The 56,978-nt window shown below is 67.7% G+C and carries 47 protein-coding genes (2 of these 47 running past the window's edge); 13 read left to right on the top strand and 34 right to left on the bottom strand.

Going from position 1 to position 56,978, the window contains the following annotated elements; genetic code table 11:
- From AC2ITM_RS22780 to AC2ITM_RS22770, 3 genes are all read left to right on the top strand, one after another.
- Window positions 1–385 carry the 3' portion of a transporter substrate-binding domain-containing protein gene (locus AC2ITM_RS22780; RefSeq protein WP_486470498.1) on the top strand. 401 nt of this gene lie to the left of the window's left edge, so 385 of the gene's 786 nt are visible here — the last part of the coding sequence; its start codon lies off the left edge, out of view; it ends in the stop codon at window positions 383–385.
- Between the two features lie 63 nt (window positions 386–448).
- On the top strand, window positions 449–1,168 hold the full coding sequence (locus tag AC2ITM_RS22775) for an ABC transporter permease (protein ID WP_486470647.1): 720 nt from the start codon (window positions 449–451) through the stop codon (window positions 1,166–1,168).
- A 108-nt stretch (window positions 1,169–1,276) separates the two neighbouring features.
- Window positions 1,277–2,011, top strand: coding sequence for an ABC transporter permease (locus tag AC2ITM_RS22770; RefSeq protein WP_486470646.1), 735 nt, complete (start codon window positions 1,277–1,279; stop codon window positions 2,009–2,011).
- Between the two features lie 91 nt (window positions 2,012–2,102).
- Here the strand turns inward: AC2ITM_RS22770 and AC2ITM_RS22765 are convergent, their stop codons facing one another.
- The gene (locus AC2ITM_RS22765) at window positions 2,103–2,837 is read right to left on the bottom strand and encodes a class II aldolase/adducin family protein (protein ID WP_486470645.1); all 735 of its coding nucleotides are present in this window, start codon (window positions 2,835–2,837) and stop codon (window positions 2,103–2,105) included.
- Between the two features lie 20 nt (window positions 2,838–2,857).
- Window positions 2,858–3,814, bottom strand: a complete 957-nt coding sequence (locus AC2ITM_RS22760) for an NAD(P)-dependent oxidoreductase (protein ID WP_486470497.1) — start codon at window positions 3,812–3,814, stop codon at window positions 2,858–2,860.
- Window positions 3,815–3,905: 91 nt separating this feature from the next.
- Here AC2ITM_RS22760 and AC2ITM_RS22755 point away from each other — a divergent pair, with 91 nt between their 5' ends.
- Together AC2ITM_RS22755 and AC2ITM_RS22750 are read left to right on the top strand one after the other, a co-directional pair.
- Entirely contained in the window at window positions 3,906–5,123 is a 1,218-nt protein-coding gene (locus AC2ITM_RS22755) for a M20 metallopeptidase family protein (protein ID WP_486470496.1), read from the top strand.
- Between the two features lie 15 nt (window positions 5,124–5,138).
- Window positions 5,139–6,038, top strand: coding sequence for a homocysteine S-methyltransferase family protein (locus AC2ITM_RS22750; RefSeq protein WP_486470495.1), 900 nt, complete (start codon window positions 5,139–5,141; stop codon window positions 6,036–6,038).
- A 211-nt stretch (window positions 6,039–6,249) separates the two neighbouring features.
- On the opposite strand, the gene AC2ITM_RS22745 is transcribed toward AC2ITM_RS22750, so the two are convergent.
- The 8 genes from AC2ITM_RS22745 to AC2ITM_RS22710 all read right to left on the bottom strand — a co-directional run bounded on the left by AC2ITM_RS22745 (window position 6,250) and on the right by AC2ITM_RS22710 (window position 17,086).
- A complete protein-coding gene (locus AC2ITM_RS22745) occupies window positions 6,250–6,471 on the bottom strand; it encodes a DUF1127 domain-containing protein (protein WP_486470494.1) in 222 nt (73 codons plus the stop codon).
- A 184-nt stretch (window positions 6,472–6,655) separates the two neighbouring features.
- Entirely contained in the window at window positions 6,656–8,155 is a 1,500-nt protein-coding gene (locus AC2ITM_RS22740) for an aldehyde dehydrogenase (RefSeq protein ID WP_486470493.1), read from the bottom strand.
- 988 nt (window positions 8,156–9,143) lie between these two features.
- Window positions 9,144–10,499 carry a c-type cytochrome gene (locus AC2ITM_RS22735; protein WP_486470492.1) on the bottom strand — a complete coding sequence of 452 codons (1,356 nt, stop codon included), beginning with the start codon at window positions 10,497–10,499 and terminating at the stop codon, window positions 9,144–9,146.
- Window positions 10,500–10,510: 11 nt separating this feature from the next.
- On the bottom strand, window positions 10,511–12,280 hold the full coding sequence (locus AC2ITM_RS22730; protein ID WP_486470491.1) for a GMC family oxidoreductase: 1,770 nt from the start codon (window positions 12,278–12,280) through the stop codon (window positions 10,511–10,513).
- A gap of 2 nt (window positions 12,281–12,282) precedes the next feature.
- The gene (locus AC2ITM_RS22725; RefSeq protein WP_486470490.1) at window positions 12,283–12,984 is read right to left on the bottom strand and encodes a gluconate 2-dehydrogenase subunit 3 family protein; all 702 of its coding nucleotides are present in this window, start codon (window positions 12,982–12,984) and stop codon (window positions 12,283–12,285) included.
- Window positions 12,985–13,309: 325 nt separating this feature from the next.
- Complete coding sequence (locus tag AC2ITM_RS22720) at window positions 13,310–15,550, bottom strand: xanthine dehydrogenase family protein molybdopterin-binding subunit (protein WP_486470489.1); 2,241 nt, start codon at window positions 15,548–15,550, stop codon at window positions 13,310–13,312.
- Window positions 15,543–16,592 carry an FAD binding domain-containing protein gene (locus AC2ITM_RS22715; RefSeq protein ID WP_486470488.1) on the bottom strand — a complete coding sequence of 350 codons (1,050 nt, stop codon included), beginning with the start codon at window positions 16,590–16,592 and terminating at the stop codon, window positions 15,543–15,545. Before AC2ITM_RS22715 ends, AC2ITM_RS22720 begins: the two co-directional genes overlap by 8 nt.
- Window positions 16,589–17,086, bottom strand: coding sequence for a (2Fe-2S)-binding protein (locus AC2ITM_RS22710; RefSeq protein ID WP_486470487.1), 498 nt, complete (start codon window positions 17,084–17,086; stop codon window positions 16,589–16,591). Before AC2ITM_RS22710 ends, AC2ITM_RS22715 begins: the two co-directional genes overlap by 4 nt.
- A gap of 133 nt (window positions 17,087–17,219) precedes the next feature.
- Between AC2ITM_RS22710 and AC2ITM_RS22705 the strand changes: the two genes are divergently transcribed.
- Window positions 17,220–17,798 carry a TetR/AcrR family transcriptional regulator gene (locus tag AC2ITM_RS22705; RefSeq protein ID WP_486470486.1) on the top strand — a complete coding sequence of 193 codons (579 nt, stop codon included), beginning with the start codon at window positions 17,220–17,222 and terminating at the stop codon, window positions 17,796–17,798.
- 40 nt (window positions 17,799–17,838) lie between these two features.
- On the opposite strand, the gene AC2ITM_RS22700 is transcribed toward AC2ITM_RS22705, so the two are convergent.
- From AC2ITM_RS22700 to AC2ITM_RS22670, 7 genes are all read right to left on the bottom strand, one after another.
- A complete protein-coding gene (locus tag AC2ITM_RS22700) occupies window positions 17,839–19,854 on the bottom strand; it encodes a TonB-dependent receptor domain-containing protein (protein ID WP_486470485.1) in 2,016 nt (671 codons plus the stop codon).
- Between the two features lie 96 nt (window positions 19,855–19,950).
- Entirely contained in the window at window positions 19,951–20,736 is a 786-nt protein-coding gene (locus AC2ITM_RS22695; RefSeq protein WP_486470484.1) for a heme ABC transporter ATP-binding protein, read from the bottom strand.
- Between the two features lies 1 nt (window position 20,737).
- Window positions 20,738–21,808 carry a FecCD family ABC transporter permease gene (locus AC2ITM_RS22690; protein ID WP_486470483.1) on the bottom strand — a complete coding sequence of 357 codons (1,071 nt, stop codon included), beginning with the start codon at window positions 21,806–21,808 and terminating at the stop codon, window positions 20,738–20,740.
- A gap of 3 nt (window positions 21,809–21,811) precedes the next feature.
- Window positions 21,812–22,660, bottom strand: a complete 849-nt coding sequence (locus AC2ITM_RS22685) for a heme/hemin ABC transporter substrate-binding protein (RefSeq protein WP_486470482.1) — start codon at window positions 22,658–22,660, stop codon at window positions 21,812–21,814.
- Window positions 22,657–23,712, bottom strand: a complete 1,056-nt coding sequence (locus tag AC2ITM_RS22680) for a hemin-degrading factor (protein WP_486470481.1) — start codon at window positions 23,710–23,712, stop codon at window positions 22,657–22,659. The genes AC2ITM_RS22685 and AC2ITM_RS22680 overlap by 4 nt, the downstream gene beginning before the upstream one ends.
- Window positions 23,713–24,126: 414 nt before the next feature.
- Window positions 24,127–26,175: an ATP-dependent helicase gene (locus tag AC2ITM_RS22675; RefSeq protein ID WP_486470480.1), complete on the bottom strand. Its 2,049-nt coding sequence runs from the start codon at window positions 26,173–26,175 to the stop codon at window positions 24,127–24,129.
- Between the two features lie 385 nt (window positions 26,176–26,560).
- On the bottom strand, window positions 26,561–27,757 hold the full coding sequence (locus tag AC2ITM_RS22670; RefSeq protein ID WP_486470479.1) for an MFS transporter: 1,197 nt from the start codon (window positions 27,755–27,757) through the stop codon (window positions 26,561–26,563).
- A gap of 100 nt (window positions 27,758–27,857) precedes the next feature.
- Here AC2ITM_RS22670 and AC2ITM_RS22665 point away from each other — a divergent pair, with 100 nt between their 5' ends.
- Together AC2ITM_RS22665 and AC2ITM_RS22660 are read left to right on the top strand one after the other, a co-directional pair.
- Window positions 27,858–28,739: a LysR family transcriptional regulator gene (locus AC2ITM_RS22665; RefSeq protein ID WP_486470478.1), complete on the top strand. Its 882-nt coding sequence runs from the start codon at window positions 27,858–27,860 to the stop codon at window positions 28,737–28,739.
- Between the two features lie 342 nt (window positions 28,740–29,081).
- The gene (locus AC2ITM_RS22660; RefSeq protein WP_486470477.1) at window positions 29,082–30,302 is read left to right on the top strand and encodes a M20/M25/M40 family metallo-hydrolase; all 1,221 of its coding nucleotides are present in this window, start codon (window positions 29,082–29,084) and stop codon (window positions 30,300–30,302) included.
- A gap of 103 nt (window positions 30,303–30,405) precedes the next feature.
- Here the strand turns inward: AC2ITM_RS22660 and AC2ITM_RS22655 are convergent, their stop codons facing one another.
- The 15 genes from AC2ITM_RS22655 to AC2ITM_RS22585 form a co-directional block, all read right to left on the bottom strand.
- Complete coding sequence (locus tag AC2ITM_RS22655) at window positions 30,406–31,257, bottom strand: DMT family transporter (RefSeq protein ID WP_486470476.1); 852 nt, start codon at window positions 31,255–31,257, stop codon at window positions 30,406–30,408.
- 99 nt (window positions 31,258–31,356) lie between these two features.
- Window positions 31,357–32,796, bottom strand: a complete 1,440-nt coding sequence (locus AC2ITM_RS22650; protein WP_486470475.1) for a sulfatase family protein — start codon at window positions 32,794–32,796, stop codon at window positions 31,357–31,359.
- 24 nt (window positions 32,797–32,820) lie between these two features.
- Window positions 32,821–34,449 (bottom strand): ABC transporter ATP-binding protein, encoded by a 1,629-nt coding sequence (locus AC2ITM_RS22645; RefSeq protein WP_486470474.1) that lies wholly within the window; start codon window positions 34,447–34,449, stop codon window positions 32,821–32,823.
- A 38-nt stretch (window positions 34,450–34,487) separates the two neighbouring features.
- Entirely contained in the window at window positions 34,488–35,315 is an 828-nt protein-coding gene (locus AC2ITM_RS22640) for an ABC transporter permease (protein ID WP_486470473.1), read from the bottom strand.
- Window positions 35,315–36,271, bottom strand: coding sequence for an ABC transporter permease (locus AC2ITM_RS22635; RefSeq protein ID WP_486470472.1), 957 nt, complete (start codon window positions 36,269–36,271; stop codon window positions 35,315–35,317). Before AC2ITM_RS22635 ends, AC2ITM_RS22640 begins: the two co-directional genes overlap by 1 nt.
- Before the next feature lie 71 nt (window positions 36,272–36,342).
- Window positions 36,343–37,902, bottom strand: a complete 1,560-nt coding sequence (locus tag AC2ITM_RS22630; RefSeq protein WP_486470471.1) for an ABC transporter substrate-binding protein — start codon at window positions 37,900–37,902, stop codon at window positions 36,343–36,345.
- Window positions 37,903–38,474: 572 nt separating this feature from the next.
- A complete protein-coding gene (locus tag AC2ITM_RS22625; RefSeq protein ID WP_486470470.1) occupies window positions 38,475–39,515 on the bottom strand; it encodes a heme-dependent oxidative N-demethylase family protein in 1,041 nt (346 codons plus the stop codon).
- Window positions 39,516–39,526: 11 nt separating this feature from the next.
- Complete coding sequence (locus AC2ITM_RS22620; protein WP_486470469.1) at window positions 39,527–40,480, bottom strand: PDR/VanB family oxidoreductase; 954 nt, start codon at window positions 40,478–40,480, stop codon at window positions 39,527–39,529.
- Window positions 40,477–41,079 (bottom strand): dimethylamine monooxygenase subunit DmmA family protein, encoded by a 603-nt coding sequence (locus tag AC2ITM_RS22615; protein ID WP_486470468.1) that lies wholly within the window; start codon window positions 41,077–41,079, stop codon window positions 40,477–40,479. The genes AC2ITM_RS22620 and AC2ITM_RS22615 overlap by 4 nt, the downstream gene beginning before the upstream one ends.
- Before the next feature lie 54 nt (window positions 41,080–41,133).
- Window positions 41,134–42,270 (bottom strand): aminomethyl transferase family protein, encoded by a 1,137-nt coding sequence (locus tag AC2ITM_RS22610; RefSeq protein WP_486470467.1) that lies wholly within the window; start codon window positions 42,268–42,270, stop codon window positions 41,134–41,136.
- A gap of 72 nt (window positions 42,271–42,342) precedes the next feature.
- Window positions 42,343–42,516: a hypothetical protein gene (locus AC2ITM_RS22605; RefSeq protein ID WP_486470466.1), complete on the bottom strand. Its 174-nt coding sequence runs from the start codon at window positions 42,514–42,516 to the stop codon at window positions 42,343–42,345.
- 30 nt (window positions 42,517–42,546) lie between these two features.
- Complete coding sequence (locus AC2ITM_RS22600; protein WP_486470465.1) at window positions 42,547–43,926, bottom strand: ammonium transporter; 1,380 nt, start codon at window positions 43,924–43,926, stop codon at window positions 42,547–42,549.
- A gap of 382 nt (window positions 43,927–44,308) precedes the next feature.
- On the bottom strand, window positions 44,309–45,022 hold the full coding sequence (locus AC2ITM_RS22595; RefSeq protein WP_486470464.1) for a FadR/GntR family transcriptional regulator: 714 nt from the start codon (window positions 45,020–45,022) through the stop codon (window positions 44,309–44,311).
- A gap of 547 nt (window positions 45,023–45,569) precedes the next feature.
- Complete coding sequence (gene purU / locus AC2ITM_RS22590; protein WP_486470463.1) at window positions 45,570–46,454, bottom strand: formyltetrahydrofolate deformylase; 885 nt, start codon at window positions 46,452–46,454, stop codon at window positions 45,570–45,572.
- 188 nt (window positions 46,455–46,642) lie between these two features.
- Window positions 46,643–47,911: an ABC transporter substrate-binding protein gene (locus AC2ITM_RS22585; RefSeq protein ID WP_486470462.1), complete on the bottom strand. Its 1,269-nt coding sequence runs from the start codon at window positions 47,909–47,911 to the stop codon at window positions 46,643–46,645.
- 185 nt (window positions 47,912–48,096) lie between these two features.
- On the opposite strand from AC2ITM_RS22585, the gene AC2ITM_RS22580 reads away from it, so the two are divergent.
- Together AC2ITM_RS22580 and AC2ITM_RS22575 are read left to right on the top strand one after the other, a co-directional pair.
- Entirely contained in the window at window positions 48,097–49,437 is a 1,341-nt protein-coding gene (locus AC2ITM_RS22580) for an NAD(P)-binding domain-containing protein (RefSeq protein ID WP_486470461.1), read from the top strand.
- A 79-nt stretch (window positions 49,438–49,516) separates the two neighbouring features.
- Window positions 49,517–51,862, top strand: a complete 2,346-nt coding sequence (locus AC2ITM_RS22575; RefSeq protein ID WP_486470460.1) for a trimethylamine N-oxide demethylase — start codon at window positions 49,517–49,519, stop codon at window positions 51,860–51,862.
- 21 nt (window positions 51,863–51,883) lie between these two features.
- On the opposite strand, the gene AC2ITM_RS22570 is transcribed toward AC2ITM_RS22575, so the two are convergent.
- Both AC2ITM_RS22570 and AC2ITM_RS22565 read right to left on the bottom strand, forming a co-directional pair.
- A complete protein-coding gene (locus AC2ITM_RS22570) occupies window positions 51,884–53,104 on the bottom strand; it encodes an MFS transporter (protein ID WP_486470459.1) in 1,221 nt (406 codons plus the stop codon).
- A 193-nt stretch (window positions 53,105–53,297) separates the two neighbouring features.
- Entirely contained in the window at window positions 53,298–54,023 is a 726-nt protein-coding gene (locus tag AC2ITM_RS22565) for a GntR family transcriptional regulator (RefSeq protein ID WP_486470458.1), read from the bottom strand.
- A gap of 129 nt (window positions 54,024–54,152) precedes the next feature.
- Here AC2ITM_RS22565 and dctP point away from each other — a divergent pair, with 129 nt between their 5' ends.
- The 3 genes in view from dctP to AC2ITM_RS22550 are tightly spaced (at most 54 nt apart) and all read left to right on the top strand, a layout consistent with a single transcriptional unit that may run on beyond the window.
- Window positions 54,153–55,178, top strand: a complete 1,026-nt coding sequence (dctP, locus tag AC2ITM_RS22560) for a TRAP transporter substrate-binding protein DctP (RefSeq protein WP_486470457.1) — start codon at window positions 54,153–54,155, stop codon at window positions 55,176–55,178.
- Between the two features lie 54 nt (window positions 55,179–55,232).
- Window positions 55,233–55,754 carry a TRAP transporter small permease subunit gene (locus AC2ITM_RS22555; RefSeq protein WP_486470456.1) on the top strand — a complete coding sequence of 174 codons (522 nt, stop codon included), beginning with the start codon at window positions 55,233–55,235 and terminating at the stop codon, window positions 55,752–55,754.
- Window positions 55,744–56,978, top strand: partial view of a TRAP transporter large permease gene (locus AC2ITM_RS22550; protein WP_486470642.1) — the 5' portion only. It continues 82 nt past the right edge of the window; the window shows 1,235 of its 1,317 coding nt (coding positions 1–1,235); the start codon lies at window positions 55,744–55,746; its stop codon lies off the right edge, out of view. The genes AC2ITM_RS22555 and AC2ITM_RS22550 overlap by 11 nt, the downstream gene beginning before the upstream one ends.

Here is a 56,978-nt window from a genome sequence, read left to right as displayed (position 1 = left end):
CGGTGCACAGTCGGGCTCCATCCAGGAGGCCTACGTCAACAAGTACTACGCCGACAATGCCGGCGGCGTCCGCATCTACCAGACCCTGGACGAGGAACTGCAGGATCTGGCGGCGGGGCGTCTGGATGCCGTGGTCGGCGACAGCCTGGCGGTGCAGCCCTTCCTGGACTCTGATACCGGCAAGGCGTGCTGCGAGGACGCAGGTGCCGTCAAGGACGATCCCGATGTTCTGGGCCGCGGCGTTGGCGTCGGCCTGCGCAAGGAAGACACCGACCTGCTGAGCAAGGTCAACGCGGCGATCAAGGACATCCTGGCCGACGGCACCTACAAGACGCTGACCGCCAAGTACTTCAAGATCGACATCTATGGTGGTGACGGCAAGTAAGCCGTCCTGACCGGGCCCCGCGAAGGGGCCCGGTCCTTCAATGACAGAAGGAGCATGATCGCGATGATGCAAGGGTTCGACTTCAGCCTGCTGGCTTTGCACTCTCCGGGATGGGGCGGAGCGCTGCTGGCCGGTTTCCTGCGGTCCGTCGAACTGGCGGCAGGGGGCTATGCCCTCGGGATCGTCATCGGCATCATCGGAGCGGTCGCCAAGCTCTATGGCGGGCGGGTCGCCAAGGACCTGGCCGAAATTTACACACTGATCATCCGTGCCGTGCCGGAACTGGTGCTGATGCTGCTGTTCTACTACGCCGGTACCGACATGCTGAACCGGCTGATGCAGGCGATGGGGTATCAGGCGCTCGACATCAACGGGCTGACGGCGGGCATCCTGGTGATCGGGCTGGTGCAGGGCGGCTATGCGACCGAGGTCATCCGCGGCGCCATCAACGCCGTGCCCCATGGCCAGATCGAGGCCGCCCATGCCTTTGGCATGTCGCCGCGCCAGGTGCTGCGCCGGGTGACGCTGCCGGCGATGACGCCCCATGCCATCCCCGGCATGGCGAACCTGTGGATGATCGCCACCAAGGACACCGCGCTCCTGGCGGTCATCGGCTTCTCCGAGCTGACGCTGGTGACGCGGCAGGCGGCGTCCTCGACCCGGGCCTATTTCCTGTTCTTCCTGTCGGCCGGCGCGCTTTACCTGGTGCTGACGCTGGCCTCGAACATCGGCCTGCGCTGGTTCGAGAAACGGGCCCGTCGCGGCCTGGCCCCCGTCGCATAAGGAGGCGCCGACATGCCCGACATCGATATCGTCACCCCCCTGCGCCCGGCTTCGGGGCAGCGGCTGATCGCCGGCCTGAAGGCCGTCTGCCTGCCACACCGCATCCTGATGGCGCTGATCGCCCTCGCCATCCTGGCCGCCATGGTCCTGAAGATGGACTGGAGCTGGCTGCCCCAGTACCTGCCCAAGCTATGGGGCGGGCTGGAAATGACCATGATCATGCTGGTGGTCAGCGTCGTCCTGGGCTTTCTGGTGGCGCTGCCGCTGGGCATCGCGCAGGTGGTGGGGCCGCGGCCGCTGCGCTGGCTGGCCACCGCCTTCTGCACGGTGATCCGCGGCACGCCGCTGCTGCTGCAGATGTGGCTGTTCTACTACGGTCTGGGATCGCTTTTCGCCCAATACCCCGAGATCCGCGAAAGCTGGGCCTGGCCCTACCTGCGTCAGGCCTGGCCCTACGGGCTGATCGCGCTGACGGTCTCGTTCGCGGCCTACGAGGGCGAGGTGATGCGCGGCGCCTTCGCGGGCGTGCCGAAGGGCGAACTGGAGGCCGCGCGCGCCTTCGGCATGTCGCCCTTCCTGACCTTCCGGCGGGTCTGGTTCCCGCGCGCCCTGCACCGCGCCCTGCCGACCCTGACCGGAGAGATCATCCTGCAGCTGAAATCGACGCCGCTGGTCGCCACGATCGCGGTGACGGACCTTTACGCGGTGATCACCCGGGTGCGGCAGGCGACCTTCCTGACCTACGAACCCCTGCTGTTCCTGGTCGCCGTCTACCTGTGCCTGAGCGGCGTGCTGACGCTGGTGCTGCGCTGGTTCGAAAGCCGCCTGCCCACCGGCCGCTGACCCCCGACCCCAGAGCGAAAAACGCCGCCGGATCCTGGGTGATCCGGCGGCGTCTTCATGTCGGGAAGGGGCTTTTGTCCCGCCCCGGGCCTTACGACTTGTAGTCGGGATGGATCTGTTCGAGCAGCCGCAGATGCGCCGCCCATTCCAGCATCACGTCGTCATCCTCGCCCATGCTGGTGTCGTACTGGCTGGCGACAAAGGTGCACAGCGCCGGATCCAGCTTGCGGATCGGCTGGCCCATCGACAGCGCCGCCACCTGGATCTCGCACGAGCGTTCCAGGTAGAACATGTTGTTGAACATCTTGGCGGCGGTCGGGCCGGTGGTCAGCAGGCCGTGGTTGCGCAGCACCAGCACCGGCTTGTCGCCCAGGCTCGCGACGATGCGGTCACGTTCTTCCAGGTTCAGCGCGATGCCCTCGAAGTCGTGATAGGCGACCTGGCCGTGGAATTGCAGCGCGATCTGGTTCAGCGGCAGCAGCCCCTCGTCCAGGCACGACACCGCGACACCCGCCCGGGTGTGGGTGTGCATGATCCAGCCCGCCTTGTGGCTGGTGCGGTGGATCGCCGAATGGATGGTGAAACCGGCGGGGTTCACGTTATAGGGCGTGTCGTCGATCTTGTTGCCCTCGACGTCGATCTTCACCAGGTTCGAGGCCGTGATCTCTTCCCAGCGAAGGCCGTAGGGATTGATCAGGAAACGCCCCTCCTCGTCCGGGACGCGGGCGGTGATATGGGTGTAGATCAGGTCGGTCATCTTGTAATGGGCGGCCAGGCGGTAGCAGGCGGCCAGCTCGACCCGGGTTTGCCATTCGGCATCGCTCATGGGCATGAAAGATCCTTTCGTCAGTAGCCGCGCGCAGGGTCCACGGCATAGGTCAGAGGGGCGCCGTCGCGCAGCGCCCGGGCGGTTTCGATCACCTGGGCGGCGACGATTTCGGGCAGGGAATCGCTGGCAATATGCGGTGTGATCCTCAGCCGCGGATCCTGCCAGAAGGGATGGTCGGCGGGCAGGGGTTCCGTACGGAAAACATCCAGCGTCGCCCCCGCCAACTGCCCGTTTTCCAGCGCCTCCAGCAGATCCGCCTCGCAAAGGTGCTCGCCCCGGCCGATCTGGATCAGCCGGGCGCCGGGGGCGAGGCGTTCAAAGAGCGGCCGCGCCAGGATATCGCGGGTGGCCCCGGTCAGCGGCAGCACGTTGATCAGGTAAAGCGCGCCGGTGGCGGCCTGCGCCGCGGCGTCGTCGCCGGTCAGGTAGGTGACGCCCGGCAGCGGATCGGCGGGGGCGCTGCGGCTGGCCACGCGCACCGCAAAGCCAAGCGCCGACAGCGCCCGCGCCACCGCGCGGCCCATCGTGCCATGGCCCAGCACCGCCACCGGCACATCGGCAGGCGCCCGCATCGGCAGCGGCAGCCACAGGCCGCTGCGGGCGTTTTCCGCCATCGTGCCGAAGCCGCGTTCGTCCTGCAGCACCGCATGGACGGCATAGCCCGCCATCAAATCGGCCTGGTGCGGATCGCGCACCCGCGCCACGGGGATGCCTGCGGGCAGGCCCGGGTGGTTCAGCAGCGCATCCACCCCGGCGCCGATCGACATCGCCAAGGCCAGGTTCGGGTAGGGGGCAAAGGCGTCGGGCGCGGGGTTCCAGCAAATGGCAAAAGCGATGGCGGCGGGGTCTGTCACCTCTTCGGGGCGCAGCACCCGCACGTCGCGGGCGCCCGCCCGCAGCGCTTCGCCGTAAAGCGCGTCCAGATCCAGCGTGGCGCTCAGGCAGACGCCCAGGATCTCCGGTTGCGGTGTCATGGCGGTCCTCCGGGTTATTGCTTTCCTCTTGTTGCCCGATCGTATAACAAATGCCAAGACAAACGGATCCAGCCCCCCGGAGGTTCAGGCCATGACCGAGCGCGCAGCAACCGATATGGGCATCAACGATCCCGGGGCGCTGATCGACGCCCGGATCGAGGCCCTGGCCCCGCATCTGGTGGCGCTGCGGCGCGACATCCATGCCCATCCCGAAACCGGCTTTGACACCATCCGCACCGCCGCCCTGGTGGCCGAGGAACTGCGCGGCCTGGGCCTGCCGGTGCAGACCGGCGTCGGCCGCACCGGCGTCGTGGCCGAGATCGCGGGCGCCACGCCCGGGCCCACCCTGATCCTGCGCGCCGACATGGACGCCCTGCCGATCCAGGAACGCACCGGGCTGCCTTTTGCCTCGACCGTGCCGGGCAAGATGCATGCCTGCGGCCATGATTTCCACACCGCCGCCCTGCTGGGTGCCGCCCATGCCCTGAGCGGCCTCGGCGACAAGATCGCCGGCACCGTGCGGCTGGTCTTCCAGCCGGCCGAGGAAACCCAGGACAGCGGCGCCGCCGCGATGGTGGCCGATGGTGCGGCCGATGGCGTCGCCATGGCCGTGGCCTTCCACAACCAGCCCGAGATGCCTGCCGGCCAGCTGCGGCTGAACCGCGGCGCCACCACCGCCTCCAGCGACGAATTCCGCGTCACGCTGGCGGGGCGCTCGGGCCATGCGGCGCGCCCGCACCTGGCGGCCGATCCGATCGTCGGCGCCGCCTATGTGATCACCCAGTTGCAAAGCATCGTCTCGCGCCGGATGGACCCGGCCGATCCGATGGTGCTGACCATCGGGCAGATCTCGGGCGGGTTCACCGAGAACATCATCCCCGACAGCTGCACCTTCTCGGGCACCGTGCGCTGCCGCTCGGCCCAGACCCGCGACATGGCCGAAGAGGCCTTTCGCCAGATCTGCACCGAGGCCGCCCACGCCCAGGGCCTTGAGGCCGAGATCACCTATATCCGCGGCTGCCCGGCGCTGGTCAATGACGACGCCCTCGTCACCCGTGCCGAAGCCATCCTGAAAGAGCACTTCGGCACCCCGCCCAAGGTCGTGGTCGGGACCGATTTCGGGGCCGAGGATTTCTCGTATTTCTCGGAACGCATCCCGTCGTTCCAGCTGCAGATCGGCTCGGGCCAGCCCGGGCGTGACGACCGGCTGCACAATTCCGATTACCAACCCGACGAAAGCGCCATCCCGGTGACCGCGCGCGCGCTGGCACGCCTGGCCCTGGATCTGCTGACCCACGCCCCCGACTGACTTTCGGAGACCCCCATGACCCAGATCACCCTGCTTGACGGCGGCATGAGCCGCGAGCTGCAACGCTGCGGCGCCGAGCTGCGCCAGCCGGAATGGTCGGCGCTGGCGCTGATCGAGGCGCCGCAGACCGTGCGCGCCGCCCACGAGGCCTTCCTGAAGGCGGGCTCTCAGGTCGTCACGACCAACAGCTATGCCGTGGTGCCCTTCCACCTGGGCGAGGCGCGTTTTGCTGCCGATGGCGCGCAGCTGGCGGCGGATGCGGCGCATCTGGCGCGCGTGGCCGCCGATGACTTTCCCGGCGCGCGCGTGGCCGGCAGCCTGCCGCCGCCCTGCGGCTCCTACATGCCCGAGGCCTTCGACGCCGCCGTGGCGCGCCCGATCCTTGACGTTCTGGTCGCGGCGATGAACCCCGATGTCGACCTGTGGCTGGGCGAAACCCTGTCGTCGCTGGCCGAGGCGCGCACCGCCGCCGAAGCCGTCGCCGCCACGGGCAAGCCGCTTTGGCTGTCCTTCACCCTGCGCGACCGCAAGGGCGCCGAGCTGGAAACCCCGGCGCTGCGTTCGGGCGAAACGGTGGCGGATGCGGCGAAACTGGCGCTGGAGCTGGGCTCCGAGGCGCTGCTGTTCAACTGCTCGATGCCCGAGGTGATGGCCCCCGCGATCCGGGCCGCCCTGGCGGCGATGGGCGACAAGGCCCTGCCGATCGGCGTCTATGCGAATGCCTTCGGCTCCCAGGACGAGGACGGCGCCGCGAACGAGGTCATCTCGGAGGTGCGCAAGGACCTGACGCCCGAGGGCTACATCGGCTGGGCCGATGCCTGGGTTGCGGCGGGTGCGACGATGGTGGGCGGCTGCTGCGGCATCGAATCCCCGCATATCGCGGCGCTGGCGGCGCATTTCGCCGACAAGGCGTGACAGGTCCCGCGGGACCTTTCCGGGCCTGATCCGCAGGCCCGCCCCTTCAGGGCCCGGTGGATCGGAACCGATCCGTCGGGCCTTTTCCTTCGGCCCCGGGGCCGCCCTGGGGGGCCGGGCGGACATGAAAAAGCCGGGCCAACAGGCCCGGCGCGGTCGGTGCGGGATCGGGGATGCAGCCTTGCGGTCCCTCCTCCGGACCGGCGCGCCGTCAGCGCGCGTTCAGGCCTGCCATCACGGCGGCGCGGATGTTGCTGCGGGCAATGCCCAGATCCGACAGTTCACGGTCCGACAGGTTCGACAGCTCGTTGATCGCGCGGCGGGCGCGGATCCAGGTCTGCAGCGCGGCAATCGGGTTGCCCAGCGGGGCGGCAAAGGGGGTGCCCAGGCTGTAGCGGTCGAAAACGGGGACGTTGGTGGATTGAGTGGCCATGTCTTGCTCTCCGGTTCATCTACTGTGTTTCGTCTTGAGCCACAGATAGGCGATCCCCGTTGTTGGCGCTAACATCAAAACCGAATTGCCGCCATGCAGCGAGCGAATGGCATGAATTGCCGCGATGCAGAAAGGCGGCCCCGAGGGACCGCCTTGCGCCATGGATACCGTCTGTGCGGCGTGATCAGCCCAGGTTGATCCAGACGGATTTGGTCTGGGTGTACTGGCTCAGGGCCTCATAGGCCTTGTCGCGGCCATTGCCGGTCTGCTTGAAGCCGCCCCAGATCGAGGTCATGTCGCCATGGTCAAAGCAGTTCACCCAGCAGACGCCGGCCTCCATCTGCTGGCCGAAGGTATGCGCCTTGACCAGATCGCGCGTCCAGACCGAGGCCGCCAGCCCGTAGGCGCTGTCATTGGCGATCTCCAGCGCGTCTTCCAGGCCATCGACGGGGATGATCGTGCCGACGGGACCAAAGATTTCCTCCTGCGCGATGACCATGGCGTTGTTGACGCCGGTGAACAGCGTCGGTTCCACATAGGCGCCCGGCGCAAGGGATGCGGGTGCACTGCCGCCAAGCGCCAGCGTGGCGCCCTCGGCCTTGCCCTGCTCGATATAGCCCAGCACGCGCTTTTGCTGCTCGGCCGTGACAAGGGGGCCCATGGTGGTTTCGGGATCCAGCGGATCGCCCAGCTTGAAGCTGCTGGCGGTGATTTCCAGGAACTTCTCGACAAAGGCGTCATGCAGCGGCTTTGCCACCAAAATGCGCGAGCCCGCGTTGCAGACCTCGCCCTGGTTGCCGTAGATGCCGTTCACCGCATAGGTGGCGGCGGTCTCGATGTCGTCCCAGTCGTCCAGGATGATCTGCGGGGTCTTGCCACCGCATTCGGTGGTGACGCGCTTCATGTTGGACTGGCCGGCATAGATCATCAGCAGCTTGCCCACCTCGGTCGAGCCGGTGAAGGCGATCTTGTCGACCCCCATGTGCAGCGCCAGCGCCTTGCCCGCCTCTTCGCCCAGACCATGGACGACGTTCAGCACGCCCGCGGGGCCCCCGGCCTCGATGAACAGTTCCGCCAGCAGGCAGGCCGACAGGGGCGATTGTTCCGCAGGCTTCAGCACGACCGCGTTGCCGGTCGCCAGCGCCGGGCCCAGCTTCCATGCGGCCATCATCAGCGGATAGTTCCACGGCGTGATGATCCCCACCACGCCCAGCGGCTGGTTCAGGATGTAATGCAGCGCATCCGGGGCGGTCGAGGTGACCTTGCCGTCGAACTTGTCGATGCATTCGGCGAAGAACTTGATCGCCGTGACCGAGCCGGGCACGTCGATGTTCATCATGTCCATTACCGGCTTGCCCATGTCGAGGCTGTCGAGCACGGCAAATTCCTCGGCATGGGCCTCGATCAGGGCGGCGAATTTCTCCAGCACGGCCATGCGGTCGCGCGGCGCCATCCTGGACCAGACGCCCGAGCGGAAGGCCTTGCGGGCCACCGCGACGGCGGCGTCGATCTCGGCCTGGCCACCGCGGGCGACCTCGGCGATGACGGTGCCGGTGGCGGGGTTGATCGAGGGGAAGACGGCGCCCGAGGCGGAGGGCACATAGGTCCCGTCGATGAAATGCCTGGTGCAAAGGCTCAGTTTCTCGGCAGCGGCCTGCCAGTAGGCAAGGGTGTAGTCGGTCATGGAAAGCTCCTGTCGTGGTAGGTTTTGATTGCGGTCGTGCCGCAGGCCGACCGGGAGGACGATGAGGATCACCAGAGCCCGCACGATCCGCGCACCGATGGCGTTGACCTTGGGGGGATGCCCCGGCGCAGGGTGGAAGAGATGTGGATGGGCCGCAGGATCGCGCAGCCCGCCGGAAAATAGGTGACGAAAAGCGCGTCGAAGGAAAGAGGTAAGGACAGCAGGGCCGCCCCCCGAGGGGGGGGGGCTGTTTGCAGCGCCAGCAGGATGATGAAAAGGAAGGGCCGGACGGCGCTGGCCAGATCGGACCGGGCCTTTGGCGGGCTGCGCCCGACGCCGGGCCGGGCCCCGCGACAGAACGGACGTGACGCGCCCCCCAGTGCCCGGGCGCTGCCCGTTCTGGCGCAACCGCAGATACGGCCGGGCTGGGATATATACCGGCGGGCCGGAGGAAGAGAGGGCCTTCTGCCCGGCCGGAAGGCGGGTGCAGCCGCCCCGCAGGGCGTCGATGCGCATGCCCGGGGGGCCGAACACCCCGCCCGACGAAGAGAGGGCCGGATGCGTCGGGGCCAGACACCGGCAAGGACGGACCCCGCCGTCAGGAACCGCGCCCGGGGTCCGAATGGCCAGAACCGGAGGGGCAGAAGCCGAGGCGCGGGCGCATGAACGTCAGCGGACGGTTGACCTGGCACCGGCCAGGACGGGAAGAGCGCGGCGCCTGCGGTCATCTGTGCCCGGATCCCGGGCCGCCCATCGCGTGCAAGGGCCAGGGCAAGGGGGAACGCACCTTTTCCACGCCTGCGGGGCGCGCGTTTGAACGTGCCAGCCTTCCGGGCGCTGCGGCGCAGCATGATCCGGCCCGCGCCGGACGCTGACAGCCGTTCCGGGGCAGGCCCCGCGACATCCGGGGCAGGGGCATGAAAAAGGGCCGGTCACCCGGACCGGCCCTTTCGCTGTCTTGATCAGAAACGCCGCGACGGGCGCGGGATCACTCGGCCGGGTTGGCGTTGCGCACCGCGGTGACCTCTGCTGCGGTCACGGGACCGGCATCGTTGCCCCAGTTCTGGCGCAGGAAGTTCGCCAGCGCGGCCACGTCGCCGTCGCTCAGCCGGTCGGCATAGCCCTGCATGACCAGCTGCATCGGACGTTCCTTGGTCGAGGGCACCTGGGCCCCGTTCAGGATGATCGAGATCAGCGGATCCACCTTGTCCGAGACGACCAGCGAATTATGCGCCAGTTCCGGGAAGACCCCCGGCGCGCCCTTGCCGGTGACAAAATGGCAGGCCGAGCAGTTGTCGAGGTAGAGCCGCGCGCCCAGCGGCATGTCGGGGCTGGCCTCCGTCAGCATCTTGGCGGTGGCCTCGCCGTCCTTGTCGGGCCCGGCCGCAGGGATCGCCTGGGGCGTGGCTGCGGCCAGCGTCGTCGGCACGTCGCCCACCTTGCCGCTGAGCCCCTTCAGGAAGACCGCCATGGCGATGTTGTCGGCGTCGCTCAGGTACTGGGTCGAGTCCTTGACCACCAGGCCCATCTCGCCATTGGCGGTGGAATGGGCGTTGCGGCCGGTGGCCAGGTAGCTGGCCAGTTCGGCCACGCTCCAGTTGGCCAGAGACGAGGCCGGGCCCTGCAGCGCCGGGGCCGCCCAGTCGCCGACCACGCCGCCGGTCAGGAAGGCCTTGTCGCCGGCATGTACGCCGCCTTCGGCCATCAGGCTGTTGCGCGGGCTGTGGCAGGCGGCGCAGTGGCCCGGTCCTTCGACCAGGTACTGGCCACGGGCGGCCGCGTCACCGCTGACGGTGGCGGCAAAGCCGTTCTCGCCATGCAGGGCGACCCAGTTCCAGGCCCGGATGCCGAAGCGCATGTTGAAGGGGAAGGACAGCGCGGTGTCCTGCACCTTGTTGCTGACGGCGGGGACGTCGTTCATCAGGTAATCGTAGAGGGCACGGATGTCCTCTTCGCTCATGAAGCGGTAGTTCTCGTAGGGCATGGCCGGGTAGAGGTGCTTGCCCCCCGGGGCCACGCCGTCGACCAGCGCCGCGCGGAAGTCATCCAGCGACCAGGAACCGATGCCGGTCTCCTTGTCAGGGGTGATGTTGCTGGCCCAGATCGTGCCCATGGGGCTGGCGATGCCCTTGCCGCCCGCCAGTTCCTTGCCGCCGGTGGCGGTGTGGCAGGCAGCGCAGTCGGCCGCGCGCATGACGTATTCGCCCTGGCCCGGCTGCGGTTTCCAGTCCGCGGCCAGCTGTTCGGTCGCCGCCGAACGCTGGACGGGCACGAAGATGAAGGCCACAAGGGCCACGACGCCCAGCACAACCAGGCCCGCGATGATCTTCAGAAAGGTTTTCATCAGGGCGCTCCTCAGACCAGCGGACGCGGGTTGGACAGGTACTGGGTGCGGATCGCGTGGACCGTGTGATAGGCCAGCGCGCCCACAAGGCCCGTCGGGTTGTACTGGGTGTTCTGCACGAAGTTGCCCGCACCCAGGGCGAAGACGTTGTGCTTGTCCCAGGCCTGGCTGTAGCGGTTCACGACGCCGGTGCTGGCGCTGTCGGACATGATGTGGCCGCCCACGGTATGGGTGGTCTGGTAGGGACGCACGTCATATTGCGCACCGATGTCCTTGAAGCTGGACTGCACCAGATCGGCCCCCATGGTGGCCGCCAGCGGCTCCATCTGCTTGCGCATGTGCTGGTTCATCCGCAGGTCGTTGTCCTGCCAGTTGAAGGTCATGCGCATCAGCGGACGGCCGTGCGGGTCCTTGTAGGTCGGGTCCAGGTCGAGGTGGTTGTTGTTGTACGACATCAACGAGCCATGCGCGCCGATCGACATGGCGTGGCCGTACCACTTGCCGATGCCTTCCTTCCAGCCCGCGCCCCAGCTGGGCGTGCCCTTGGGCAGCGGCATCGAGCGGATCGGCTGGCCGTTGAACGTCCCCGAGCGCCAGTAGGCACCGCCGATGAAGCCTTCCTTGCCAAAGTCGATCTGGTTGACCGAGAAATCATCGATGCAGACCCCGTTGGCGCCGGTGCCGACGAAGGGGTTGAAGTTGGCATCCTCGTAGAACAGCGTCACGCCGCCGGTCATCTGGTAGGAATAGTTCTTGCCGGTCACGCCCTGGCCGGTGGCGGGGTTGAAGGCCTCGCCAATGCCCGACAGCAGCATCAGGTGCACGTTGTTCAGCTGGAACGACGACAGGATCACAATGTCGGCGGGCTGGAACACCTCTTCCTGCGCCTGGGCATCCCAGTAGGTGACGCCGGTGGCGGTCTTGCCATCGGCGGCCATCTCGACGCGCAGCACTTCGGAATGGGTGCGGTATTCGAAATTCGGCATCCGCTTCAGCGCGTCCAGGATGGTCGTCTGGGGCGAGGATTTCGAATATTGGTAGCAGCCGAAGCGTTCGCAGAAGCCGCAGTAGTTGCACGGCCCCATCTGCATCCCGTAGGGGTTCACATAGGCGGTCGAGGCAATGCCCGCCGGCGCCTGGAACGGGTGATAGCCCGCGGCCTTGCAGGCATCGTAGAATTTCGAGCTGTCGTAGGTCCGCTTCATCGGCGGCATCGGGTAGTCTTCGGACCGCCAGCCCTCGAACGGGTTGCCGCCCTCGCGCTTTTCGCCCTTGATGTTGCCGGCCTGGCCGGAGATGCCCGCGACCTTCTCGAACTGGGTGAAGAAGGGTTCCATCTCGTCATAGGTGACGGGATAGTCGCCGATCGTCATGTCCGCCGGGATGATCTGTTCGCCCCAGTTTTCCTTGACGTAAGAGCGCAGGCGCATTTCCTCGGGTTGGGGGCGCCAGAACAGGCCGTTCCAGTGCGTGCCCGCGCCGCCCACGCCGTTGCCCGGCAGGAACGACCCCATCGAGCGGTAGGGCAGGGCCACCTCGCCATCATTGCGCCGCACGGTGACAGTCTGCTGCGAGGGCTTTTGCATGTTCTTCAGACGGACGCCGTATTTCAGCTCGTCGATCTGGTTGGGATATTTGAACTCGGGCACCGTGTTCTGGTCGCGGCCGCGTTCCAGGGCGACGATCTCCAGGCCTTCCTGGGCCAGTTCGATCCCCGCGATGGACCCCGTCCAGCCGAGGCCGACGATGACGACGTCCTTCTTCTTTTCCTGACGTGCCATGCTCAAGCCCTCTCGCCCGTGATGGACACCGGGCCCAGCGGATATTTGACGTTGTGGCGCTCGGGCCATTCGCGGTAGGCGGCGCGCGCCCCGGGGAAGCCGATGTAGACCCAGGACTGCATGCCGTGGTTGCCGCCGTACATCGGGTCGGCGAAATAGCCTTCCTTGGTGTTGGCCAGCAGCGTGGTGAAGAAGATCGACACTTCGGGCGGCAGCGGAACCTCGCCCTTCTGCAGCTTGGTCAGGACGGCATCCTGCTTGTCGGCGGCCAGATCGGCAAAGACCGCACCCTCGTTCGCCTTGCACCAGTCGTCGATGACCGGGATGGCCTTGCGGTAGACCTCGGCCGGGTTCAGCGGCGTCTGCCAGCCGCGATCGGCGGCGGCCGAGGCATTGTAGGGGCCCTGCATGTACCAGTCGACCGCGGTGCCGTATTCCCCGGCCAGCTGCAGGTCGATGAAGACCGGCACGCGGGTTTCCAGGGCACCGGGGCCATTGCCGTCCGAGGGGATCAGCCGTGCCGTCGCCGCCATCACGAAGGCCCATTCCTGGGCATTCAGATAGGTGCGCTCATACTGGTCCAGGGGAACGGGCGGCTTGGCCTCTTCGGCCTTGGCCGAGAAGGCCACCCCCGAAAGCGCGAAACCCGCGGCCGAGGCTTTCAGAAAGCCGCGGCGGCTGGGGTATCCGGGTAAATCTGTCATTGGTTACTGTCCTGCCGAAAAGGTGGAACGTACGTGCCCACAGAAAGTGGACATATTGTCGCACTACGCCTCTCGGGAGATAGTCGCAACCGGGGCCAGGTCCCGCCCCGCCGCGGCCAGAGGATGCGGAGGTGATGCCACGCCACGATAACGCCAAAACAATGTTTCGTCAAAAACCCTGTTTCACAGGAGATTTTACCGGAATTGATACCCGGGACGCTCTCTTTTCCCGGAAGCGGATGTGCATTTCCGCACATCCGCCTGCGCAGGGATCAACGGGCCTGACCGGCGCCGACCGGCCGGCACTGGCCAGGCCCGGCCCGGATCAGCCCTGCAGCAGGTCCTCGATGCGGATCGGGAAGCGGCGGATGCGCTGGCCGGTGGCGTGCCAGATGGCGTTGCCGATGGCGCCCACGGTGCCGGTGACGCCGATCTCTCCGACGCCCTTGATGCCCAGCAGGTTCACATGGGGGTCGTCCTCGTGGACGGTGATGACCTGCAGGCCCGCCACGTCGGCATTGACCGGCACATGGTAGCCCGCCAGATCGGCGTTCAGCACCCGGCCCGTGCGGGGGTCGTATTTCGCCTCTTCGTGCAGTGCCATGCCGATGCCCCAGATCATGCCGCCGTATAGCTGGCTTTCGGCCAGCCGCGGGTTGATGATCCGACCGGCGGCAAAGGCGCCCACCAGCCGCGTCACCCGCATCTGGCACAGGTCCGGGTCCACCATCACCTCGGCAAAGACCGCGCCATGAGAACTCATGGCGTGGCGTTCGGCGTCCTCCTGCGGACGGGCGGCGCTGCCATTGCCCACCAGATCGGCGCCGTGCCGCTGCAGGATCGCCGCGAAGGGTTCCCCGCGCGCGGGGTCTTCCGCCAGGATCAGCCGCCCGTCATGGCCCGCGAAGGCCGCATTGCCCGCACCATACAGCGGCGAGGCCGGATCGGCTGCGGCGATCTCTCCCAGCTGGCGGATCACGTCGGTGCCGGCGGCGTGCAGCGCGCCCCCGGCCGTCGCCGTATGACCCGAGCCCCCCGCAACGCCCCCGTCGGGCAGCGACGAATGGCCCGAGCGGAACTCGACCTTCTCAAGCGGCAGGCCCAGGGCATCGGCGGCAATCTGCGCCAGCGCCGTCCAGGCGCCCTGGCCCATGTCCGCAGCCGAGGTCTCGACCAGCGCGGTGCCGTCGGCGCGCAGCGTGGCGCGGGCCTGGGCCTGGAACATCGGCGCGGGGAACAGCGCCGTGCCCATGCCCCAGCCCACCAGCTTGCCGTCGGCGCTGCGCATCTGCCCGGGCGCCAGCGGCCGGGCGCCCCAGCCGAAGGCCTCGGCCCCCTTCTGGTAGCATTCCCTGAGCGCCTTCGAGGAAAACGGCCGCCCCGTGCCCGGCTCGGTCTCGGCATAGTTCTTCAGGCGGAAGGCCAGCGGGTCCAGGCCCGCCTGCCAGGCCATCTCGTCCATGGCGCATTCCAGCGCGGCCGAGCCCGAGGCCTCGCCCGGGGCGCGCATCGGCCCCGGCGTACCCACGTCCAGCCGCACCCCGCGATGGGTCGAACGCAGCGCCTGCGCCGCATAAAGCCCCTGGGACGCATTCGCCGCCGGTTCGTGGAAATCGTCGAACATCGAGGTTTCCGAAAGGCTTGCGTGATCCAGAGCCAGCAGGGCGCCGTCGCGGTCGAGCCCCAGGTGCAGGTCCTGCCGGGTGGCGCCGCGATGGCCCGTGGGGCCGAACATCTGGGCGCGCGGCAGCATCATCTTGACCGGGCGCTGCAGCTCGCGCGCGGCCAGGATCGCCAGCACCTGCGGCCCGATCGGAATGGCCTTCGAGCCAAAGCCACCCCCCAGATAGGGGCTGCGCAGGGTGACGTTTTCCGCCGGGATCCCGAAGAACCAGGCGAAGGCCGCGCAGGACATCACCAGCGCCTGGCTGGGCAGGTCGAGCGTTAGCCGGTCACCGTCCCATTGCGCCACGACAGCATGGGTTTCCATGGCGTTATGGTACTGCGCGGCGGTGGTGTAGGTGACGTCGATCCCCTGCGCCTCGGCGGCACGGGCGGCCTCCATGTCGCCATGTACCGTCGGCGCGGGGCGGCCGAAGGCGCCGGGCTGCACGTCATAGGCGGGCCCATCGTCCAGCGCGATCCGGGGCGGTTCCATGGCGTATTGCGGGTTCAGCAGACGGGCGCCCTCGGCTGCGGCTTCGGGGGTTTCGGCCAGCACCATGGCGACGGGCTGACCGGCATAGCGCACCGTATCGTCCTGCAGGACCTCGATCCGAAACGAGAAGAAGGTGGGCTTTTCGCTGGGATCGCCCTCCAGATGGGGACGGTTCGCCGGTGTCAGCACGCGGACGACACCGGGATGCGCCAGCGCCGCATCGACATCCAGATGGGTGACGCGGCCGCGCGCGATGGTGGCCGGGGCACAGACCGCGTGCAGCAGGTGGTCCGGCAGGGTGTCGGCGGCAAAGGTCGCGGTGCCGGTGACCTTCGCCAGGCCATCGCGGCGCGTCACCGGCTGACCGGCGTTCGAGCCGAAGCGGAAGGGCTGGACGGTATCAGGCATGACGGGCCTCCGGGGTCAGGGGGGTGAAGGCAGAGCCGGGCAGAGCGGGCAGAACGTCGGGCGTGCCTGCGGCGGCCAGTTCCAGCGCACGGATCGCGGTGCTGCGCGCCAGGCGGCGTTTCCAGGCCAGATCGGGCGCCGGGTTGGCGCCTTCAAGCGCGGCCTCGGCCACGCGGGCAAACAGGGCCGCATCGGGGATCTGGCCGGTCATCAGCGCCTCGGCCCGGGCCAGCCGCCAGGGGACGGGGGCGATAGCGCCCAGGGCCAGGCGGCCTTCGGCGATGCGGGGGCCCTCCATCCGCAGGGCCGCGGCGGCCGAGGTCAGCGCGAAGGCAAACGAGGTGCGCTCTCGCACTTTCAGATAGCGGGCATGGCCGGCGAAAGCGGCAGATCCTGCGGGCAGGCAAAGCGCGGTGATCAGCTCTCCGGGCTGCAGCGCGGTTTCAAGATGCGGCGTATCGCCGGGCAGGCGCAGCAGATCCGCCAGCCGGATCCGGCGCGGGCCAGCGGGGCCTGCGACCTCGACCGCCGCATCAAGGGCGGCAAGGGGCACGCAGAAATCCGACGGATGGGTGGCGGAACAGGCGGCGCTGGCACCCAGCAGCGCCTGGGGGGCGGCCTGCGCAGCATCGCAGCCCGATCCGGCCTCGCGGCGGTTGCAGGCGCTGCCGGGCAGCTGGAACCAGGGGCAGCGGGTCTTTTGCAGCAGGTTCCCCGCCACCGTCGCGGCATTGCGCACCTGGCCGGAGGCGCCCGACAGCAGCGCCTCGGCCACCATGGGATAGCGCGCAGCAAAGGCCGGATCGTGCGCCAGATCGGCATTGCGCACCAGCGCACCGATGCGGGCGCTGCCGTCCACCGACAACTCGATCCCCGACAGGCCGGGCAGGCGGGTGATGTCGATCACCCGGTCCGGCAGCGCCACGCCGGTCTTCATCAGATCGACCAGATTGGTGCCCCCGCCCAGCCAGGCGGCACTGGGGGTCCAGGCGGCAAGGGCCTCGGGCAGGGTGGAAGGTTGCACGAAATCAAAGGGTTTCATGCGGCATCTCCCTTGGTCAGAGGGGTCATCTGCGCGGTTGCCTCGGCCACGGCAAGGGTGATGCCGTGATAGGCGGCGCAGCGGCAGATGTTGCCGCTCATGCCTTCGCGGATGCGCTCGGGGTCGCAGCCGGCCTGACCTTCGGCGATCAAGCCCACCGCGCTCAGGATCTGGCCGGGGGTGCAATAGCCGCACTGGAAGGCGTCGTTGTCGATAAAGGCCTGCTGGACGGGATGCAGCGCGCCGTCCCGGGCCAGCCCTTCGATGGTGGTGATCTGCGCGCCCTCAAGCGTCGCGGCCAGCGTCAGGCAGGCATTGGTGCGCCGCCCGTTGACCAGCACGGTACAGGCGCCGCACTGGCCGCGGTCGCAGCCCTTCTTGGTTCCCGGCAGGCTAAGGCGGTCCCGAAGCAGATCCAGAAGCGTCATGCGAACATCGTCGATCGCGATGTCGCGCGCCGCCCCGTTCAGGGTCAGGCTGATGGAGAGTGACATGCGTCCCCCCTTCCTTTGGCGATGGCTGGTGGCCGGACCCTCGCGCCCGGCCGAAGAAATCCGTAAGGTGGTCCCCGGATGCGACAAGAAATACGGAGGGCCCCTCCGTTTTCAAGGGCAGGATGACGATTTCGTGGAAGATGCCACCAGAAAACCCCGGGCCGATGCCCGGAAGAACCGCGAACGGCTGATTTCCGCCGCGCGCGAGGTGCTTGGGCAGGGCGGCCCCGGCGCCAGTCTGGAGGCCGTGGCGCGGCAGGCGGGGGTGGGAATCGGGACCCTTTACCGGCATTTCCCGAACCGCGAGGCGCTGTTTCACGCGGTGTTTTCCCGCGATCTGGAGGCGCTGGTCCAGCAGGCCGAGGCGCTGCAGGGCAGCCCCGATCCGGTGGCGGCGCTGCGCGGCTGGCTGCACGGGAACGTGGCGATGGTGGAAACCAAGCGGGGGATGCTGGGGGCGCTCTCGGTGGTGATGAGCGAGGAATCGAAGCAGGCCTATGCCGACCGGCTGGATCGGGTGACGGCGGCGCTGAACGGGCTGCTGGCGCAGGCGGCGGCCCAGGGCGCGGTGCGCGAGGGCGTGGTGGCCGAGGACCTGCTGCAGACGATGTATGCGCTGTGCTATGCACGCGAACCCGGGCCCGACTGGCGGGCCCAGGTGCTGCGTCTTCTGGATATCTTCCTGGACGGGATCACCGTGCGGCCGCGCTAGGTCCGGCCCGCGATCACCAGCGGGCCGGACAGCGTGCGGATCAGAACGTCTTCGACAGCGTCAGCTTCACGTCCCGGCCGGATTCCGCATAGGAGGCGCCGGTGGTGGTGTATTGCGTCACGTATTGCTGGTTGAAGATGTTGTCGACGCCGAAGTCGACGCGCAGCCCCTGCAGTTGACCGGTTTGCACGGTATAGCTGACGGCGATGTCGTTCACGCCCCAGCCGGTTTCATGCAGGCTGCCCAGGTCCTGGGCTTTGCCCGCGCGCAGCGTCCAGCTGACATCCAGCCCGTTCGGCATCACCCGGCCCAGCGTCAGGCTGGCCTGGTCGGTCAGGGCATACTGGTAATCCGCCCAGCTGGCCGAGGTCCGCTTGCGGTACTTGTTCGAGAAGGTCGTGGTCACGCCCGCCCGGCCATAGAAGCCGCTGGCTATCTGATAGGCCAGCTGCGCCTCCAGACCCTGGCTGGACAGAAGCTCGTAATTGGTGCTGGGATAGGCGTTGTTGTCCCAGATGTCGGTCTGATAAAGGCCGATCTGCGCGCTCAGATTGTCGCCCGCCTGCAGCACGCCCGCACCGGCATAGCGCAGCCCGGTTTCCCAGGTCCGGCTTTTCGACACGCTGTCGCCCCAGTAATCGCCGTTGCTGTGGGTGTAGCCCGCATATTCCGGCAGGGTCAGCCCCTCGGAATAGGTGAACGAGGAATAGGCCGTGACGCCGTGGCCCAGCACCTTTTCCACGCCCAGCCCCGCGCTGCGCGCCGTGGCATCCATGTCATCCAGCGCCGTGCCGGAGGTCGACAGCAGGTTGTAAAGCGACTGTTTCTCAAGCCGCCCGGCGGCCGAGACGCTCCAGCCCTGGCCAAAGTCCATCTTGTCGATGGCAAAGAGCGCCTGGCGGTTGTATTCGCCCGCCCCGGCGACGCCGCTCATCACGCCGTCATGTTCCTGATGCGCGATCTCGACGCCCGCGCGCAGGGTGTGGTCCACGCCACCGGTGCTGAAGCGGGCGGTGTTCTTGGCGCTGAGCGTATCGGTATCGACGCTGTAATCGCCCGCGAACATCGAGGAAATCGTCGACAGGCCCTCGATGTGGTATTTCTGGCGGGACCGGGAATACTTCAGCTCGAAATCGACCAGCGGGTTGCCGGTGGGCTGGTAGGTATAGGCAACGCTCGCGACATTGCCCTTGCGGTGGCGGTTGACGTTGCCGAAGACCGAAAGGGGGCTCGAGGTTGCGTAGGGCACGTTCTGCTGCACGCTTTCGGACTGGTCATAGGTGAAGGTCAGCGCCTGGTCGCGGTTCTCGCCAAAGCGGTAGCGGCCCTTCAGCAGCACGGAAGGCACGTTGTAGCCGCCCAGGTCGATCTCGTCTCCGTTGCCGTCCTTCTTGTTCTTCGAATAGCTGCGCGAATAATTCGCCAGGAAGTCGAAGTTCTGCGTCGGCTGCCAGGCCAGCGTGGTCGAGGTCTTCCAGCCGTCGCCGTTGGAATTGGCGCCCATCACCTGACGCACCTTGAAGCCTTCCTTGTCGCCGGTCAGGTCGGCCGCGTTGATCGTCTGCATGGCGATGGTACCGCCGACGACACCCGATCCGTATTCCAGCGAGGCCAGAGGCCCCTTCAGCACCTGGATCGACTTCAGCAGCGCCGGGTCCACGATCTGACCGGCCGAGTTGCGGTAGAAATTCCCGCCCGCGGTCGAGGTCCCGTCCAGCGCATAGATCACCTGCTGGCTGTCGGGCATGGCCGAGTTGCCGCCGAAATTGCGGATCGTCACGGTCGAGGTCAGCAGGTCCGAGGCCCGCGCCACGCTGACGCCCGGAACGTCCTCGACCGCCTTGGCGACGGTGGCGGGCTGCTTGTGCTTCAGCTGGGCCTCGGTGATCCTGGCGGTGCTGGTGCCGGCGGGGGCGTCGTCCTGCGCCTCGACGGTGATCGGCGCCAGCGCGGTGGTGTCGTCGCTGTCCTGCGCCCGCGCGAGCGAGACCGAGCCGGTGGCGATCAGCAGGCCGAGCGCGGTGCCCGCGACCAGCCGGTGACGTGCATGCGTCATGGGAATTCTCCGTTGGATGGCCCCCCGCATCGGGGGCCCTTGCGTGTCATGTGTCAGTTGGAAGGAGACGCTGGCGGCAGGCTGGCGAATGGGGTGTCAGCCGCTGGCCTGCGGCAGCAGCCAGGGCCGCCCGGGGCCGGGCGCCGTGTTGATCCGAAGGGGGCAGCCATAGCAGGCCGACAGGTCCTCGTCGGTCAGCACCTCGGACGGGGTGCCGATGCGGCGCAGCCGGCCGCCGGACAAAAGCGCGATGCGGTCGGCAAACATCGAGGTCAGGTTCAGATCATGCATCACCGCCACCACGCCGCCGCCGGCGCGGGCGAAATCCTGCGCCAGCCGCATGATCTGCAGCTGATGCCCGATATCCAGCGCCGAGACCGGCTCGTCCAGCAGCAGCCAGCGCGGCTGGCCGTCCAGCACCGGCTGCCAGATCTGCACCAGTACCCGGGCCAGCTGGGCGCGCTGCGCCTCGCCACCCGACAGCTGCTGCACCAGACGCGCCTCGTGGCCCGACAGGCCGACGCGGGCGATGGCGGCGCGCACCAGCGCATCGGGGGCGATGCCCTCGGGCGGCAGGCCGGTGCTCAGGCCAAGGCGGACCAGTTCCAGCAGGGTGAACGGGAAGGCGACGCTGGCGGCCTGCGGCAGCACGGCGCGCTGCAGGGCGCGGGCGGCGGGCGACAGGTGCCGCAGGTCCTGCCCGTTCAGATGGATCGTGCCGGTATAGGCGCGCTCGCCCGCCAGGGCTGACAGAAGGGTGGTCTTGCCCGATCCGTTCGGGCCGACGATGGCCGTCACCTGCCCCGGCTCCGCCTGAAAGCTGACGCTCGCCAGCGCCCGGGCGCGGCCGTAGGTGACGGTAAGGTCGGTGGCGCTCAGCATGTCAGATGTCCAGAAGGGCGCGGTTGCGCAGCAGGATCCACAGGAAGAACGGCCCGCCGAGGGTCGCGGTGACGATGCCGATGGGCAGTTCCGCCGGCGCCACGACCACGCGCGAGATCATGTCGGCCGCGATCAGCGTGACCGCCCCCAGCAGCGCCGCATTGGGCAGAAGCTGGCGGTGTTCCGGCCCCTGCACCAGCCGCAGCAGATGCGGCACCACGATGCCGACAAAGCCGATGCCACCGGTCATCGCCACCGATGCCCCGCCCGAGGCCGCAACCGTCAGGATGGCCAGCCGCTTCATCCGCTGGGTGTCGATGCCCATGTGGGTGGCGACGGCCTCGCCCAGGGCCAGCGCATCGAGGGCGCGCGCCAGCAGCGGGGCCGCAAGCAGCCCGAGCGCAATGATCGGCCCCGCGACCCACAGCCTGGCCCAGGTGGCGCCGCCGACGGATCCCATGCTCCAGAATGTCAGGTCGCGCAGCTGGCTGTCGTTGGCGCGGTAGACCAGCAGGCCCGTCAGCGCGCCGGTCAGCGCCGCCAGCGCGATCCCCGCCAGCAGCATCGTCGCGACCGAGGTCCGCCCGCCCCGCGTCGCGATGGCATAAAGCAGCAGCGTCGCCCCCCAGCCGCCCGCGAAGGCCGCGACCGGCACCAGCGCGCCGCCCAGCCCCGCCAGCAGCGCGCCCGGCAGCAGCCCGCCCAGCACGATCGCCAGCACTGCCCCCAATGCCGCCCCCGCCGAGACACCAACCAGCCCGGGATCGGCCAGCGGGTTCCGGAACAGGCCCTGCATCACCGCCCCCGAGACCGCCAGCGCCGCCCCCACCAGCGCCGCCGTCAGCACCCGCGGCAGGCGGATGTCCCAGACGATGGTGCTGTCGCGCAGGCTGGCCTGGGCCAGACCGAACCGGGCAAGAAGGGCGCCCGCCACATCGGTATCGCCCGCAGCCCCCCAGCCCAGCCCCAGCAGCATCATCACGGCCAGGGCCGCGATCAGGCCAAGGCGCAGGGCGCGGGCGCGGCTTCGACGGTCGCCGGTGGCGGCGCGGGGGGCAGAAAGGACAGCCATGGCCTAGCCCTGCCCGAGGGCTGCGTGCAGCGCCTCGGCAAAGCCCGCGGTCCGGGGGCCAAAGCCAAGCGCCGCCGGATCGACCCGGATGATGCGTTTCGCCGCCCCCGCGGCCGTGCGGGTGATGGCGGGCAGGGCCAGCACGGTGGCATCCGCCACGTCGATCTGCGCCGATCCGATCGGCGTCATCATCACGATCACCTCGGGGTCGGCGGCGATGACGGCCTCGTCCGTGACGGTGCGATAGCCGTCATAGGCCCGGCCCATGACGTTGATGCCGCCAGCCAGCCGGATGATCCCGTCGGCCCCGGTATCGCCGCCCGCCACGTTCAGCCGCCCGCCCTGATCCGACAGGATGAACATCACCCGCGGATGCGGACCCTCCTTGACCTGCTGCGCCAGCGCATCGAAACGGGCCTGTTCCTCGGCCGCCAGGACCTCGGCGCGGGCAGGGGTGCCGATGGCCGCGCCGATGGCGCGGATCTGGGCCAGGACGCTGGCGGCGGTAAAGCCGTCATGGACCTCGACCAGGGGCACGCGGGCGCCCTTCAGCTGATCCAGCGCCGTCGCGGGCCCGGCGCCATCGCGTGTGATCACAAGGTCCGGCCCCACCGACAGCACCCCCTCGGCCGAGAGCTGGCGCATGTAGCCCACATCGGGCAGCGCCAGCGCGGCCTGCGGATAGCGAGAGGTCGTGTCGCGCGCGATCACCCGATCCCCGGCGCCAAGCGCGAACAGCGTTTCCGTGACCGAACCGCCGATGGCGACGATGTGCCGGGCCTCGGGATAGCTTTCGGCCCCCGCCGCGACCGGCAGAAGGCTGACCAGCAGGGCAAGGGCCGCGGATCTCATTCGGCGGCCTCGCGCAGCGACGGGATGGCATCGAGGATACCGTGCCAGGTGGCCAGATCATCGGCATCATCATGGCGCTGACCGAAGCACTGGAAGATCAGATCCCCGGCGGGATCGAAGGCCTCGATCGAGACTGCGGGGCCACGTTTCGTGGGTTTTTCAACCACATAGACCTCGGCCAGGTGGTCGGCCCGCAGGTGCAGGTTGAAGGCCGGGTCCAGCACGTTCAGCCAGGGGCCCATCGGCTTGATATTGTCGAGCGTCCCCCAGTGGATCTGGATATGGCCGCGGTTGCCGACGAACAGGATCACCTTCTGATGCGCATCCGAGGTCGCCTGCAGCCACTCTGCCACCGCACCGGGCGCCACGCGGCGCGCGAAGGGCGCGCCCGCCAGCCGGTATGCGCCCAGACGGTTCATCCCCAGCTTGGTGCAGATGCGGTTGAACTGATGGGTGTCGGTCATGCCCTGCCATTCCGACACCAGGATGTCGCGCTTGGCGGGCACGGATTTCGCGCCTTCCGGGCCGGGGGCGGTTTCGGGTGTGATCACATCCGACTGGTCATCCAGGCGCAGCAGCGAAACCACATCGTCCCAGGCCTCCAGGTCCGAGCCCTCGCGCAGGTAGATCTTTTGCAGCGCCTCGCCATAGAGGTCGAAGAACTGCAACGAGCGGCGCGGGCCCTTGTCGGTCTCTTCGGTCACGGCAAAGCCGTAGGTCCAGAATTTCGGGAAGATGCGGGTGTCGATCTCCTTGCCCAGCACCAGCGCCGCATTGGCGCCCGAGCGGTAGTCGCCGAAGGTGCCGATGCGTTCATGCACGCAGGAGGCATTGCGGGTCAGGGTCATCACCCGGCCCAGCCGCCCCATCAGCGGCATCACGTCATCGGGCTGGGCCTTGATGCGGAGGACGCTGAAGGGGGCGGGCTGGCCGGTATGGGCCGCGACCAGCGCCGCTTCGGTGATGTTGAGGGCCTGTGCCAGATCGCGCGCACGCAGGGTGCTGTCGCGGCGGGCCAGGCGGATCTGTTCGGGGGTAAGAACGGGGGTCATCGTGCAGACTTTCGCAGAAGAAGGGGACCCGCTCCGCCGATGCGGGGCAGGGGGACGGCGGTCCGCGACGGGCCAGGTCGGGACGATGGTCCTGAAAGGGGGGCATGGGGGGCGACAGGGTCGCGCGCCTCGCCTGATGAGCGATCGCTGAGCAGCATGGGAAACCCGGGGGGACAAGGGAAAAGCGCGATGCTTGCTGCCGGCACGGGGAGCTTGCTGCTGACCCCTTGGTATAATTCCTGATTTCTTCAGTCAAGATTATCCCGGGCGTGACGTCAGGACCACCCCGGCGCCATCATCCCGCGTGGCACGGCAAGAGGGCCGTTGTTTCAAGGGCTTCTGATCCGAAATCGGGAACGGAAAAACAGCACCTCACGCTGTCGTGAGTGCGCATTTTCTGGCATATCGCCCGGATCAGTCCCACATCTGGCGCATCTTGGCGGCAATATCGATGGCGGCCGGGGCGCCGGGGACCGTGCCCGCAACCGGGGTGGGCGCCCAGTGGGCGACCTCGAACCGATCCAGGATCGCGGCTGGCAGAAAGCGCGAGCGCATCGCATAGACATGCCGGTCGCCGTTGCGGGTCTGCTGCGTCACGTAAAACCGCAGCGGCACCCCCAGCGTCAGCTGGTCCTTGGCGCGCGTCATCGCGACATAGAGCAGGCGGCGCTCTTCCTCGATCTCGGCGGTGGTGCCGGTGCCCAGATCCGAGGGGATGCAGCCATCGACCACGTTCAGCAGATAGACCGATTTCCACTCCTGCCCCTTGGCGGAATGGATGGTCGACAGGATCAGATAGTCGTCATCCTTCAGCGGCACGCCCGCGCGGTCGCTGGTGGCATCGGGGGGATCCAGGGTCAGTTCGGTCAGGAAGGCCTCGGCCGAGGGGTAGCCATGGGCGATCTGTTCCAGCTGCAGCAGATCGGCGCGGCGGGCCTCGGCATCCTCGTGCAGGCGGGTCAGGTGCGGTTCGTACCAGTCGCGGGCCAGGGCCAGGGCGGCGGGCCAGGGCGCCTGGGTGGCAAGGGCCGCGACGAAGGCGGGCCAGTCGTCACCGGCGCGCGGCGGGGCCGCGACATCGGGCAGGGCGGCGCGGGGATCGGGGGCCAGATCCAGCGCATCGAGGATCCGTCCGGCGGCCTTCGGCCCCACCCCGGGGATCAGCTGCAGCACCCGGAACCCCGCCACCCGGTCGCGCGGATTGCGCATCAGCCGCAGGAAGGACAGCAGGTCCTTCACATGGGCGCTGTCGAGGAACTTGAGCCCGCCGAACTTGACGAAGGGCACGTTGCGGCGCGTCAGCTCGGCCTCAAGCTGGGCGGAATGGCTGGAGGTGCGGAACAGCACCGCCTGCTCCTTCAGCGCCACGCCCGCCTCTCGGTCGTCAAGGATCCGGTCGACCATGAAACGGGCCTGCTCGGCCTCGGTGTTGGTGGTGATCAGCCGCGGCTTGCCGCCCGCGGTCCGCGCGCTCCAGAGGTCCTTGGCATAGCGTTCCCGGGCGCGGGCGATGACCGCATTCGAGGCCGCCAGGATGGGCGCGCTGGACCGGTAGTTGCGCGACAGCGTGATCACCTGCGCCGGCGGATCGAAGGCCTGCGGGAAATCCAGGATGTTGCGCACGGTGGCGGCGCGGAAGGCATAGATCGACTGGGCGTCGTCGCCCACCACCGTCAGGCCGCGGCCATCGGGCTTCAGCGCCATCAGGATGCGGGCCTGCAGGCGGTTGGTGTCCTGGTATTCGTCGATCAGCACATGGTCCCACTGCCCGCCGATATGGGCGGCGAAATCGGCATCTGACATGACCTGTGCCCAGGCCAGCAACAGGTCGTCGTAATCCAGCACGTTCTGCGCCTGCTTGGCCGCGACATAGGCGGAGAACAGGCGCTTCAGCTCGGCCTCCCAGGTGGCGCACCAGGGGAAGTGGTCGCGCAGCACGATGGCAAGGGGCTCTTCGGCATTGATGGCGCGGGAATAGATCGACAGGCAGGTGCCCTTGGCGGGAAAGCGCTTTTCGGTCTGGTTCAGCCCCAGGCCATGACGGCACAGGTTCATCAGATCGGCGCTGTCCTCGCGGTCGTGGATCGAGAATTCCGGCGACAGGCCGATCGACAGGGCGTGCTCGCGCAGGATGCGGGCGCCGATGGCGTGGAAGGTGCCGGCCCAGTTCAGCGCCTCGGGGGCGATGCCGGTGCCGAAGGCGCGCGCGGTGATGCGTTCGACCCGCTGCGCCAGCTCCCGCGCGGCCCGGCGCGAGAAGGTCATCAGCAGGATGCGCTGCGGATCGGCCCCCTGCACCAGCAGATGCGCCACCCGATGCGCCAGCGTCCCCGTCTTGCCTGACCCCGCCCCCGCGATCACCAGCAGCGGCGGCGGCGGAACTGCGCCCTCCAGCCCGAAGACGGCGGCGGCCCGCTGTTCGGGGTTCAGCCCGTCCAGATATGATCCCACGGAGTCGCGCATGTCTGGTCCTTCCCTGTCGGACACAACGTAACCAAATCGGAACACAAGGGGAACCTGCGATCTGCCCCTTTCCGCAGCCGTCGTTCCGGCAGGCGCAACTGCCCAAAAGTGCCGCATTTGTGAAGATTGGACGAAATTTTCTGAACTGGCGCGTTCAGTGCGTGACAATTCCCCGAATGTGGCCGAAGACGCGCGGGACACGTCGCGATCCGGCCCTGAAAGGTCGGGATCGCACCGGTTTCCGGACAGGCCGCAGGGGGACACGCCCCGGCCCGCTCCGCACCCGATGCGTCTGCCGTATCTCCTTCCCGGGCCGCTGCGAGGCTCGGACCGGTGGCGCAAAACTGTCCGGTCGGCTCCTGCGGAACCGGCCGGACTTTTTCCGTCAGGCGATGAAGGGCAGGCGCGGTTTCAGCGCCAGGGCGGCGGCGGCGGCAAGGCCCAGCAGCACGATCACCACCCACCAGCCATCGGCCTGCCAGGCCAGCGCGGCGGCAATGCCCGACAGGCTGGCGCCGGTGTAGAAGAAGATCTGATACAGCGCCGTTGCCTGGCCACGGTTGCGCGTCACGCTGCGCCCGACGGTCGAGGTGGCGATGGAATGGGCGCCGAAAAAGCCCATGGTGAACATCAGCGTGCCCAGGCAGACGACCGGCAGCGACGGCACCAGGCACAGCGCCAGCCCCGCCAGCACCACCGAGATGAAGAGGACCGAGGCCCGCCCCGCCCCGATCCGCCCGCTCAACCGTCCGGCGGCGACGGCGGCATAGCTGGAAGGCAGGAAGACGATCGACACCATGCCCACGGCGACCTGGCTCAGGCCATAGGCGGGCTCCAGCAGGTGAAAGCCGATGGTGTTGAAGAAGCCCACGAAGCAGAACATCAGCAGGAAGCCCTGGCCATAGGCGCGCCGCAGCACCGGCTGGCGCAGGTGGTCGGCATAGCCCGCGAACAGGCCGCCCCGGCCGCGCTCGGACGGGTGGAAATGGCGCGCCTTCGGCAGCCACAGCAGCAAGAGCGCCGCCGAGAACAGCGCGAACAGGCCGATCGCCACCATGATCACCCGCCAGCCGTAGCTGTCGACCGTGGCGCCCGCCAGCATCCTTGCGATCATGCCGCCGACCGAATTGCCCGCCAGCACGTAGCCCACGGCGCGGCCGACGCTTTCGCTGGCGATCTCCTCGGCCAGCCAGGTCAGGATGACCGAGGTCACGCCCCCCAGCATCAGCCCCATGACGAAGCGGATCACCAGGAACATCGTCCAGTCCCGCGCGCAGGCCAGCGCCAGCATCAGCACCGCCGTCACCAGCGTCGAGGCAAGAATCACCGGCTTGCGCCCAAGCGCATCCGACACCGTCCCCACCACGAACAGCCCGATCAGCAGACCCAGCGTCGACAGGCTGAGGCTAAGGCCCGCCTGCGCGGGCGTGATGGCGAAATCGGTCACGAAGACCGGCAGCAGCGGCTGCACCACGTAAAGCGACGAGAACGCCGTCGCCCCGCACAGCACCAGCGCCATGCAGACGCGGGAAAATCCGGCCTGGCCGTGGTGGATGGAAATGTCGGTGCTGGCGGTGCTCATGGCCTGGGGTCCCGGGGATCAATGTTGCCTTGCAGATACCGCTTTCGTATCAATCGCGAAAATACAATGATGGCAACATATCTATAACAGGATTGCATGGATGGATCTTTCCCGGCTGCAGACCTTCCTGCAGGTGGCGCAAAGCGGATCGCTGACGGCGGCCTCGGTGGCGCTGCGCATCGCGCAACCGGCACTGTCGCGGCAGATCCGCCTGCTGGAGGACGAAGTGGGCCAGCAGCTGTTCGTGCGCTCGCGCGCGGGGATGGCGCTGACACCGGCGGGGGTGCTGCTGCGGCAGAAGGTGGGCGGGCTGCTGCGCCAGCTGGAACAGGGGTTCGAGGACGTGCGCGGCCTTGAGGACGTGCCGCAGGGGCGGGTGACGGTGGGGCTGGTGCCCTCGGCGGCGGCGATCCTGGCGCGGCCCTTATTCATCGCTGTCGCCGAGCGCTATCCGCAGATCCGTCTGGCGGTGGCCGAGGGCTATACCCGCCACCTGCACGACTGGCTGCATTCCGGCGAGGTCGACCTGGCGCTGGCCTACCGCAGCCCGCTGCTGCGCCTTCCAGCCGAGACGCTGCTGACGGAAGAGCTGATGCTGGTGGGCCCGGAGCTGCCGGGAAGCAGGGTGACGGTCTCGGCGCTGGAGGGCATGCGGCTGGTGCTGCCGAGCGCCGAAAACGGCCTGCGGACGCTGATCGACGGCGCCGCACAGGCGCGCGGTGTCGAGCTGCAGGTGGTGGCCGAGGCGAGCTCGTTCCTGCTGGTGCTGCAGCTGGTGCAGGCCGGTTTGGGCAGTTCGATCCTGCCGCGCTCGACCCTGGCGCATTTCCGGCCCGAAGGCTTGCAGGTGGCCACCCTGGAGCCCGGCCTGCGACGCGAGATCCAGCTGGTATCGGGACGCGGGGCGGAAGGCGGAACCGGGCGGGCCGTGCTGGCGGTGCGGCCCATCCTGGAAGAGATGACGCGGACTCTGCTGAGCTGAATGGCGGGGCGGTGGCGGGCCGGACGACAGTGCATATTTGGGGAAAGATGAAAGCAGCCGGGCCCGATCCGGGGATGCGGGGGCGGTTTGCAACATTTGCTATCGCCCTGGCTGCCTGTCGCGGAAATGGCCGTGAAAATCGCGGATTTTCATTCCCTTGCCGGCCCCGGCACGCGAGGAAGAGAGGACCAGGGCGGGGGCTGGCCGAAGGGCATCCCGAGGCGCGAGGGCCCGGCCTGTCCTGCGTGGCCTCTACGGCCCGGGCTGCGCCCCTGTTCACGACGCGGCGCCACTGACGGCGCAGATCCAATGCAAGAGGACGGCCCCAGGGCCGGACGGACCATGACAGACACCGATCTTCTTCCCGACACCGCAGCCCTGCGCGCCGCACTGGCGCATCTGGAGGCCACCCATGAGCGCTTTGTCGAGGACATCGTCGCGCTGACCGAGATCCCGGCGCCCCCCTTCGCCGAAGCCGCCCGGGCCGCAGCCTTTGCGCAGATGCTGCGCGCCGAGGGTCTGACGCCCGAGATCGACGGCATCGGCAATGTCTGCGCCCTGCGTCGCGGCACCGCCCCCGAAGGCGGCCCGTTGATCGTCGCCTCGGCGCATCTCGACACCGTCTTTCCGGCCGGCACGGATGTCACCGTGCGGCGCGAAGGGTCGATCCTGCGGGCGCCGGGGATCGGCGACGACACCCGGGGGCTGGCCAGCCTGCTGGCCTATCTGCGGGCCCTGAATGCGGGCGGCGTGGAGACCGCGATGGATATCCTTTTCGTTGCCGATGTCGGCGAAGAGGGGCTGGGGGATCTGCGCGGCATGCGCCACCTGTTCCACGACGGGGCCTGGAAGGACCGCATCGCCGGCTTCTTCACCTTCGACGGTATCGAGACCGAGGATCTGACCATCGGCGCCATTGGCTCTCTGCGGCACCGGGTGGTGCTGCGCGGCCCCGGCGGCCACAGCCTGGGGGATTTCGGTCGACCGAACCCGGCCTATGCGCTTGGCAGCGTGCTGACCGGCATGGCGGCGCTGCAGGTGCCCCAGACACCGCGCAGTTCGTTTTGCGCCAGCACCCTGTCGGGCGGGACCTCGATCAATGCCATCCCCGAGGAGGTCGCCCTGGGTGTCGATCTGCGCTCGGGTGACGGGGAGGTGCTGGCCCGCCTCGACGACGCCCTGCGGGCGCTGGTGACCAGGGCCGTCGATGCCGAGAACCGCCGCTGCGGCACCGCCCATGGCGCCGTCAGCGCCGAGATCATCCCCCTGGGTGCGCGTCCCGCCGGATCCACCCCGCCGGACGCCTGGATCGTGCAGGCCAGCCTGGCCGCGATCCGCTCGGAAGGGTTCACACCGGTGACGGATGCCTCTTCGACCGATGCCAACATCCCGATGTCGCTGGGCATTCCGGCGGTAAAGTTCTCTCATGGTGGTGCCGGTGGCGGCGCGCACACGCTGGAGGAATGGATCGACGTGGCCCCCGAACTGTCGCTGCGCGGTCAGCGGGCGGCGCTGCGGGCGCTGGTCGCGGTGGCCGGTCTGGCCGAAGCAGCGGCCACCTGAGACGCCGTGCCGCCGTCAGCAGCCTTCGGAGCCGGGCCGCAGACGGCGCGACGGAACCGGCCCGCCCTGTGCGGAGCCGGTATTCACAACATAATGTGGATTATCAGATATCCCGACGCCGCCGCGGCGGAGCCAGGCCCGCGGCGATCCCCCCAAGGATCATCAGCGCCGCCAGCATCGCCGGGGCTCGGATCGGCTCGTCCAGCATCAGCGCCGCCAGCACCAGCGCCAGAACCGGCACCGACAGCTGTGCCAGTGACGCCCGTGCCACGCCCAGACGCGGCAGCAGTGCATACCACAACACATAACCCAGGGCCGATGTGCCCGCCCCCGACACCACCGCCAGCGCGATGCCCTGACGGTTGAACGTCCCCCCGTCGGGATGCAGCAAGGCCACCACCAGCACCAGCGGCAACGCCCCGGCGAAATTCCAGGCCGAAGCTGCCACCGGGTCACGCACCCCGCGTCCACGCAGTGAATAAAGGCCCCAGCCCACCGCAGCGCCGGCCATTGTCAGCAGTGGCACCAGCCCGCCCGGGGCACCGGGACGCACCAGCACCGCCAGCCCCGCCATCGACAGCGCCATGCCCAGCCAGCGCCGCAGCGGCGGACGTTCGCCCTGCGCGACGGCCCCGGTGAACATCGTCAGCTGCACGCCGCCGAACAACACCAGCGCGCCCAGCCCGGCATCCATCGCAACATAGGCCTGGGAAAAGCCGGTCATGTAAAGCGCCAGTCCCAGCACCGCCGGAAGGTCGGGACGCGGGCCGCGCGGCAGACCGCGGTTGCGCAGCGCCAGAAGCGCCATCAGCATCGCCGTCCCCGCCAGCATCCGCACTGCGGCAAAGCCCGCGGGCCCGATGCTGCCATCCGACAGCGCCTGGCGGTTCAGCAGCGAATTCGCCGCGAAGGCCAGCATCGCCAGCGCCGTCAGCGGGACCAGACCCCTGCGCATCGCCTGCCCTCCCGCATGCGGCGGCCCCGGATCGGGCCGCGTCCGCGCCAGTTTACGCCGGATGATCGGCCTTTCAACCCAAGGATGCAGGCCGGCGCGTCAGGCGCGGGGCGGCGGCGTGGCCCCGGGGGATCCGACCTTCAGCGCCGCCTCGCGTCCGCCGTAGGAGGCCACCAGCGCATCCTGATCCTCGAAGGCCATGGCATCGACCTCGGCCGGATTGCAGATCGCGTGCAGCGCGGCATAAAGCTCGGCGCGCTTGTCCTGGGCTTCGGGGGCGAAGGCCAGGTTGCGGACCTCGCCGGGATCGGTGTTCAGATCGAAGATCTCGGGCGGGAAGCCCTGGTAATGGATCAGCTTCCAGCCCCCCTTCTGCACCATGTACCCACCCGACACCGCCCCCACCGCGTGATATTCGCTGAAGACGACGCGCTCGGGGTCGGCAGGCTGCGCGATCAGCCGGTAGAGCGATACGCCCGGGCGATGCCCCTCGGGCGCTAGGCCGAAATGGTCCAGGATCGTCTCGGAAATATCCAGCAGCGTCGCCGGGGTCTGGCAAAGCTGGCCCTGCGGCAGGCCCGGCCCCGCCACGATCAACGGCACCGAGACGCTTTCGCGGTAGAAATTCGCCTTGCCCCACAGCCCGCGTGTCCCGACATTGTCGCCATGGTCGCTGCTGTAGATGATCGTGGTGCGCGCGCTCAGGCCCGTGGCCTCCAGCGTGTCAAGGATCCGGCCGATGTTGTGATCCAGATAGCTGCACAGCCCGTAGTAGACGCGGCGTGCCAGCTGGCGCTCGGCCTCGTCGCGCATGCCGTCATCGCCGATGAAGGCCGCGTCCTGCAGCGCCACCCAGGGGTGCTGCACATAGCCATCGCGCGGATGCAGCCGCAGCGGCGGCAGCGCGCCTTCGGGATAAAGGTCCAGGAAGGCCTGTGGCACGATCAGCGGAAAATGCGGCGCCACCAATCCGACATAGAGGCACCAGGGATCGGGACGCCCCGCGGCCTCGGCCAGCCAGTCGCAGGCCCGTTCGGTGACCCGGGCATCATATTCGGTATAGGGGCTGTCGCCGGGGCCGATGTAATCGCCCAGCATCCGGGTGCTGCGCTGTTCGCGCCGTTCGCCGGCGCGCCGGACCGACCCGTAGACCATGCCATGGCCGCCCGCCACATGCATCGGCAGGTGCTGGGCGTCAAAGCCGGTGTCGTCGGTGGTGTTGCGGTAATGCAGCTTGCCGATGCTCTCGACCCGGATGCCGGCGGCCTGCAGGGCATGGCCCCAGCCGCGCGGCGTCCCGGTATAGGGCATGGCATTGTCCCACAGCCGGATGTCCTGCACGCGACGGCCGGTGGCGAAGGCGGCGCGGGCGGGCACGCAGATCGGGCAGGGCGTGATCGCCTCGGCAAAGCGCACGCCGCGGGCCGCCAGCCGGTCGAGGTTCGGGGTATGCACCCGCACATCCCCCTGCGCGATGCCCATCGCGGTGATCGCATGTTCGTCCGACAGCAGGACCAGCAGGTTTCCCGGTGCAGTCATCTTGGTGTCCTCTCGCCTTGCGTCTCAGGTGCCGGTGCGGGTCTGGAAATCCGGGCGCACGCGGGTGATCCAGTCGGGATCCATCTCCGGGGCGGCCTCGACCAGGGTGCGGGTATAGGCCTCTTGCGGCGCATCGAGCACATCGCCCACCGGCCCGTGGTTGACCACCGCCCCCTGCCGCATGACGACGACGGTATCGGCGATCTCGCGCACGGTGGCCATGTCATGGGTGATGAAGATCATCGACAGGCCCAGGTCCTCTTTCAGGCGCCGCAGGATCCGCAGCACCCCCGCCGCCACCAGCTGGTCCAGCGCCGAGGTGACCTCGTCGCAGATCAGCAGCTCGGGTTCGGCGGCCAGCGCCCGGGCGATGGCGACCCGCTGCTTTTCGCCCCCCGACAGCTGGTGGGGATAGCGGCGGGCATAGTCCTCGGGCAGCTCCAGCAGGCGCAGCAGCTCGGCCACACGGGCCTTCTGCGCACCGCCCTTCAGGCCACGGAACTTCTCCAGCGGGCGGCCGATGATGGTGCCGACGCGCTGCGCCCCGTTCAGCGCCAGGTCCGGCAGCTGATGCACCAGCTGGATGCGCTGCAGCACCTCGGGCCGGCGGTTTTCCAGCTTAGGCAACAGCTGCTGGCCGTCAAAGACCATCGCCCCGTTCGACGGCGGCAACAGCCCCATGACCGAGCGCGTCAGCGTCGACTTGCCCGAGCCGCTTTCGCCCACGATGGCCACGGTTTCGCCACGGTGCACATGCACGGTCACATCGCGCAGCACCTGCTTGCCACCCGAGGCATAGCTGGCGGTGATGTTGTCGAGCCGCAGCAGCGCCTTCGCGCCTGCCGCCGCAACAAAGGGGGCAGCGCGTTCGGTCTTTACCCCGGCCAGAAGGGCGCGGGTATAGTCCTGCTGCGGCGCCGCCAGCAATTGCCGGGTCGGTGCGCTTTCCACCACCGCGCCATGGCGCATGACCATGATGCGGTCGGCGATCTGCGCCACCAGCGCCAGGTCATGGGTGATGTAAAGCGCCGCCGCCCCTGACCGCGTCAGCGCCCGCTTGACGCAGCCCAGCACGTCCAGCTGCGTGGTCACATCCAGCGCGGTGGTCGGTTCATCGAAGATCAGCAGATCCGGGTCGGTCGCCATGGCCATGGCGATCATCGCCCGCTGCAACTGGCCGCCCGACAGCTGGTGGGGATAGCGGTTGCCGATGCTCTCGGGGTCGGGCAGGCCCAGCTCGGCATAAAGAGCGGCGGCCTTGCGGGCAATGTCGCGGCGCTTCATCCGGCTGCGCATCCGCAGCACCTCGGCGAACTGGTCCCCGATGGTATGGGCCGGGTTGAAATGGCTGGCGGCCGATTGCGCCACGTAGGCCACCCTCATGCCGCGCATCTTTTCCTGCACATGCACCGGGGCGCCCAGCATCTCGGTGCCATCCAGATGCACCGTCCCGCCCGAGAACCGCCCGCCCTTGCGCACATATCCCAGGGCCGCCAGACCGATGGTCGACTTGCCGGCGCCGCTTTCGCCGATCACGCCCAGGATCTCGCCCCGGTGCAGATCGAGCGAGACGCCGTGCAGGATCTCGGACCAGGTGCCGTCCTTTTCGACCTCGATGCGCAGGCCTTCGATCTGCAGAAGCGGCTGGGTCATGGGCGGGATCCTGATCGGGGTGACGGGGGTGGGGCGGCTCATCGGATCTTGTCCGTGGCTGCATCCGAGACGAAGTTCATGGCGATCGCCATGCAGGCGATGACACCTGCCGGGAAGAAGGGGGCCAGCACCCCGAAGGTCAGCGCCGGCGCATTGTCACGCACCATCGAGCCCAGATCGGCAATGGGCGGCTGCACCCCCAGCCCCAGGAAGCTGAGCGAGGCGATGAACAGGAAGATGAAGCAGAACCGCAGGCCGAATTCGGTGACCAGAGGCCGGATCACGTTGGGCAGGATTTCCCGGGTCATCAGCCACAGCTTGCTTTCACCGCGCAGCCGGGCGGTTTCGAAGAATTCCAGCGCCGTGATGTTCATGCCGGTCAGCCGCGACAGGCGATAGACGCGGGTGGCCTCGATCACGGCGATGACCAGGATCAGCACCGGGGTCGAGGGGCCGGTCGCGGTGATCACCAGCAGCGTCAGGATCAGCGAGGGGATGGCGATGATCAGATCGACCAGCCGCGACAGGATCATGTCGACCTTGCCCCGGGCGATGGCCGCCCAGAACCCCAGGAAGATGCCCAGGACAAAGCACAGCACCGTCGCCGCCAGCGCCACCAGCATCGTGTTGCGGGTGCCGTACAGCAACCGGCTGAGCAGGTCGCGCCCCAGCTGGTCGGCGCCCAGAATCATGCCCTTGTGCTCGGATGTGGCGGTCCAGAACGGGCCGGACCAGGCCGATCCGATGATATCCTGGGGATCGAAGGGCGCGGTCAGGGGCGCTGCGAAGGCCGCCAGCAGCCACAGCCCGACCAGGGCGATGAAAAGGATGCGCAGGCCGGACAGAAGACGGGGAAGAAGGGGCATCAGCGCGGGAACCTCAGGCGGGGATTGAAGGCGATGGCCAGCACGTCGGCCACGGTATTGAGGAACAGATAGAGGGCCGCGAAGATCAGGCAGGCCGCCTGCACCAGCGGCAGGTCGCGCTGTGACACGCTGTCGATCAGCAGCTGGCCCAGCCCCGGGTAGACAAAGATCACCTCGACCACCACGACGCCGACGATCAGATAGGCCAGGTTCAGCACGATGACGTTGATGATCGGCGCCATGGCATTGGGCAGCGCATGGCGCAGCACCCGGCGGCGCATCGGCACGCCCTTCATTTCCGCCATGGCCATGTAGGGGCTGTCCAGCACATCGATCAGCGCCGCCCGGATCATCCGCATCATATGCGCCACCACCGAGAACGACAGGGTGATCGCGGGCAGGATCAGCACGTCGATGCGCTCGGCCAGGGTGGGGTTTTGCGGCAGGGTGGCGATCGGCGGGAAGATCTGGAAATGCAGCGCGAACCAGGCCACCAGCGTATAGGCCACGAAGAATTCCGGCATCGAGATCGCCCCCAGCGTCACCACCGAGGCCGCGCGGTCAAAGAAACTGCCGCGCCACAGCGCCGAGCCGATGCCCAGTACCAGCGCCAGCGGCACCGAAATCAGCGCCCCCATCCCCGCCAGGAACAGGGTATTGTAAAGACGGAAGGAAATCGCCTGCATCACCGGCTCTCCCGAGCCAAGGGAGGTGCCGAAATCGCCATGCAGCACGCCCCAGGCCCATTGGCCGTAGCGGAAGATGGCGGGCTGATCCAGGCCCAGCTTGTGACGCATCGCCTCGAGCGCCTGCGCCGAGGCATTGGACCCCAGGATCGCCCGGGCAATGTCGCCCGGCAGCATGTCCACGGCGAAGAAGATGACGGCCGAGATCACGACCAGCATCAGGATGCTGAGGATCAGGCGCTGCAGGATGGTCTTGGCAAGGACGCTCAACGGGGGCTCCGGGCAGTCGGGGGACGGCGCGCCGACCGCGCCGTCCGGGTGTTACGGGAAAGATCCGCCGATCAGGCAAACCACCAGCGTTCGGGCGCGCGCATGCTGTCAAGCTCGCGGTCATTGCCCAGTTTCTCGGGGGTGGCGACCTTCTTGGTGGCGGCATCGGTGAAGTTGGCGAAGGCGAAGATGTTGTTCGAGCCCTTGTCGCGGATGATTTCCTGCATGTCGCAGTACATCTGGCGGCGGGTGTCCTCGTTCAGCTCGGCCCGCGCCTTCAGCACCAGCTCGTCCAGCTGCGGGTTCTCCATGCCGGTCTCGTTCCAGCCGGCCTTAGCGGCCGAGGTGGTGTAGACGCCGCCGATCATGATGTCCTCGGTCAGCCGGCCCGACCAGCGGGTGGCACAAAGCGGCACATGGGTCCAGATCTTGTCCCAGTAGCTGTCGTCGGGGACGCGCTTGACGTTGATGGTGATGCCCGCCGCCTTGGCATGTTCCTTGAACAGCACGGCCGCGTCGGTCGCCCCCGAGAACGGCACTTCGGACACGTTCAGCTCGACCGTGAGGTTCTCCATGCCGGCCTTCTTCAGCAGCGACTTGGCCTTTTCGGGGTCGTATTCGCGCTGCGGCAGATCGGCGTTGAAGTAGCGGTAGCTGGCGTTGATCGGCTGGTCGTTGCCGACCTCGCCATAGCCGTTGAGGATGCGCTTCACCATGTCCTCGCGGTTGATCGCATAGCGCATGGCATCGACCACGTCCTGGTTCTTGAACGGGTCCATCGTCATCATCATCGGGAAGCAGTAATGCGCCTTCGAGGAGACCGACAGGATGTTGACCGTGGGCGCCGCCTTCAGCAGGTTCACCGTCTTCAGATCGACCTGGTTGTAGGCATCGATCTTGCCACCGATCAGCGCCGAGGTCCGCGCCGAAGGATCGGCAATGCCGATCAGCTCGACCGCGTCGAAGTGGCCGCGGCCCTCCTTCCAGTAGTTCGGGTTCTTCTTGAAGCTGGCGCCAACGCCCGGGCGCCAGCTTTCCAGGATGTAGGGGCCGGTGCCGTTGCCGTCGTTGGGATCACGGTTGCCATCGGCGACGATGGCCGCGTTGGGCGTCGCCAGGATCGCCGGGAAATCGACATTGGCGGTCTTCAGCGTGATCTTGACCTCCAGCGGGCCGGTGGCCTCGAAGGTCTCGACATCCTCAAGGAAGGGCTTGATCCCCGAGGTCGAACCCTCTTCCAGGTGGCGGCCCAGGGTAAAGACCACGTCCTTGGCATCCAGCGCCTTGCCGTTGTGGAAGCTGACGCCCGAACGCAGCTTGAAGGTCCAGATCTTGGCGGTGTCGTCGCTGCCCCAGCTTTCGGCCAGCTCGGGGATCAGCGCGCCGTCGGGCGCGATCTCGATCAGGCAGTTGCGGGCGCAGAGCTGGGCAATGTTGTAGAACTTGGTGTCATTCGAGGTGACATCCATCGTGTCGGTGGGCGAGAAATCCCCGATACCCAGCCGGAAGGTGCCACCCTGCTTCGGCGTGGCTGCGGCCTGCGCCAGGCCCGGGGCCAGCATCAGGCCCGCGCCCATCGCTGCGGATCCGGCCAGGAAGGCGCGCCGGTTGAGGCTGAAGGAAGTGTTCATCGTAATCTCCTGTCCGCGACCTGGAAGGGGGTGCGGTCTGTCTGTTGGAAAGGATCAGTGAACCGGGGCCCGGGCGCCTGGCGCTGCGGGGCCCGAAGGCAGGCGATCTCCGTCCGGTCTTCGAGGGGACCGGTTGCGGACGGGGACCGTCACGGGTCCGTCCCGGCTCCGGGCACGGGGGTGGCGGTCGATCGTCTGGGATGCAGCATGCGTCGTCTTTCGTTCTGTGATGGACCTGCGCCGAAGGCCTGGCGGCGCGCTCCCTCGCCCCCTGACCAGACAGAAAGCCGCAGGCGAGATAAATTACGAATAACCGCACTCAGGGTTCGTCAATACCTAATCAGACAGGCCATAGATGTGGCTTTGCCTTCCCTACCCTTTCGCAACCCTGACGTGAGATGGGGCGGTTTTTCCAAGTCTATACAGAAAGATATGGAAAAAGCAGCGGGGCCGGGCCACGGGTTTGTCCCGCGGGCCCGGCCCCGTCCCATCCCTGTCACGGCATCGTCACCTTCCGGCGCGTCACAGGTGAAGCGCCTATTTTATGATCTTGCCGGAGATCTTTTCCGCCCTCAGTCCGGGAAGATCCCGGCCGAGGTCGGCGCGCCGTCATCAAAGGCCGCCAGATGGGCCACGATCAGCTCGCGGTTGACGGCAAAGCCCTTGTAGGCGGCCAGTTCGGGATCGAGGTCGCGCAGCACCCGGTGCAGGCGGCGGGCCCATTTCGGCTGGCTGACCAGATCATCCAGGCTGGCCAGGTAGCAGCGGATCGGAAACGCCAGCGCATTGGACCGGGGCAGCCGCCAGAAGCTCTGCAATTCGACCCGCAGGAACTGTTTCGCGCCGACGTTTTCGGCCGTCAGGCTGCGCTTTTCCGGGCCCCATTCGGGATAGGTCTCGGGCGAGGTATCGAGGCGCGGGTTCACCGTCATGGTCCAGTTCAGCCGCCGGTAGGCCTGCCCCTGCCCGACCGACAGCAGGAATTTCAGCGCCTTGTGGAAGACGCCCGAACTGCCCGCCCGGGGCACTGGCGCGTGCCATTCGAAAAAGTTCATGCCGACATCGAAATCCAGCGACCAGTCGGCCTGGCTGGTGATCATGCCCGCATCCAGCCACAGGTTGCCGTCGCGTTCATGCAGCAGGGCAAAATCGCCCTGGGCCTGGCGGGTGATGTATTCCAGCGGACCGCAGGGCAACGTCGCGGGATCGAGGAAGGTGAAATGCTGCTCGATCCCCATCGGACGGTTGATCCAGTGCCAGCACTCGCCCGCGCGGGTCAGCTGGAACAGGTCGGGATAGTCCCGCGCCTTCGAGACCATGATCAGTTCCAGCAGGTCCCAGCCCGCCAGCTCCATATGCGGCAGCGACTGGCAGCGCATCGGATCGGCGGCCAGGGTGATCGCGCGGTCGCGCATTTCCGACACGTAATGTTCATCGACATCGAAGGCATGTTCGAAGGGCGTGCCGGCGGGGCCGCCGGGGTGCTGCTCGATGTTGACGGAATAGGCGTAGCTGTCGCGGTCGAAGGGGAAGGGGAACCGCGCGACGGCGCTGGCCGAGTTGCGGTAGGTGTAATCGCCGCGGAAGGTCTCGTCGTTGAAATGCCGGGTCATGGGGGTCCCTCTCAGAGGTCCAGCACCAGCGCCTCGCCGTGGAAGCGCGACATGCAGGGCATGATGCGGTCCTGGGCAGAGCGCTCGGCCGGGGAAAGCCAGTGGTCATTGTGTTCGATCTGCCCGTGGCAGGCGGTGACGCCGGTTTCGCAGCGCCCGCAGGCGCCGCCCCGGCAGGACCAGTCGACGGGCACCTGCGCGGCCTCGAGCGCCTCCAGCAGGCTTTGCCGGGGGCCAACGGTGATCTCGCGCCCAGAAGAGGCCAGCGTGACGGTAAAGGCCCGGCCCGGGGGCGGCGCGCTGAAGGCCTCGGAGCGGACGGCCGTGTCGGGCCAGTGCAGCCGGGCGGCGGCGCGGGTCACGTCGCGGATCAGGCTGTCGGGGCCGCAGACATAGACATGGGTGCCCAGCGGCTGGTCCGCCAGCAGCGCCGCAGGATCCAGCCGGGCGCCTTCGGACGACAGGTGCAGCACCGGATCCACCCCGTCCGGCAGCAGCGCAAGGCCCGCCGCCTCGGGCAGGGAGCGCGCGGCATAATGCAGCTCGAACGGTGTGCCCAAGCGTTTCAGATCATGCAGTTGCGACAGGAAGGGGGTGATGCCGATGCCGCCCGCGATCAGCAGGTGGCGCCGCGCCCGGGGATCCAGCGCGAACAGGTTCACCGGGGTCGAGACCCGCAGCTGCATCCCGACATCCACCTGATCATGCAGGAACCGCGATCCGCCCCGCCCGGTCGCATCGCGGCGCACGGCGATTTCATAGCCCGAGCCGTCATGCGGGTCCGAGACCAGCGAATAGGCGTTGCGGTGCAGGGTGTCGGCGTCCTCCATCTCGACCACCACATGGGCCCCGCCCGAGAACAGCGGCAGCGGTGCGCCCGAGGGGTCCTCAAAGCGGAAATGGCGGACATGGGGGCCCAGCTGCAGGATCTGGGTGACGGTCAGCAGGCGTTGGCCCTTCATCATGGTTCAAGGCTCCGGGGGGCGGGGATCAGGCCGGGGGTTTCGGCGTCGATGCAGACGCCCTGGAAAACCCCCAGCCGGCGCGAGAAATGATCGCGCACGAACAGCACCTTGCCGCAATGCGGGCAGGTGAAGGGATCGGTTGCGACCTCGGGGGTGGTGGTCTTGCAATGGACGCATTGCACGGGGCGGGTGACGGCGCCGCGGTGCTCGGTCTCGATGGCGGCGGCCTCGAGGCCCTGCGCCAGTGCCAGCGCCGAGACCTGGCCCAGCAGCGCCTCGCTGCCCGCCAGATACAGGCGCAGGCCCATGCGCGCCTCCGCCAGCCAGCCAGCCAGCAGCGCCAGCGCCGCGTCCAGATCGGCGGCCGGGGTCAGCGCCTTCGGTTGCAGCGCCTTCAGGGCCTCCAGGCCCCAGTCATCGCCGCCCACCAGCAGCACCTGCGCGCGGTCCATCACCGCCGGATCGCGGGTCGCCAGATCATCGAGCGCCGCGACGCCTGCGGGATCGCAGACCATCACCGCCGGGGTGGCGCCATGGGGCGTCAGGCCGGGATAGACGGGGCGGCTGCTGATCGACGGGGTAAAATGCGTGTTGGGCAAAATGGTATCTCCCTGATCCTCGGGGGACAGGCGCCCTGCCCCCCCTGGTGGTCCTCAGCCCTTGGCGGTGCGGCGTTTCTTGTCCGCATCGTAGAAGGGCATGGTGGCGGCCTGCGCGGGAATGCGGGTGCCGTCGGGGTTCAGCACCTCCAGCACCGTGCCGGGAACGGCGCAGTCGACGGGCATCCGGGCGATGCCGACGTTGTGGGTGTTCAGGGGCGAATACATGCCCACCGTCACCACGCCGACCGGGGCGCCGTCCTTCAGCAGTTGCGCGCCTTCAGTCGCGGGGGTCGTGCCTTCCAGCAGCACGCCGAAGATGCGGAAGCGTTCGCGGCCCTGCAGGCGGAAATGCTCTTCGGCGCCGCGGAACCGGGTCTTGCCCTTGGAAACCGTGAACTCCAGCCCCAGTTCCCACAGCGTGTCGCCGCAGGGTTCATCGGCAAAGGGGTACATCTCGGAATTGTCGTAGGGGAAGAACAGCAGGTAGCTTTCGGTGCGCAGCAGGTCGAGCGTGGTGAACCGCGTGGGAATGATGCCCATGCCGGCGCCTTCGGCCACGATGGTGTCCCAGATCTCGAGCGCGTCCTGGCGGCGGCAGAAGATCTCGTAGCCGCGTTCGCCCGTGTAGCCCGTGCGCGAGATCATCACCGGCTTGCCGAACAGCGTCGTCTGCATATGGCTGAAATAGGCCAGATCGCGGATGCCCGGCACGTGATTGGCCAGGTAATCCACCGACAGCGGCCCCTGCAGCGAGATGTCGTGCAGGTCGTCGTCGAACAGGATCTGGCAGTTGCGGCCCGCGGCTCCGGCGGTCAGGCTTTCCATGCCGCCGCCCGATCCGTGCACCACCATGAAGCTGTGCGGCCCCATGCGGTAGACCACGCAGTCGTCGATGAACTTGCCCTGGTCATTCAGCATCGTCGCATAGGTCGACCGCCCCGGCTTCAGCTTTTCGATATCGCGGGTGACGGCACGGTCGATGACATACTGGGCATGCGGGCCCATCACATGGACCTTCTTCAGCCCCGAGACATCCATCACGCCCGCACGGGTGCGGATCGCCAGATATTCCTCGGTCTGGTCCTTGTCATAGGACCATGCGGTGCCCATGCCGCTCCAGTCTTCCAGATCGGAGCCAAGCGCACGGTGACGGTCCGCCAATGCGGAAAAGCGCCAGGATACGGTCATTCGGGGGTCCCTCCTCGGGGTCTTCGCTGTCAGGAATGGGGCGCCCCCTTCGGGGGGCGCGCCCGGGGGGTGTCACTTGTGCGAGGCCAGGTGATAGGCGTGCTTTTCGTGGCGCCAGCCCAGCACCACCGCCAGGACCACCATCGCCAGGCAGATCAGCAGCCAGACCCCTTCCGAGGCCCCATGGCCCGTGTAGATCGCGCCGGTGATGCCATTCCAGCTGTGCGCTTCGAACGGAGCTTCCATTGTCGTCGTCCTTTCGTCAGGGTTGGGGGATCATTCGGCAGGGCTGACCGAGGCAGGCAGCGCCTCGGGGTAGGCGATGGCGGGCACCTTGGTCTTGTCGAGGCCCTGGATCTCGGCCTCGGGGGGGACACGCAGCTGGCCGGTGACCTTCAGGATCAGCGACACCACATAGCCCGGCACGAAGCCCAGAACGCCCATGGTGATCGCGCCGACCAGCTGACCCAGGAACGAGGTCTCGATCACGCTGTCGCCCGACAGCGCCGGGTAGCCTTGCGCGAACAGACCCACCGACAGCAGGCCCCACATGCCCAGGAACCCGTGCACCGCGAAGGCGCCCACCGCATCGTCGATGCCGCGGCGTTCGATGAACGAGGCGACGAAGGGCATCGCACAGGCGCCGACAAAGCCGATGGCGAAGGCCATGGGCGGATACCACAGGTCGATACCGGCCGCGCAGGAGATGATGCCCCCAAGCGCACCCGACATCATCCAGAACGGATCGCGGGTGATCATCCAGGCGCCGATGATGCCGCCGGCCATGCCCATCAGGGTGTTGAAGGTCATCCCCGACAGGGTCATCGGCGTGCCGTAGATCGAGGTCTCGATGGTGGTCGACCAGCTCCAGCTTTCGCCGGGGACGATCACGCAGCCCATCAGGAAGCCCCAGAAGCCCGCGATGATCAGCATCAGCCCGATCAGCGTCATCGGCATGCTGTGGCCGGGGATCTGGTTGGCGGATCCGTCCTTGTTGAACTTGCCGACCCGCGGCCCGAGGTTGATCACCACGCCCAGGGTGAAGAAGCCCGCGATCATGTGCACGACGCCGGCGGCGCCAAAGTCATGATAGCCGAATTTCGTCACCAGCCAGCCGTCGGCATGCCAGCCCCAGGCGGCTGCAAGGATCCACACGAAGGCGCCCAGCAGCACGGCCAGCACCACAAAGCCCGTCAGCTTGATCCGCTCGATCAGCGCGCCCGACAGGATCGAGGCGGTGGTGGCGGCAAACAGCACGAAGGCACCCCAGAACACGCCCGAGGCGCGGTCATCGAGGTTCGGGCCCATGGCGTCGCTCCAGGGGGCGGCGACCGAGGCGGCATAGGCAAAGCCCGAGGTGCCCGAGGGCCCTTCGCTGCCCGAGAAGCCGGTGGGGAAGGCCCAATAGATCCACCACCCGATGAAGTAGAAGAACGGCACGATCAGCGCGAAGGCGAGGATGTTCTTAATCCCCGAGGCCAGCGCGTTCTTCGACCGCGAGGCGCCCATCTCGTAGGCCAGAAAGCCCGCGTGGATGAGGATCATCAGCGGGATGGTGAGAAAGTAGAAGGTTTCCGAGAAGGTGCCGTTGGCATGGGCCGCGGCCTCCTTCAGCTGCGCCACTGTGGCGGCCAAGGATGCATAGTCCTGTTCCACGTTGAACTCCCTGTCTGGTGGAGAGGATTCCGGTCCGCCTGTTATTTTGGTCTGAACCAGATCCAGAAATTGGCTCACTGGATATGCAAATCTGCGCCAAAACCCTCACCATGGGTCAAATCGTTTTCCCACGAAGAATTATCTGAGCCGCATTTCCCCGCCTCCGGGCCGATTTTTCGGACCATCCTGAGCGTTTCTTGGGCGTTTCTCTGTAACGTCAGGCGTCAGATCCCACCGGCAGCACACCGGAAACAAGGCCCGGTTGCGGTAGATTCGCGGTGATTCGAAGCGCTGCTGCCCAAAAGGCCCCGCGCATGGGGCAACACCTCCCCGAAGATCAGCCTCGGAGGATTTGAACCAATTGAACCAGTTTCGGACCGGATCAGTCTTCCTGCAGCAGCAGCTTCTGGTCCTGGATCAGGGCAAGCTTCATGAACTCGGTCGCCTCCTCGATGTCGCGGGCGGCGATGGCATTGAACAGGCCGTTGTAGCCGCGCTGGTATTCCGCGATCCGCGCCGGCGTCAGGTGGCGGCGGTACATCGCGGTGCGAAAGCTTTGCCGGCGGGCGTCGATCACCAGGTTGTAGCAGGCGATCAGCAGCGGGTTGCCAGTGCCCTCGGCCAGGCGGCGGTGGAATTCCTCTTCCAGGCGCACGAAGGCGGGGGCGTCGGCCTGCACGGCCTCCATCCTCGACAGGATCTCCGAGAGGGCGTCGATCTGGCGCGGCGGCATGGTGACGATCGCCAGGCGCACCATCTCGGGTTCCAGGATGCCGCGCACGACCTGCAGCTGCAGCGGCCCGGTGTCGGCGGCCACCGGCGAGATCGCCTCGCTGGCGCCCGAGGGGTTGTAGGTGACGAAGCTGCCCGAGCCCGCCCGCCGCCGGATCATGCCGCGCTCTTCCAGCTGGTCGAGCGCCTCGCGCACGGTGTTGCGCGCCACGCCCAGGTCCTGCGCCAGCTGGCGTTCCGAGGGCAGGCGTTCCTCGGTGGCGTATTCCTGGGAAACGATCCGCGTGCTGAGCGTGTCGATGACAAATTGCACGGTCGAGCCGGGCAGGTGCTGCGCGGCAGCGGAACGGGACGGGGCGGGCATATCGGTCCTTCATTGCGGCGCATCTGGCCTGAGGCGAAGGATAACCGCCCCGCGCCCGCAGGGAAAGTGCTGCCGGGGCAGGACGAGGGGCCTTCACCCGGGGGGGCATCCGCGCGTCGTGGCGCCCTGTCCGCCGACGATGCCCCCATGAAAGCCGCAGGACGGGCCCCGGCACATCCGGTTGCTTCCGGGGGCTGGCCTGGGGCCCTTCCCCCGATGGACCGGAGCCCCGTCGGGAGGACCTGCGCCGGAGGCGGAAGGCTGCTTCTGCCAGGGACCAGAGCCTGGGTCCGGCGTCGGGCGGGGTCTGGCGCCTGCGCCGCTTCGAACGCTCCGCCGGGGCTTTAGTCCGGGGCTGGGCGGGGGCCGGCGCGTGCTCCACTTCGAACGTCCCACCGGGGCTGGGCGGCGTCTGGCGCCTGCGCCGCTTCAAACGCTCCACCGGGGCTTTGGCCCGGCGCCGGGCGGGGCCCGGCGCGTGCGCCCCTTCAAACGCTCCACCGGAGCGTTTGATCGGTCCCCCCCGCAGGGGGGGACCGACCGGGGCTTACCCCATTCTCTCGCTCGAATAACTTCCGGGAGACGCGGGGAACACCACCGTCTTGCCGCCGTTCAGAAACGCCCGGTGATGCGCATGGGCATGGATCGCCCGCGCCAGAACCTGCGCCTCGACATCGCGGCCAAGGCTGACGTAATCATCCGCCGATTGCGCATGGGTGATGCGCACCGTGTCCTGCTCGATGATCGGACCCTCGTCCAGATCGGCGGTCACGTAATGCGAGGTCGCCCCGATCAGCTTCACCCCCCGTTCATAGGCCTGCTTGTAGGGGTTGGCCCCCTTGAAGGACGGCAGGAACGAGTGGTGGATGTTGATGATCCGCCCCGACATCTTCTGGCACATCTCGTCCGAGAGGATCTGCATGTAGCGCGCCAGCACGATCAGCTCGGCCCCGGTCTCATCGACCACCGCCATGATCTGCGCCTCGGCCTGCGGCTTGTTGGCCTTGGTCACCTTGATGCAATGGAACGGAATGTCGTGGTTCACCACCACCTTCTGGTAATCCATGTGGTTCGAGATCACCGCAACGATCTCGATCGGCAGGGCGCCGATGCGCCAGCGGTACAGCAGGTCGTTCAGGCAATGGCCAAAGCGCGACACCATCACCACCACCCGCATCTTGCGGGCCTCGTCATGGAAGGCAAAGTCCATCTCGAACGGGGCGGCCACGGGGGCGAAGGCGGGGGTCAGCGTGGCCGGATCCAGATCCCCGGGCGCGGTGAAGCTGACGCGCATGAAAAAGTTCCCGGTCTCCATGTCGTCATACTGGGAACTGTCGGTGATGTTGCAGCCCTGCTCGGCCAGGAAGGCGGAAATCGCCGCCACGATGCCGCGGGTGGATTGGCAGGTCACGGTCAGGCAGTGTTTGGTCATCATATCTCCTGTCGGTGGGAATGCCGGTCTTGCCGCCGGCCTGGGGCCCGGCAGGGCCCCTGCCCCACCGCCCGTCTTCCCCTGCTGGCGGCCCGCGCCCGGCCGCCCCCGGGGCTGATCACCGGGATAGCACCCCGGCACCGCCCCACACTTTCGAAAAACGGCCCTTTTGTTTCGGAAAACGGCCTTCAGCGTGCCGGTACAGGCAAACGCTGCGACCAAAGCTGCCCCAGCTGCTCCAGCTCTTCCAGCAGGATCGGGCCGTGGCGGTCCAGCCAGTCGATGACCGAGCCGAATTCCGCGATCCGCGCCTTGCCGCCCAGGATCCGCACCACCGGCCAGTCGCCCACCAGCGCATTGTCGATGCCATAGACCTCCTGGCCCCACCAGCGCGCCGGGCCGAAGGCATTGGGCATCTGCCGTCCCCGCTTCAGCGCCGCCAGCACCGACACCGGCGCCGTGCTGTCGGCGACCTCGACGGCGGCGTGCCACAGATCCAGCATCGAGGCATATTCCCAGCTGACCGCGTTCCACCGCCCCGGATAGCGTTCCGCATAGGCGTCGTAAAACGCCTTTGGGCGGCGGAAGAAGAACGCCTTGTCGGCCAGCAGCGGGTCGTCGAAATCAGGGAACTGGAAGGTGAAGCGCTCCATGAACTCGACCGAGGTCCGCTCCGTGATCCGCGCGTAATCGTCGCCCGTGCAGCACAGGATCTGGCCGCGGAACCCCTGCCGATGGGCCGCCACGGTCAGTTCCTCGGTCATCTGCGGCGCCGAGGAGCACCAGCACAGCACATCCGGATCCGCCGCCATCATCCGCGCCACGATGCCCATGGCGTCGGTTTCCTCGGGGGCATAGCGCAGCTCTTCGACGATGGGGTGGCCGGTGACGCGGAAGGCCGCGCGATAGACCGCAAGCGAGGGCAGCCCCAGCAGGTCGGTCTGGCTGCACAGCGCCACCCGGCGCGCCCCGGGATGGGTCCGTGCCAGCCAGTCGACGCCGGTCACGTTGAAGAAGGGATGCACCTCGGCGGGCGCGATCAGATAGGGCCGGTCGGGCGACAGGTCCGACGGCAGCAAGGTCGAGACCAGCGTCTTGCGCTCCATCAGATAGGCCAGCGCCGGTTCCAGCTCGTCTCCGCCAAGGGTCATCACCAGCCGCACCCGGGACTGTTCGACCAGGGCGCGCGCGGCGGCCAGCGTCGCCTCGGCGCCCAGGCCGGAATCGCGGATCACCATTTCCACCAGATGCCGCTTGCCGCCCACCATCAGCCCGCCACGGGCATTGATCCAGTCAACCCAGATCCGCCCGCCATCCACCCCCGGGCCGCCCCATTCCTTCTGCAGGCCGGTCAGCGGCACCAGAAATCCGATTCGAACCGGCGCCCGCGTCTGCACGTCGAGGCGCGGCAGCACCCCCGTCACCGCCAGGCGCTGCGCGAAAGAGGGGCTGCTCATCGGGGACTCCGGGATGAAAAGGGCATCATGGAGACAGATTTTGAAGCCCCCTCCCCTTCCTGACAAGAAATTTCGTTGACCCATGGAAAACGTCTGGTTCACTCAGGTTCACACCGATTGAACCAATACCGAAAATTGGTCTGATCCAATATTTCAAGAACCAGAACCGCAACGGGAGACGAAAGATGACGAAACGCGTGGCCATCATCGGCGCGGGCCCTTCGGGGCTGGCCCAGCTTCGGGCCTTCCAGTCGGCGGCCGAAAAGGGCACCGAGATCCCCGAGGTCGTCTGCTTCGAGAAGCAGTCGAACTGGGGCGGCTTGTGGAACTATTCCTGGCGCACGGGGGTCGATGAACATGGCGAGCCGGCGCATGGATCCATGTACCGCTACCTGTGGTCGAACGGCCCGAAAGAGGGGCTGGAATTCGCCGACTATTCCTTCGAGGAGCATTTCGGCAAACAGATCGCCTCTTATCCGCCGCGCGCCGTGCTGTTCGACTATATCGAGGGGCGCGTGCTGAAGGCGGGTGTGCGCGACATGATCCGGTTCTCGACCGTGGTCCGCTGGGTCGAATACGACGCCGAAACCGGCACCTTCGAGATGACGCTGCACGACCTGGCCCAGGACCGCGTCTACCGCGAAAGCTTTGACCACGTGATCTGCGCCTCGGGGCATTTCTCGTCTCCGAACGTGCCGGACTACCCGGGCTTCGAGACGTTCAACGGCCGCATCGTGCACGCCCATGATTTCCGCGACGCGCGCGAATTCGCCGGCAAGGACGTGCTGATCGTCGGCGCCTCCTACTCGGCCGAGGACATCGGCTCGCAATGCTGGAAATACGGCGCCAAGTCGATCACCAGCTGCTACCGCTCGGCGCCGATGGGCTTTGACTGGCCCGAGAACTGGGACGAGAAACCCGCCCTGCAGCGCGTCGAGGGGCGCCGGGTGTTCTTTGCCGACGGCACCGCGCGCGAGGTCGATGCGATCATCCTGTGCACCGGCTACCGCCACCGCTTCCCCTTCCTGCCCGACGACCTGCGGCTGAAGACGGCGAACCGGCTGGCGACGGCGGATCTGTACAAGGGCGTGGTCTGGGTCCGCAATCCGGCGTTCTTCTACCTTGGGATGCAGGACCAGTGGTTCACCTTCAACATGTTCGACGCCCAGGCCTGGTGGGTGCGCGACGTGATCCTGGGCCGCATCGCCCTGCCCGATGCGCAGACCATGATGGCCGATGTGGCCGAACGCGAAGCGCGCGAGGAGGCCTCGGACGACGTGAAATACGCCATCCGCTACCAGGCCGACTATGTGAAGGAACTGGTGGCCGAGACCGACTATCCCAGCTTCGACATCGACGGCGCCAGCGAGGCGTTCTTTGAATGGAAGAAGCACAAGGCGAAGGACATCATGGGCTTCCGCAACAATTCCTACCGTTCTGTGATCACCGGGACCATGGCGCCCGCGCATCACACGCCCTGGAAGGATGCGCTGGACGATTCCATGGCCGCCTATCTGCAGGACTGAGAACTCCCCGACTGGCAGGGGGTCGCCTTGGCCCCGCCCGGCCCCGATCCCCTGCCCCTTTTCCCGACAGGAGGCCCCGATGACGGACCCGTTCGCCCCGCTTTTCCGCCCCGGGCCACCCCGCGCCCTGCCCCCGCGCCGCCCCGGCGCCCCCCCGCCCGCAACCGAGCGTTACCGCATCCCCGGCGGCGGGGCCTGGGGCGTAGAGATCCGCACCGGCGACCGCCTGACGATCACCAGCCCCGAAGGCGCCCAGCGGGCCGAGCTGCTGGCCGCCACCCCCGAAGGCCGCACCGATGCGCCGCTGCTGGGGGTTTCGCCCGACAGCCCTGCCGCCGGGCTGAGGGCGCTGCTGCCGGGCCTGCCCGCCATCGCCACGGCGCTGGCGCGGCGCGCCATCACGCCGGACCGGGTGATCGGCCTCTTCGGTCCCGACAGCCCCCCGGGCGATGCCGCCAGCTTCACCGTCCAGGGCAGCGGCTGGCTGCTGCTGGCCGTGCCCGGGGCCCCGATGGCGCCCGACAGCGCCGCGACGCTCAGCCCGATCGACCTGCAGATCACCCGCGCCCGGCCCCGGGGCGGCAAGCGCTTTGACCTGCCCGACCCGCTGGCCGATCCGCTGGAGGACCTGCGCGTCGCCTCGGCCACGGCGCGGGCCTACCGGGTGGCGAAGGGCGAATACCTGCAGGTCATCGACGTCGATGGCCGGCAATGCACCGATTTCCAGTGCTTCGATGCGCGCAAGGTGGATCGCGGCATCTTCCATCCGCTCGATGTCACCACCACCCGGACGCTGCTGGGGCACAGCTATGCGATGCCGGGACTGCACGGGAAATACTACGACCAGGACATGACGCCCCTGATCGAGGTCATCCAGGACACCTGCGGCCGCCACGATGCCTTCGCCATGGCCTGCGCGGCCAAATACTATGACGATATCGGCTATCCCGGCCATGCCAACTGCTCGGATAATTTCAACGGCGCGCTGGCGGATTTCGGCATTCCCGGGCGGCCCGGCTGGATGGCCGCGAACTTTTTCTTCAACACCGCCATCGACGCCCATGGCGTCGTCGTCGCGGATGAACCCTGGTCGCGCCCGGGCGATTACGTGCTGCTGCGCGCGCTGACGGATCTGGTCTGCGTGTCCTCGGCCTGCCCGGATGACACCTCTGCCGCCAATGGCTGGGACCTGACCGACATCCACCTGCGCCGCTATCCCGAAACATCCCGCCTGACCCGCGCCACCGCCTGGCGTTCCCTGCCCGAGGATCCCCCCCAGATGACCCGCCACAGCGCCTTTCACGACCGTTTCGCCACGCTGACCCGGGATTTTGTCGAATATCGCGGCTTCTGGCTGCCGAACGGCTTCCCGACCTGCGATCCGGTCGAAAGCTACCACGCCTGCCGGAGCGGCGTCGTGATGATGGACCTCTCGGCGCTGCGCAAGTTCGAGGTCACCGGCCCCGATGCCGAGGCGCTGCTGAACTGGGTGCTGACGCGCAATGTCTCGGCCCTGGGCGAGGGGCAGGTGGTCTATTCGGCGATGTGCCACCCTCATGGCGGCATGATGGATGACGGCACGCTGTTCCGCCTGGGCCCGCAGAACTTCCGCTGGATCGGCGGCACGGACGAGGGCGGCACCTGGATGCGTGAAGAGGCCGCAAGGCTGGGGCTGAACGTGCTGGTGCGCAGCTCGACCGACCAGCTGCACAATCTGGCGATCCAGGGTCCGAAATCGCGCGCGCTGATGGCGCAGATCCTGTGGACCCCGCCGCATCGGGCCGCGCTGATGGAACTGGACTGGTTCCGCTTTACCGTCGGCCGGATCGGCGGGCCTTCGGGGGCGCCCGTGGTGGTCTCGCGGACGGGCTATACCGGGGAGCTGGGCTATGAGATCTTCTGCCATCCGAAGGACGCCGGCACGGTCTTCGACGCGGTGCAGGCTGCGGGCACGCCGCTGGGGCTGAAGCCGATGGGGCTGGCGGGGCTGGATCTGGTGCGCATCGAGGCCGGGCTGGTCTTTGCCGGATACGATTTCGACGACCAGACCGACCCGTTCGAGGCCGGGATCGGCTTTACCGTGGCGCTGAAGACCAAGACCGCCGATTTCGTCGGCCGCGAGGCCCTGCTGCGCCGCAAGGCCCATCCGGCACGCCGTTTCGTCGGCCTGGAGATCGACAGCCCCGAGGTTCCCGCCCATGGCGATCCGCTGCGGGTGGGGCGGGCGCAGGTGGGGCAGGTGTGCTCGGCCATGCGGGTGCCGCGGACCGGCCAGGTGATCGCGCTGGCCCGCATCGACCTGGCCCATGCCGAGGCCGGAACCCTGCTGGAGGTCGGGCAGCTGGACGGCCGGATGAAGGCCCTGCCGGCCCGGATCGCCCCCGTCGCGCATTACGATCCCGGCAAGGAACGCCCCCGCAGCTAAGTGCCATCCCGGGGGCGGGGATCACCCCTGGGAGGAGGGCAGGCTTTGGCCCAGGCGCGGCGCCACCGGCCACAGCAGCAGCATCAGCACCGCCAGCAGGGCGAAATGCGCCTCGGCCAGGGTGGTGTAGTCATAATGCTGCGCCAGCAGGCCGATCACCAGCACCGCCCCCGCCGCCAGGGCATAGGTGATCGCCGCATAAAGCGACGCCAGCCGCCCCTGCCGCGCCGGACTGGTGCCATGGGTGATCAGCACCAGCGACAACCGGTAGCTCATGCCGCCCATGTAGCCCAGCATCGCGGCGCCGGGCACCACCAGCAGCCCCACCCCGGTGCGCGCCGCCACGATCACCAGCGCCAGCCCCGCCGCCCCCGCCAGCATCCCGTGCGAGCGCGGCCAGCGCGGCGCCAGCCAGGGGCTGCCGATCTGGCCGGCAAAGCTGAACACCAGCATCACCGGCACCACCAGCGCCTGGGCCAGCGGCTGGCCCGCATGGGCAAAAAGCGTCGGCGACAGTACGATGGACGACGACAGCGCCACCCAGGCGACGCAGCCGGTCACCAGCCGCAGCAGGTTGCGCCGCAGCACCGCCTGCACCCCGCCGGCCTCGCCCGAGGGGCGCACGTCGCGGGCGTTCTGGCTGCGCCGCGCCCACAGCACCAACCCCAGCGGCACCAGCAGCCCCAGGCAGACCAGCGCATGCAGGCGGAAGGTCAGGTGCACCGCCGCCTCGCCGAAGGACCAAAGCATCAGCTGCGACCCGATGGTGCCGACAATGGCACCCGCCAGGTTTCCGGTGGCCGACAGGCCCCGCCCCCGGTCCCCCAGCACCGCCGTCACCAGCGCCGCCGAAGCCCCGGTGCCGCACCCCCCCGAGATCCCCGCCAGCACCCGGCCCGCCAGGATCCCCGGTGTCGTGGCCGTCGACAGCAGCAGATCCCCCGCCATCGCCAGCACCAGTGCTGCGCAAAGCATCTGTGCCGCCCGCCCCGCCGGACCCGGACGCGCCGCCCAGACCAGCGTCGCGATCAGCGCCGCCACATAGACCGAGAAGGTCAGCGTCAGTTCAAGCGCCGAAAAGCCGAGGGCGCTGTTGTAGACCGGCAGCAGCGGCGTGGTTGCATTGGTCCCTGCCAGCAGCAGGCTGAAGGCCATGGCGGCAAGCCCACCCTGGGCCACGGCCAGGCTGCGGGCCCCGATGCGCGACACCAGGCCGCCTGCGGAACTGTCCAGAAGCGCCATCTCAGCACGCCTGTCCGGCAGAAGGGCGCGGGGCGGGATGCAGCAGCGGCGGGCGGGTCATAGGATGTCCTTCCAGTGAATCGTCATGCCGCAATAGGACGAAGCCCGCCCCCCTGCCACGCACGCCCGGGTTCATGGCGCGCCGAAATCCGCCGCGCGCCGCAAACCGGCCAGCAAACAGGCATCCGGCGTTTCAGAAGAACTGCGGGTGGCGGGCCCGGATGTCCTCGACCCGGGCCAGGGTGCCCGTCAGGTGCTCGCGCACGGCGGCCTCGGCGCCCGGCACGTCCCCCGCCCGGATCGCCGCCAGGATCTGCCGATGGCACAGGATGATCGAGGCCGGCTTGCCGGGGTCGGGCAGGTTGAGGTTGCGCAGCCGGTCGATATGGCCCGAACGCGCGGTGATCAGATCCCACAGCGGCTCGACCCCGACCAGGCCGCACAGGGTACGGTGGAATGCCCGGTCCAGCACGGAGAATTCCGCCATGTCGCCCGCCTCCATCGCGCGCTGCTGGCGATCCAGGGTCATCTCGATCTCGGGCAGGACGGCGGGATCATGGGCCTGGGCCAGGCGGCGCGTCACCTCCAGCTCGACCGAAAGGCGCAGGAACTGGGTTTCGCGGGCATGGCCGATGTCGATGCGCGACACCTCGGTCTTGGACTGCGGAAAGATCAGCAGCAGCCCCTCTTCGGCCAGGCGCTGCATGGCCTCGCGCACCGGGGTCTGGCTGACGCCGTAGGTCTCGGAGACCTCGGTGCGCGACAGCGACTGCCCGGGCAGCAGCTGCAGCGACACGATCCGGTCGCGCAGGGCCGCGTGAATCTGCTGACTGGCCGAGATGCGCTTGATCACGCCGGGCCCGACCGAGGCACGGACATCTCCGGCCGACAGGGCCGCCGAGGAGCTGGAACCGCTCATTTTCTTTGTTTTCCCGTCCTCTGAACGTTTCTTACCGGGGGAATTTACAACGGGCTTGCGGGGAATGCACTAATATATTAATGCATAAGTTAAGCGGTGCCGACCCAGACCGCTTCAAGGGAGGACATCATGAAATTCACGCTGACGGCGCTTCTGGCCGCCACTGTTGCCATGCCTGCGGGCATCGCATCGGCCCAGACGCTCAACATCCAGACCTCGTTCAACGCGGGCGATTTCTCGACCCAGTTCCTGACCGACAAATGGCTGCCGAAAATCGAGGAGATGACGGACGGACGGATCAAGATCGTGCTGACGCCGAACGGTTCGGTCGTGCCGGCGCGCGAAACCCCCGAGGCGGTGGCCGCGGGCGTTCTGGACGGCGATTTCACCTCGGTGAACTATTTCGCCGGGCTGGAGCCCGCCTATGCGATCATGGGCGATCTGATCTCGGGCTATGACACGCCCGAGCAGATGCTGGGCTTCTGCAAGGACGGCGGCGGCGAGGCGATGATGCAGAAGGCTGCGGATTCAGTCACCGGCGGCGAGGTCCACGTGGTGGCCTGCGGTCCCTATTCCAAGGAATCCCTGCCCGCCCGCGTGCCGATCAACACCTTCGCGGATCTGGCCGGCAAGAAGATCCGTTCGCCCGAGGGTCTGGCCGCAGCCGTCTTCAAGGCCGCCGGCGCCTCGCCCGTGTCGATCCCCTTCTCAGAGGTCTACGGCGCGCTGGAAAAGGGCATCGTCGACGCGGCCGATGCCTCGGCCTATGTGAACAACTCGATCTCGGGGCTGCATGACGTGGCGCCCTACCCGCTGTTCCCCGGCATCCATTCGATGCCGTCGATGCAGTTCACCATCAACGCGGACACCTGGAAGAAGATCTCTCCCGCAGATCAGAAGGCGCTGCATGACTGGTGGTACGACGCCATGTTCGCCATGGCCAAGGAAACCGCGCGGCTGGATCAGGAGCTGGCGACCCGCGACGAGGCCGGCGGCAAGATCCACGTGATCAACTGGGCCCAGGCCGATCGCGACAAGATGCGCGACGTCGCCCGCCAGCAGTGGGAAGACTATGCGAAGAAATCGCCGCTGGCGCAGGAAGCGCTGGATGCGAACCTGAAATACATGACCGAGATCGGCCTGTTCAAGGACTGATCCCGCCGGCCGCGCCCCACCGGCGCGGCCTTCCCCACATTCCCGGAGGGTGCCATGAAGATCCTTCTGGCCCGCTACGCCCGATGGATGGACCGCATCAGCGTCTTCATCGGCCAGGGCTGCTCTATCCTGTTTTTCGCCTGCATCCTGATCTCGGCCGCCGAGGTGGTGATGCGCTACGGTTTCGACCGCCCCTCTGACTGGTCCACCGAGATGTCGATGACGCTCTGTGCCGCAACCTGGGTGCTGGCCGTCGGCTACGTGACGGAACGCAACCGCCACATCTCGATCACCATGCTGGAACTGGTCGTCGGGCCGAAGCTCTGGCACTGGTTCCGCCTGTTCCAGATGCTGATCAGCTTCGGCGCCGTCTTCACCCTGACGCTGGCACTGTGGAAACCCGCGATGAAGGTGCTGGCGCGGACGGAATATTCCGGCTCGGCCTTCAACTCCATCCAGCCCACCATCTTCAAGACCATCATCATCCTGGGCTGCGGCCTCTACATGGCGCAGCTGCTGGCCAACATCATCCGCTGGTGCCAGAAAACCGAAGGAGACATCAGCGTTGGGCATTGAAATCATTACCCTTCTGATCGTCGTCTCGTTGCTGGCGCTGATGGCGCTTGGCGTGCCGCTGGGGATCACGACGCTGACGGTCTCGCTGGGGACGGCGCTGCTTTACTTTGGCGAACGGGCGGGCTTTTTCATCGTCGCCGCCAATGTCGGCGAGGTGCTGCACAAGTACGAACTGATCGCCGTGCCGTTCTTCGTCTTCATGGCCAATGTGCTAGAGCGATCAGGCATCGCCAAGACACTGTTTGACTCCATGGCGATCATGGGCGGGCGTTTCCGCGGTTCGGTCGGCGTACAGACCTGCATCGTCGCCGTGGTTCTGGCCGCCATGTCCGGCATCATGGGCGGCGAGATCGTCATGCTGGGCCTGATCGCCCTGCCGCAGATGCTGCGCCTGGGATACGACAAGAAGCTCTCGATCGGCATCATCTGCGCCGCCGGCGCCCTGGCCACGCTGATCCCGCCCTCGGTGGTGCTGATCATCTACGGCCTGGCGGCACAGGTCTCGATCACCAAGCTTTTCGCGGCCTCGGCCGTGCCCGGCATGCTGCTGGCCGCGTTTTACATCGGCTACATCCTGCTGCGGGTGCGCCTGAACCCCGCCATGGCGCCGGTCTACGACATTCCCGAAACCGGCCTGCCCTTCTTCCAGCGCCTGAAGTACCTCAAGGGCGTCATCCTGCCTGCGATCCTGATCGGCGCCGTGCTGGGCGTGATCTATTCGGGCATCGCCACCGTCACCGAAGCCGCCGCCATCGGCGCCGTCGGCGCGGTGATCATCGCCGCCGTCCGCGGCGAGCTGAGCTGGCGGATGATGCGCGACAGCATGCGCCAGACGGTGCTGACCGTCGGCTCGATCATCTGGCTGGTGCTGGGCGCGGTCTCGCTGATCGGCATCTACAACCGGATCGGCGGCGGGGAATTCCTGCGCGGCGTTCTGACCGGCCTCGACGTCGCCCCCATCGTCGTCATCATCGTCATGATGCTGATCGTCATGGTGCTGGGCACCTTCCTGGAATGGATCGCCATCCTCTTCATCACCGTGCCGATCTTCGCCCCCGTGGTGGTGGCGCTTGGCTACGACCCGGTCTGGTTCGGCGTGCTCTTCGCAATGAACATCCAGATCTACTACCTCTCGCCGCCCTTCGGACCCGCCTGTTTCTTCCTGAAATCCGTGGCCCCCAAGGAGATCGAGCTGCAGGACATCTTCCTGGCCGTGATGCCCTT

This window comes from Pseudooceanicola sp. NS-SX9 (assembly GCF_057380705.1).
The sequence above is the reverse complement of the archived record's forward strand: the minus strand, read 5'-3'. Positions and strand labels throughout refer to the sequence as shown.

What these genes read in the sequence shown, in the direction of transcription:
- AC2ITM_RS22775 (WP_486470647.1), top strand. Translation starts at nt 449, where the DNA reads ATGATGCAAGGGTTCGACTTCAGCCTGCTGGCTTTGCACTCTCCGGGA.
- AC2ITM_RS22770 (WP_486470646.1), top strand. Translation starts at nt 1,277, where the DNA reads ATGGCGCTGATCGCCCTCGCCATCCTGGCCGCCATGGTCCTGAAGATG.
- AC2ITM_RS22765 (WP_486470645.1), bottom strand. Translation starts at nt 2,837, where the DNA reads ATGAGCGATGCCGAATGGCAAACCCGGGTCGAGCTGGCCGCCTGCTAC.
- AC2ITM_RS22760 (WP_486470497.1), bottom strand. Translation starts at nt 3,814, where the DNA reads ATGACACCGCAACCGGAGATCCTGGGCGTCTGCCTGAGCGCCACGCTG.
- AC2ITM_RS22755 (WP_486470496.1), top strand. Translation starts at nt 3,906, where the DNA reads ATGACCGAGCGCGCAGCAACCGATATGGGCATCAACGATCCCGGGGCG.
- AC2ITM_RS22750 (WP_486470495.1), top strand. Translation starts at nt 5,139, where the DNA reads ATGACCCAGATCACCCTGCTTGACGGCGGCATGAGCCGCGAGCTGCAA.
- AC2ITM_RS22745 (WP_486470494.1), bottom strand. Translation starts at nt 6,471, where the DNA reads ATGGCCACTCAATCCACCAACGTCCCCGTTTTCGACCGCTACAGCCTG.
- AC2ITM_RS22740 (WP_486470493.1), bottom strand. Translation starts at nt 8,155, where the DNA reads ATGACCGACTACACCCTTGCCTACTGGCAGGCCGCTGCCGAGAAACTG.
- AC2ITM_RS22735 (WP_486470492.1), bottom strand. Translation starts at nt 10,499, where the DNA reads ATGAAAACCTTTCTGAAGATCATCGCGGGCCTGGTTGTGCTGGGCGTC.
- AC2ITM_RS22730 (WP_486470491.1), bottom strand. Translation starts at nt 12,280, where the DNA reads ATGGCACGTCAGGAAAAGAAGAAGGACGTCGTCATCGTCGGCCTCGGC.
- AC2ITM_RS22725 (WP_486470490.1), bottom strand. Translation starts at nt 12,984, where the DNA reads ATGACAGATTTACCCGGATACCCCAGCCGCCGCGGCTTTCTGAAAGCC.
- AC2ITM_RS22720 (WP_486470489.1), bottom strand. Translation starts at nt 15,550, where the DNA reads ATGCCTGATACCGTCCAGCCCTTCCGCTTCGGCTCGAACGCCGGTCAG.
- AC2ITM_RS22715 (WP_486470488.1), bottom strand. Translation starts at nt 16,592, where the DNA reads ATGAAACCCTTTGATTTCGTGCAACCTTCCACCCTGCCCGAGGCCCTT.
- AC2ITM_RS22710 (WP_486470487.1), bottom strand. Translation starts at nt 17,086, where the DNA reads ATGTCACTCTCCATCAGCCTGACCCTGAACGGGGCGGCGCGCGACATC.
- AC2ITM_RS22700 (WP_486470485.1), bottom strand. Translation starts at nt 19,854, where the DNA reads ATGACGCATGCACGTCACCGGCTGGTCGCGGGCACCGCGCTCGGCCTG.
- AC2ITM_RS22695 (WP_486470484.1), bottom strand. Translation starts at nt 20,736, where the DNA reads ATGCTGAGCGCCACCGACCTTACCGTCACCTACGGCCGCGCCCGGGCG.
- AC2ITM_RS22690 (WP_486470483.1), bottom strand. Translation starts at nt 21,808, where the DNA reads ATGGCTGTCCTTTCTGCCCCCCGCGCCGCCACCGGCGACCGTCGAAGC.
- AC2ITM_RS22685 (WP_486470482.1), bottom strand. Translation starts at nt 22,660, where the DNA reads ATGAGATCCGCGGCCCTTGCCCTGCTGGTCAGCCTTCTGCCGGTCGCG.
- AC2ITM_RS22680 (WP_486470481.1), bottom strand. Translation starts at nt 23,712, where the DNA reads ATGACCCCCGTTCTTACCCCCGAACAGATCCGCCTGGCCCGCCGCGAC.
- AC2ITM_RS22675 (WP_486470480.1), bottom strand. Translation starts at nt 26,175, where the DNA reads ATGCGCGACTCCGTGGGATCATATCTGGACGGGCTGAACCCCGAACAG.
- AC2ITM_RS22670 (WP_486470479.1), bottom strand. Translation starts at nt 27,757, where the DNA reads ATGAGCACCGCCAGCACCGACATTTCCATCCACCACGGCCAGGCCGGA.
- AC2ITM_RS22665 (WP_486470478.1), top strand. Translation starts at nt 27,858, where the DNA reads ATGGATCTTTCCCGGCTGCAGACCTTCCTGCAGGTGGCGCAAAGCGGA.
- AC2ITM_RS22660 (WP_486470477.1), top strand. Translation starts at nt 29,082, where the DNA reads ATGACAGACACCGATCTTCTTCCCGACACCGCAGCCCTGCGCGCCGCA.
- AC2ITM_RS22655 (WP_486470476.1), bottom strand. Translation starts at nt 31,257, where the DNA reads ATGCGCAGGGGTCTGGTCCCGCTGACGGCGCTGGCGATGCTGGCCTTC.
- AC2ITM_RS22650 (WP_486470475.1), bottom strand. Translation starts at nt 32,796, where the DNA reads ATGACTGCACCGGGAAACCTGCTGGTCCTGCTGTCGGACGAACATGCG.
- AC2ITM_RS22645 (WP_486470474.1), bottom strand. Translation starts at nt 34,449, where the DNA reads ATGACCCAGCCGCTTCTGCAGATCGAAGGCCTGCGCATCGAGGTCGAA.
- AC2ITM_RS22640 (WP_486470473.1), bottom strand. Translation starts at nt 35,315, where the DNA reads ATGCCCCTTCTTCCCCGTCTTCTGTCCGGCCTGCGCATCCTTTTCATC.
- AC2ITM_RS22630 (WP_486470471.1), bottom strand. Translation starts at nt 37,902, where the DNA reads ATGAACACTTCCTTCAGCCTCAACCGGCGCGCCTTCCTGGCCGGATCC.
- AC2ITM_RS22625 (WP_486470470.1), bottom strand. Translation starts at nt 39,515, where the DNA reads ATGACCCGGCATTTCAACGACGAGACCTTCCGCGGCGATTACACCTAC.
- AC2ITM_RS22620 (WP_486470469.1), bottom strand. Translation starts at nt 40,480, where the DNA reads ATGATGAAGGGCCAACGCCTGCTGACCGTCACCCAGATCCTGCAGCTG.
- AC2ITM_RS22610 (WP_486470467.1), bottom strand. Translation starts at nt 42,270, where the DNA reads ATGACCGTATCCTGGCGCTTTTCCGCATTGGCGGACCGTCACCGTGCG.
- AC2ITM_RS22605 (WP_486470466.1), bottom strand. Translation starts at nt 42,516, where the DNA reads ATGGAAGCTCCGTTCGAAGCGCACAGCTGGAATGGCATCACCGGCGCG.
- AC2ITM_RS22595 (WP_486470464.1), bottom strand. Translation starts at nt 45,022, where the DNA reads ATGCCCGCCCCGTCCCGTTCCGCTGCCGCGCAGCACCTGCCCGGCTCG.
- purU (WP_486470463.1), bottom strand. Translation starts at nt 46,454, where the DNA reads ATGACCAAACACTGCCTGACCGTGACCTGCCAATCCACCCGCGGCATC.
- AC2ITM_RS22585 (WP_486470462.1), bottom strand. Translation starts at nt 47,911, where the DNA reads ATGAGCAGCCCCTCTTTCGCGCAGCGCCTGGCGGTGACGGGGGTGCTG.
- AC2ITM_RS22580 (WP_486470461.1), top strand. Translation starts at nt 48,097, where the DNA reads ATGACGAAACGCGTGGCCATCATCGGCGCGGGCCCTTCGGGGCTGGCC.
- AC2ITM_RS22575 (WP_486470460.1), top strand. Translation starts at nt 49,517, where the DNA reads ATGACGGACCCGTTCGCCCCGCTTTTCCGCCCCGGGCCACCCCGCGCC.
- AC2ITM_RS22570 (WP_486470459.1), bottom strand. Translation starts at nt 53,104, where the DNA reads ATGGCGCTTCTGGACAGTTCCGCAGGCGGCCTGGTGTCGCGCATCGGG.
- AC2ITM_RS22565 (WP_486470458.1), bottom strand. Translation starts at nt 54,023, where the DNA reads ATGAGCGGTTCCAGCTCCTCGGCGGCCCTGTCGGCCGGAGATGTCCGT.
- dctP (WP_486470457.1), top strand. Translation starts at nt 54,153, where the DNA reads ATGAAATTCACGCTGACGGCGCTTCTGGCCGCCACTGTTGCCATGCCT.
- AC2ITM_RS22555 (WP_486470456.1), top strand. Translation starts at nt 55,233, where the DNA reads ATGAAGATCCTTCTGGCCCGCTACGCCCGATGGATGGACCGCATCAGC.